General features: G+C 68.5%; 45 protein-coding genes (2 of these 45 cut by a window edge). 15 read left to right on the forward strand and 30 right to left on the reverse strand.

Annotation, left to right across the window (positions count from 1 at the left end):
- The 3 genes from AC2IR1_RS16220 to AC2IR1_RS16230 all read right to left on the reverse strand — a co-directional run.
- Positions 1-1,449 carry the 5' portion of an NADH-ubiquinone oxidoreductase-F iron-sulfur binding region domain-containing protein gene (locus AC2IR1_RS16220; protein WP_486473009.1) on the reverse strand. 51 nt of this gene lie to the left of the window's left edge, so 1,449 of the gene's 1,500 nt are visible here — the first part of the coding sequence; it begins with the start codon at positions 1,447-1,449; its stop codon lies off the left edge, out of view.
- Complete coding sequence (locus tag AC2IR1_RS16225; RefSeq protein ID WP_486473010.1) at positions 1,446-1,937, reverse strand: formate dehydrogenase subunit gamma; 492 nt, start codon at positions 1,935-1,937, stop codon at positions 1,446-1,448. Before AC2IR1_RS16225 ends, AC2IR1_RS16220 begins: the two co-directional genes overlap by 4 nt.
- A gap of 88 nt (positions 1,938-2,025) precedes the next feature.
- A complete protein-coding gene (locus AC2IR1_RS16230; protein WP_486473011.1) occupies positions 2,026-2,919 on the reverse strand; it encodes a LysR family transcriptional regulator in 894 nt (297 codons plus the stop codon).
- A gap of 259 nt (positions 2,920-3,178) precedes the next feature.
- Here AC2IR1_RS16230 and AC2IR1_RS16235 point away from each other — a divergent pair, with 259 nt between their 5' ends.
- Positions 3,179-4,582 carry a bifunctional enoyl-CoA hydratase/phosphate acetyltransferase gene (locus tag AC2IR1_RS16235; protein ID WP_486473012.1) on the forward strand — a complete coding sequence of 468 codons (1,404 nt, stop codon included), beginning with the start codon at positions 3,179-3,181 and terminating at the stop codon, positions 4,580-4,582.
- The gene (locus tag AC2IR1_RS16240) at positions 4,579-5,757 is read left to right on the forward strand and encodes an acetate/propionate family kinase (protein WP_486473013.1); all 1,179 of its coding nucleotides are present in this window, start codon (positions 4,579-4,581) and stop codon (positions 5,755-5,757) included. Before AC2IR1_RS16235 ends, AC2IR1_RS16240 begins: the two co-directional genes overlap by 4 nt.
- A 284-nt stretch (positions 5,758-6,041) precedes the next feature.
- Here the strand turns inward: AC2IR1_RS16240 and AC2IR1_RS16245 are convergent, their stop codons facing one another.
- The 3 genes from AC2IR1_RS16245 to AC2IR1_RS16255 all read right to left on the reverse strand — a co-directional run bounded on the left by AC2IR1_RS16245 (position 6,042) and on the right by AC2IR1_RS16255 (position 7,188).
- Positions 6,042-6,698, reverse strand: a complete 657-nt coding sequence (locus tag AC2IR1_RS16245; RefSeq protein WP_486473014.1) for an SDR family oxidoreductase — start codon at positions 6,696-6,698, stop codon at positions 6,042-6,044.
- A 161-nt stretch (positions 6,699-6,859) separates the two neighbouring features.
- Complete coding sequence (hemP, locus tag AC2IR1_RS16250) at positions 6,860-7,021, reverse strand: hemin uptake protein HemP (protein ID WP_486473015.1); 162 nt, start codon at positions 7,019-7,021, stop codon at positions 6,860-6,862.
- Entirely contained in the window at positions 7,018-7,188 is a 171-nt protein-coding gene (locus AC2IR1_RS16255; protein WP_486473016.1) for a hypothetical protein, read from the reverse strand. The genes hemP and AC2IR1_RS16255 overlap by 4 nt, the downstream gene beginning before the upstream one ends.
- A gap of 592 nt (positions 7,189-7,780) precedes the next feature.
- Here AC2IR1_RS16255 and AC2IR1_RS16260 point away from each other — a divergent pair.
- From AC2IR1_RS16260 to AC2IR1_RS16285, 6 genes are all read left to right on the forward strand, one after another.
- The gene (locus AC2IR1_RS16260; RefSeq protein WP_486473017.1) at positions 7,781-8,905 is read left to right on the forward strand and encodes an extracellular solute-binding protein; all 1,125 of its coding nucleotides are present in this window, start codon (positions 7,781-7,783) and stop codon (positions 8,903-8,905) included.
- A 206-nt stretch (positions 8,906-9,111) separates the two neighbouring features.
- Positions 9,112-10,185, forward strand: a complete 1,074-nt coding sequence (locus tag AC2IR1_RS16265) for an ABC transporter ATP-binding protein (RefSeq protein ID WP_486476429.1) — start codon at positions 9,112-9,114, stop codon at positions 10,183-10,185.
- A complete protein-coding gene (locus AC2IR1_RS16270) occupies positions 10,182-11,687 on the forward strand; it encodes an ABC transporter permease (protein WP_486473018.1) in 1,506 nt (501 codons plus the stop codon). Before AC2IR1_RS16265 ends, AC2IR1_RS16270 begins: the two co-directional genes overlap by 4 nt.
- A gap of 274 nt (positions 11,688-11,961) precedes the next feature.
- Complete coding sequence (locus tag AC2IR1_RS16275) at positions 11,962-12,795, forward strand: ABC transporter permease (protein WP_486473019.1); 834 nt, start codon at positions 11,962-11,964, stop codon at positions 12,793-12,795.
- Positions 12,796-12,804: 9 nt separating this feature from the next.
- A complete protein-coding gene (locus AC2IR1_RS16280) occupies positions 12,805-13,518 on the forward strand; it encodes a hypothetical protein (RefSeq protein WP_486473020.1) in 714 nt (237 codons plus the stop codon).
- 342 nt (positions 13,519-13,860) lie between these two features.
- The gene (locus AC2IR1_RS16285) at positions 13,861-14,871 is read left to right on the forward strand and encodes an acyltransferase family protein (RefSeq protein WP_486473021.1); all 1,011 of its coding nucleotides are present in this window, start codon (positions 13,861-13,863) and stop codon (positions 14,869-14,871) included.
- Positions 14,872-14,977: 106 nt separating this feature from the next.
- Here the strand turns inward: AC2IR1_RS16285 and AC2IR1_RS16290 are convergent, their stop codons facing one another.
- Positions 14,978-15,526: a tetratricopeptide repeat protein gene (locus AC2IR1_RS16290; protein WP_486473022.1), complete on the reverse strand. Its 549-nt coding sequence runs from the start codon at positions 15,524-15,526 to the stop codon at positions 14,978-14,980.
- A gap of 97 nt (positions 15,527-15,623) precedes the next feature.
- Here AC2IR1_RS16290 and AC2IR1_RS16295 point away from each other — a divergent pair, with 97 nt between their 5' ends.
- Both AC2IR1_RS16295 and AC2IR1_RS16300 read left to right on the forward strand, forming a co-directional pair.
- Entirely contained in the window at positions 15,624-16,547 is a 924-nt protein-coding gene (locus AC2IR1_RS16295; RefSeq protein WP_486473023.1) for a CehA/McbA family metallohydrolase, read from the forward strand.
- Positions 16,548-16,689: 142 nt separating this feature from the next.
- Positions 16,690-18,315, forward strand: coding sequence for an acyl-CoA dehydrogenase family protein (locus AC2IR1_RS16300; protein ID WP_486473024.1), 1,626 nt, complete (start codon positions 16,690-16,692; stop codon positions 18,313-18,315).
- 449 nt (positions 18,316-18,764) lie between these two features.
- Here the strand turns inward: AC2IR1_RS16300 and AC2IR1_RS16305 are convergent, their stop codons facing one another.
- The 5 genes from AC2IR1_RS16305 to AC2IR1_RS16325 all read right to left on the reverse strand — a co-directional run bounded on the left by AC2IR1_RS16305 (position 18,765) and on the right by AC2IR1_RS16325 (position 24,881).
- Positions 18,765-20,918: an esterase-like activity of phytase family protein gene (locus AC2IR1_RS16305; RefSeq protein ID WP_486473025.1), complete on the reverse strand. Its 2,154-nt coding sequence runs from the start codon at positions 20,916-20,918 to the stop codon at positions 18,765-18,767.
- A 166-nt stretch (positions 20,919-21,084) separates the two neighbouring features.
- Positions 21,085-21,636 carry a MarR family winged helix-turn-helix transcriptional regulator gene (locus AC2IR1_RS16310; RefSeq protein ID WP_486473026.1) on the reverse strand — a complete coding sequence of 184 codons (552 nt, stop codon included), beginning with the start codon at positions 21,634-21,636 and terminating at the stop codon, positions 21,085-21,087.
- A 125-nt stretch (positions 21,637-21,761) separates the two neighbouring features.
- Positions 21,762-22,712 (reverse strand): hypothetical protein, encoded by a 951-nt coding sequence (locus AC2IR1_RS16315; protein ID WP_486473027.1) that lies wholly within the window; start codon positions 22,710-22,712, stop codon positions 21,762-21,764.
- Positions 22,700-23,554, reverse strand: coding sequence for an SDR family NAD(P)-dependent oxidoreductase (locus AC2IR1_RS16320; protein ID WP_486473028.1), 855 nt, complete (start codon positions 23,552-23,554; stop codon positions 22,700-22,702). The genes AC2IR1_RS16315 and AC2IR1_RS16320 overlap by 13 nt, the downstream gene beginning before the upstream one ends.
- Before the next feature lie 4 nt (positions 23,555-23,558).
- A complete protein-coding gene (locus AC2IR1_RS16325; protein WP_486473029.1) occupies positions 23,559-24,881 on the reverse strand; it encodes a capsule biosynthesis protein in 1,323 nt (440 codons plus the stop codon).
- 50 nt (positions 24,882-24,931) lie between these two features.
- Between AC2IR1_RS16325 and AC2IR1_RS16330 the strand changes: the two genes are divergently transcribed.
- The gene (locus AC2IR1_RS16330) at positions 24,932-25,783 is read left to right on the forward strand and encodes a class I SAM-dependent methyltransferase (RefSeq protein ID WP_486473030.1); all 852 of its coding nucleotides are present in this window, start codon (positions 24,932-24,934) and stop codon (positions 25,781-25,783) included.
- Here the strand turns inward: AC2IR1_RS16330 and AC2IR1_RS16335 are convergent.
- From AC2IR1_RS16335 to AC2IR1_RS16350, 4 genes are read right to left on the reverse strand one after another with little or no spacing between them, the layout of a single operon-like run.
- Positions 25,774-27,573 (reverse strand): glycosyltransferase, encoded by a 1,800-nt coding sequence (locus AC2IR1_RS16335; protein ID WP_486473031.1) that lies wholly within the window; start codon positions 27,571-27,573, stop codon positions 25,774-25,776. The genes AC2IR1_RS16330 and AC2IR1_RS16335 overlap by 10 nt on opposite strands.
- On the reverse strand, positions 27,570-28,760 hold the full coding sequence (locus AC2IR1_RS16340; protein WP_486473032.1) for a UDP-galactopyranose/dTDP-fucopyranose mutase family protein: 1,191 nt from the start codon (positions 28,758-28,760) through the stop codon (positions 27,570-27,572). Before AC2IR1_RS16340 ends, AC2IR1_RS16335 begins: the two co-directional genes overlap by 4 nt.
- Positions 28,761-28,763: 3 nt before the next feature.
- Positions 28,764-30,170, reverse strand: a complete 1,407-nt coding sequence (locus AC2IR1_RS16345; RefSeq protein WP_486473033.1) for an aminotransferase class I/II-fold pyridoxal phosphate-dependent enzyme — start codon at positions 30,168-30,170, stop codon at positions 28,764-28,766.
- Positions 30,167-37,654, reverse strand: a complete 7,488-nt coding sequence (locus tag AC2IR1_RS16350) for an SDR family NAD(P)-dependent oxidoreductase (RefSeq protein ID WP_486473034.1) — start codon at positions 37,652-37,654, stop codon at positions 30,167-30,169. The genes AC2IR1_RS16345 and AC2IR1_RS16350 overlap by 4 nt, the downstream gene beginning before the upstream one ends.
- 343 nt (positions 37,655-37,997) lie before the next feature.
- On the opposite strand from AC2IR1_RS16350, the gene AC2IR1_RS16355 reads away from it, so the two are divergent.
- Positions 37,998-39,086: a glycosyltransferase family 2 protein gene (locus AC2IR1_RS16355; RefSeq protein WP_486473035.1), complete on the forward strand. Its 1,089-nt coding sequence runs from the start codon at positions 37,998-38,000 to the stop codon at positions 39,084-39,086.
- Complete coding sequence (locus tag AC2IR1_RS16360; RefSeq protein ID WP_486473036.1) at positions 39,034-40,848, forward strand: FkbM family methyltransferase; 1,815 nt, start codon at positions 39,034-39,036, stop codon at positions 40,846-40,848. The genes AC2IR1_RS16355 and AC2IR1_RS16360 overlap by 53 nt, the downstream gene beginning before the upstream one ends.
- On the opposite strand, the gene AC2IR1_RS16365 is transcribed toward AC2IR1_RS16360, so the two are convergent.
- Entirely contained in the window at positions 40,845-41,690 is an 846-nt protein-coding gene (locus AC2IR1_RS16365; protein WP_486473037.1) for a hypothetical protein, read from the reverse strand. The genes AC2IR1_RS16360 and AC2IR1_RS16365 overlap by 4 nt on opposite strands.
- A gap of 263 nt (positions 41,691-41,953) precedes the next feature.
- Here AC2IR1_RS16365 and AC2IR1_RS16370 point away from each other — a divergent pair, with 263 nt between their 5' ends.
- Both AC2IR1_RS16370 and AC2IR1_RS16375 read left to right on the forward strand, forming a co-directional pair.
- On the forward strand, positions 41,954-43,045 hold the full coding sequence (locus tag AC2IR1_RS16370; protein WP_486476430.1) for a carboxynorspermidine decarboxylase: 1,092 nt from the start codon (positions 41,954-41,956) through the stop codon (positions 43,043-43,045).
- 50 nt (positions 43,046-43,095) lie between these two features.
- Complete coding sequence (locus tag AC2IR1_RS16375; RefSeq protein ID WP_486473038.1) at positions 43,096-44,334, forward strand: saccharopine dehydrogenase family protein; 1,239 nt, start codon at positions 43,096-43,098, stop codon at positions 44,332-44,334.
- A 99-nt stretch (positions 44,335-44,433) separates the two neighbouring features.
- On the opposite strand, the gene modC is transcribed toward AC2IR1_RS16375, so the two are convergent.
- The 13 genes from modC to AC2IR1_RS16440 all read right to left on the reverse strand — a co-directional run.
- Positions 44,434-45,531, reverse strand: coding sequence for a molybdenum ABC transporter ATP-binding protein (modC, locus tag AC2IR1_RS16380; protein ID WP_486473039.1), 1,098 nt, complete (start codon positions 45,529-45,531; stop codon positions 44,434-44,436).
- Positions 45,528-46,223, reverse strand: a complete 696-nt coding sequence (gene modB, locus AC2IR1_RS16385; protein ID WP_486473040.1) for a molybdate ABC transporter permease subunit — start codon at positions 46,221-46,223, stop codon at positions 45,528-45,530. Before modB ends, modC begins: the two co-directional genes overlap by 4 nt.
- A 9-nt stretch (positions 46,224-46,232) precedes the next feature.
- Positions 46,233-47,012, reverse strand: coding sequence for a molybdate ABC transporter substrate-binding protein (gene modA, locus AC2IR1_RS16390; protein ID WP_486473041.1), 780 nt, complete (start codon positions 47,010-47,012; stop codon positions 46,233-46,235).
- A 63-nt stretch (positions 47,013-47,075) separates the two neighbouring features.
- A complete protein-coding gene (locus AC2IR1_RS16395) occupies positions 47,076-47,447 on the reverse strand; it encodes a winged helix-turn-helix domain-containing protein (protein WP_486473042.1) in 372 nt (123 codons plus the stop codon).
- Between the two features lie 218 nt (positions 47,448-47,665).
- Positions 47,666-48,598: an agmatinase gene (gene speB, locus AC2IR1_RS16400; protein WP_486473043.1), complete on the reverse strand. Its 933-nt coding sequence runs from the start codon at positions 48,596-48,598 to the stop codon at positions 47,666-47,668.
- A gap of 74 nt (positions 48,599-48,672) precedes the next feature.
- The gene (locus tag AC2IR1_RS16405) at positions 48,673-49,974 is read right to left on the reverse strand and encodes an NAD(P)/FAD-dependent oxidoreductase (RefSeq protein WP_486473044.1); all 1,302 of its coding nucleotides are present in this window, start codon (positions 49,972-49,974) and stop codon (positions 48,673-48,675) included.
- Between the two features lie 301 nt (positions 49,975-50,275).
- Entirely contained in the window at positions 50,276-51,034 is a 759-nt protein-coding gene (locus AC2IR1_RS16410) for a glucosamine-6-phosphate deaminase (protein WP_486473045.1), read from the reverse strand.
- The gene (locus AC2IR1_RS16415) at positions 51,031-52,131 is read right to left on the reverse strand and encodes an ROK family protein (RefSeq protein WP_486473046.1); all 1,101 of its coding nucleotides are present in this window, start codon (positions 52,129-52,131) and stop codon (positions 51,031-51,033) included. The genes AC2IR1_RS16410 and AC2IR1_RS16415 overlap by 4 nt, the downstream gene beginning before the upstream one ends.
- Complete coding sequence (locus tag AC2IR1_RS16420) at positions 52,128-53,168, reverse strand: ABC transporter ATP-binding protein (RefSeq protein ID WP_486473047.1); 1,041 nt, start codon at positions 53,166-53,168, stop codon at positions 52,128-52,130. The genes AC2IR1_RS16415 and AC2IR1_RS16420 overlap by 4 nt, the downstream gene beginning before the upstream one ends.
- Positions 53,169-53,193: 25 nt before the next feature.
- The gene (gene argH / locus AC2IR1_RS16425) at positions 53,194-54,687 is read right to left on the reverse strand and encodes an argininosuccinate lyase (RefSeq protein ID WP_486473048.1); all 1,494 of its coding nucleotides are present in this window, start codon (positions 54,685-54,687) and stop codon (positions 53,194-53,196) included.
- 5 nt (positions 54,688-54,692) lie between these two features.
- On the reverse strand, positions 54,693-55,544 hold the full coding sequence (locus tag AC2IR1_RS16430; protein ID WP_486473049.1) for a carbohydrate ABC transporter permease: 852 nt from the start codon (positions 55,542-55,544) through the stop codon (positions 54,693-54,695).
- On the reverse strand, positions 55,541-56,482 hold the full coding sequence (locus AC2IR1_RS16435) for a carbohydrate ABC transporter permease (RefSeq protein WP_486473050.1): 942 nt from the start codon (positions 56,480-56,482) through the stop codon (positions 55,541-55,543). Before AC2IR1_RS16435 ends, AC2IR1_RS16430 begins: the two co-directional genes overlap by 4 nt.
- 178 nt (positions 56,483-56,660) lie before the next feature.
- Positions 56,661-57,003: the 3' portion of a sugar ABC transporter substrate-binding protein gene (locus AC2IR1_RS16440; RefSeq protein ID WP_486473051.1), read on the reverse strand. 902 nt of this gene lie beyond the right edge of the window; only the last 343 of its 1,245 coding nucleotides appear in the window; its start codon lies off the right edge, out of view; the stop codon is at positions 56,661-56,663.

The raw sequence follows: 57,003 nt of genomic DNA on the forward strand, positions 1-57,003 counted from the left end.
CGCCGACATCACCGGATAGGGCGTGAACCCGCCAAGCGCACACAGCGACCCGTCCTTCATCGTCTCACAAAGGTCGGTCAACAGCTCCACCGCGCCCGCGTCGCCCGCCGCGATCCGGTCGATGGTCTCGACGCCCCGCACCGCGCCGATGCGGCAGGGGGTGCACTTGCCGCAGCTCTCCACGGCGCAGAACTCCATGGCGAAACGCGCCATGCGCGCCATGTCGGCGGTCTCGTCAAAGACCACCACGCCCGCATGGCCGATCAGCCCACCCTGCCCGTCGAACTCTTCATACCCGAAAGGCGTGTCGAACTTCCCGCGCCCGAAATAGGCCCCCAGCGGGCCGCCGATCTGCACCGCCTTCACCGGACGGCCCGAGGCCGTGCCGCCGCCGATCCCCTCGACCAGATCGCCCAGCGTCATGCCGAAGGCGGTCTCGAACAGCCCGCCGTGCTTCACGTTGCCCGCGATCTGCACCGGGATCGTGCCCCGCGACCGGCCCAGCCCGAAGTCCGCATAGAACTGCGCGCCGCGCTCGAAGATCACCGGCACCGTGGCCAGCGAGATGACGTTGTTCACCACCGTCGGCCGGCCGAGGAACCCTTCCAGCGCCGGCAGCGGCGGCTTGGCCCGCACCACGCCCCGCTTGCCTTCCAGCGAGTTCAGCAGGCTGGTCTCCTCGCCACAGACATAGGCCCCCGCGCCCACGCGCACCTCCATGTCGAAGGTCCGCCCCGAGCCCAGCACATCCGCGCCCAGCACGCCCGCCGCCCGGGCCACATCAATGGCGGCCTCCATGGCGGCCACGGCGTCCGGATACTCGGACCGGGTATAGACGTAGCCCTGCACCGCGCCGGTGCAGAGCCCGGCAATCGCCATGCCCTCGATCAGGCTGAAGGGGTCGCCCTCCATGATCATCCGGTCGGCGAAGGTGCCGCTGTCGCCCTCGTCGGCGTTGCAGACGATGTATTTCTTTTCGGCATGGGCCATCCGCACGGTGTCCCACTTGATGCCGGTCGGGAACCCGGCGCCGCCACGACCGCGCAGGCCCGATGCCTTCACCTCGTCGACGATCTGCTCACCGCTCATGCCCAGCGCCCGGCGCAGGCCGCGCAGCCCGCCATGGGCCTCGTAATCTTCCAGGCTCAGCGGGTCGATCACCCCGCAGCGGGCAAAGGTCAGCCGCGTCTGCTGCGCAAGGAAGGGGATCTCCTCGGTCAGGCCAAGGCTCTCGACCTCCCCCGCCAGAATGCCCGGCACATCCGCCGCAGCAACCGCGCCCCAGGCCTCGCGCCCCGCGCCCCGGTCGATCTCCAGCAGCGGTTCCAGCCAGACCATGCCGCGCGATCCCACGCGCACCACCTCGACACCGGCCGCCGCCAGCGCCGCCGCAACGTCTTCGGCACCCAAAGCCTTCGCCACGGCATCCTTCGACAGATAGACCTTCATTCCGCTGCCTCCGCCAGGGCCACCAGCGCGCCCGCATCGGCCCGCGCCACCAGCCTGTCATCCAGCATCGCCGCCGGCCCGCAGGCACACAGGCCCAGACAGTAGACCGGCTCCACCGTCAGCCGCCCGTCGGCGCTCGTCCCGTGCCAATCCAGCCCCAGCGCCGCCAGCACATCCGCCGCCATCGCCGCGCCGCCCATCGCCTGACAGGCCTCGGCCCGGCAAATCTTCAGCACGTGACGCCCGGCAGGCGCCTTGCGGAAATCATGGTAGAAGGAAATCACCCCATGCACCTCGGCCCGGCCAAGGTTCAGCGCATCGGCCAGCAGCGGCACGGCGCTTTCGGGCACATGACCAAAGGCGGCCTGTATGTCGTGCAACATGGGCAGCAGCGGCCCCTCGCGCCCGATGTGACGGGCAATCAGGGGCTGGATGTCCTGAGCCGCGACGGGCGGGGTGCCCTCCGGCTGAACTGGCTGCGGGTGCATGATCGTCTCCCTGCGCTGGCTTTCGCCCTCTCTTCGGCAAGACTTCATGCGAAATCAATATCGAAATTCCGTCATTCGATAGGCGATATCAATCAAACTCCTCTGCCGCCAGCCGCGCCGCCTGCTCCAGCAGGGCCTGCAGAACCGGCGTCTGCGGCTCCTGGAACGGCGCGACAATGCCCACCTCCGGCCCGCTCTCCTCCGGCGCCACCGGCACGCAGACCAGCGCCCGGCCAGAGGCCAGGAAGGTCGCCAGTTCTACCGGCAGCACCGTCGCCAGGCCCGCGCTTTCCACGTGGCTTACCAGCACGACGGTGGAATTGCTCTCCAGCCGCGCCGCGGGCGCCACCCCCGCCCCCGCCAGCGCGCGCCCGATGATGCGGCGGTTCTGCATGTCCTGGGTCAGAAGGCACAACTCGTGCCCCGCGAAATCCCCCCATTCCAGCACCTCCCGCCCCGCCAGCGGATGTTCCGGCGGGCAGACAGCGGCATAGCGCTCCCGGTACAGCGGTGCGGTGGCGACGTGGCCCAAAGGCTCCCCGTCGAGGTAGGACAGCCCCGCGTCGATCTCGAAATCCTCCAGCAGGGTCAGGATCTCCGCGCTGTTGCGGCTCAGGATGGTGAACTCCACGCCCGGATGGCCGTCGCGAAACGCAGTGGCCAGCCGAGAGGCCCAGGTCAGCGCCGTCGGGATCACGGCCAGTCGCAGGTGGCCCGCCAGCCCCTCGCGCGCAAAGCGCATCTCCTCCTTCAGGCGCCGGGTATCGCCCACGATCTGCCTGGCCCAGGCCAGCGCCCGCTGCCCCTCGGGCGTCAGCCCGCCAAAGCGCGATCCGCGCAGCACCAGCTTCACCCCCAGCTGATCCTCCAGCTGGCGGATCCCCGTCGACAGGCTCGGCTGGGTGATGCCCAGCGCCTCGGCCGCCCGGCCGAAATGCTGTTCCTTGGCCAGCGCGATGAGCATTTCCAGTTTCGCGATCATCCCGGCACTCTGCCCCCAAACGCATGCCTTGCCCAGCCCGTACCACGCCCCTCCCATTTTCAGGCTTCAAATATCCCGGGGGGGCCGGCGCAGCCGGCGGGGGCAGCGCCCCCAGCGCCGCCAAACACACCATACCCGGCAGAATGCTGCGACCGGACGCACCGCCACGGCCCCCGGCACTTTTCGGCGCGACCTGATCCATGTCACGGTCAGGCCACGAAATTCTGCAACTGTGCCGGCAGCGGCAACAGGAGGCCCCATGCGGATAGAGAACAAGACCTTCGACGAGCTTGCCATCGGCGACACGGCGGAGCTCAAGCGCCTTTGCACCCAGGATGACCTGCTGGCCTTCGCCAATGTCTCCGGCAACCACAACCCGATGCACCTCTATGACCGCGACGGCGATGGCGACGGCGAACATGAGGCCGTGGCCCCGGGCATGTTCGTGGGCTCCATGGTCTCCGCCGTGCTGGGCAACATCCTCCCCGGGGCGGGCACGCTCTACCGCTCCCAGACGTTCGAGTTCCACGCCCGCGCCCACGCGGGGGAGGAGCTCACCTCCCGCGTGACCGTCACCGCCAAGCACCCCGAAACCCGCTGCGTGACCCTTGCGACCGAAATCCGCCGCCCCTCCGATGACACGCTGATCCTCTCGGGGGAGGCCTGCGTCTATGCCCCCCGGGTGAAGATCCACCGCAATGCGCAGGACATCCCCGGGCTGATCGTCCAGCGCCACCGCCATTTCGAACGGTTGCTGGAACTGGCCGAACCCCTGCCGGCTCTCAGCACCGCCGTGGTCTGCCCCGAGGAACCCCGTTCCCTCGGCGGCGCCCTGCTGGCGCGACAGCACACGCTGATCGAACCGATCCTGGTGGGCAATGCCGCGAAGATCGCCGCCACCGCCGCAGAGCTGGAGCAGTCGCTGGACGGGATAGAGGTCATCGACATCCCCGATCACCGCGCCGCCGCCCTGCGCTCCGTCGCGCTGGTCAACGAAGGCCGGGCACAGGCGCTGATGAAGGGCCACCTGCACACCGACGACCTGCTGCGACCCGCCCTGGACAAGGCCACGGGCCTGCGCGCCGGGCGCCGCTTCACCCATATCTTCGTCATGGACGTGCCCGGGCTGGCACATCCCCTGCTCGTGACCGATGCCGCGATCAACATTGCGCCGGATCTGAAGACCAAGATGGACATCTGCCAGAACGCCATCGACCTGGCGCTGTCGCTGGGGATCGAACAGCCGAAGGTCGGCGTCCTCTCCGCCGTGGAAACGGTGAACCCCGACATCCCCTCCTCTCTCGACGCCGCACTCCTGTCGAAGATGGCCGACCGGGGCCAGATCACCGGCGGGCTGGTCGACGGGCCGCTGGCCATGGACAATGCCGTCGACATCGGTGCCGCGCGGACCAAGGGCATCAATTCCCCCGTCGCCGGCCGGGCCGAGATCCTGGTGGTGCCGAACCTCGACGCGGGCAACATGGTGGCGAAGCAGCTGACCTATATCTCCCACGCCGAAGGCGCGGGGCTGGTGCTGGGCGCGCGGGTGCCGATCATCCTCAACTCCCGCGCCGATGACGACATGTCGCGCCTGGCCTCCTGCGCCGTGGCCGCCCTCCACGACGCCCGCATCACCGGAAAGAGCACGGGAAAAACGGCATGACCGACCGCCACCTCCTCGTCCTCAACGCGGGCTCCTCCTCGCTGAAATTCGGCCTCTTCACCGCCGAGCCGGAACCCATGGCCCTGGCCACCGGCCTCATCGAACGCATCGGCGGCGCGGCGGAGCTGCACCTGAAGAAGGCCGGCGGCGCCGTCATCGCGGATGAGGTCCTGCCCCAGGCCCAGGGCGCCACCCACAAGGGCGCGCTGCATGCCGCACTCACCCCGCTGCACGACGCCTTCCCCAACGCCGACATCATCGGCTGCGGCCACCGCATCGTCCACGGCGGGCGCAACTATGCCGAACCCGTGGTGCTGAACGACCACGCGCTCTCCTACCTCGAAACGCTGATCCCCTTCGCGCCGCTGCACCAGCCGCACAACCTCGCGGGTATCGACGCCGCGAAGGAAGCCTTCCCGCAGGCGCATCAGGTGGCCTGCTTCGACACGGCCTTCCACCGCCACCACCCCTTCGTGAACGACACCTTCGCCCTGCCGCGGAAATATTACGAGAAGGGCGTGCGCCGCTACGGCTTCCACGGGCTGAGCTACGACTACATCTCGGGCCAGCTGAAACAGATGGCGCCCTCGCTCCACGCCGGCCGCGTGGTCGTGGCCCACCTGGGCAACGGCGCCTCGATGTGCGGCATGGTCGCGGGACGCTCGGTCGCCTCCTCCATGGGGTTCTCGGCGCTGGACGGGCTGCCCATGGGCACCCGCTCCGGCCAGCTCGACCCGGGCGTGCTTTTGTACCTCATGGATCAGGAAGCCATGACGCCGCAGCAGATCTCGGACCTGCTCTATACCGAAAGCGGGCTGAAGGGGATGTCGGGCATCGGATCGGACATGCGCACCCTGCTGGCCTCGAACAATCCGCACGCACGCGAAGCGATCGACTACTTCTGCTTCCGCATCCGCCGCGAGTTGGGCGGGCTGGCCGCCGCGCTCGAAGGGCTGGACGCGCTGATCTTCACCGGCGGCATCGGCGAACACGCCGCCGAAATCCGCGCCCGGGTCTGCCGCGGCATGCACTGGCTGGGGGTGGAGGTCGACGAGCGCCGCAACGACACCGGCGAAACCCTGATCTCGACCGAATTGTCCCGGGTGCGGGTGCTGGTCATCCCCACCAACGAGGAACTGGTCATCGCCCGCGCCACGGCCCGGCTGTCGCATTGATCGGGGGGGCATTGATCCGGGGGGCCTGCTGATCCGACGGATCCACTGATCCGAAGGGCAGAGGGGGGCCTTGCCCCCCGTCTCCGTTCCGGAGACTCCCCCCAGGATATTTTTGGCCAAAAAATGGGAGGGGCGGGACGCGCTGGTGGCAGCCGCAGCTTGCATGACAGAGCCTGCACGCTCTCATCCCGAACGTCCGCCAAGCTGCAGGGCCGCGTTCCGCATTCCCATCGGGCCGGGAATGCCCCCCGCACCGGCTTGGCGGGTAACAGGGGGCGGCTTGCCTAGGCCCTGCGGCAGGCGGCGACCGCCTCGGCAACCGGCGTTTCGCCATCGGTCAGCTCCAGGATCTCCTGCCGGATCTCCGGCGTGTCGATCAGCCGGGCCAGGACCGCCGCCACGTTGCCGCGCCGGACCGCGCCGTAGACCAGCGCCCGCGACAGGGACACCGCATCATCGCCCTCCTCGTGCAGCAGGGTGCCGGGGCGCAGGATCACCCAGTCGAGGCCGGAGGCCGCCAGCGCCGCATCCGCCTCCTTCTTCACCCGCATGTAATGCTCGAACCGCGGGTTCGGCTCCCGCTCGCGGCCGGCTTCCGGCATGGCGGAGACGAGGTAGACCCGGGAAATCCCGTTGGCCCGCGCCGCCGCGATCATCTTCTCCGGGCCGCGCCCGTCGATTTCAGTGGTGCGGTCCAGCCCGCTGCCCGCAGCCCCTGCGGAAAAGACGATGACATCGTGGCCCGCCGCCGCATCCGTCATCTCCGCCGCGCCCATCTCCATCAGGTCGCCGGCGACCGGGGTCACCCCCTGCGCCTGCAGGGCTGCAGCCTGTTCGGGGGCGCGATGCAGCCCGGTCACCTGATGGCCGGCGGCAACCAGCAGGGGGGCAAGACGGTGACCGACGCCGCCGGTGGCGCCGATGAGCAGGATACGGGACATGGGAGAGGCCTTTCTTCTTTGCACCCTCCACATAGGACAAACGCCCGGCCCGTCACACCCCGAAGGGACATGACGGAACCGGGCGTCTGGCGCAGCGTGGCGCAGGCACGCGCCCCGAAGGCCGGTCGCAGGCAGCCCTGCCGCCCCGGCTCTTCAGGGTCTCACTTCGTCAGGATCAGCTTGCCCGCGCGGGTGATCCGCAGGGTGTAGACCTGGTCATTCAGCACGATATGTGCCGTGGCCCCACCCTGGGTCAGTTCCTGGGCGGAGTGCTGGGGGATGGCGGGCAGCGCCGTTTCCCGGTCAATTTTCTCGGACATCATCGCGTCGTTTCCTTCCATTCCATCCGCTCCATCACATGTTCCAGCCCGAAGCCCCCGCCCTCCGGCCCCTCGAAGAGCTTCGCGAGAAGCTCGACCGGCCGGTAAAGGTCACTCTCTTCGGAGCGTCTCTTCCTGGGCATTTCGGTGCTGGTCCAGTCGCGCGGCATCTGGGGTCCTCGTTCGATCAGATTCGGCTTTGCCGCAGGGCGGCATGGCTGGACGGGTAAAAGTTGACTGATCTGATCAGGATTGTCAATCCGACGAGTTCACTCAGGCAAGAGATCCGCAGCCGTCAGCGGACCCGCCCCGCCCTGTCCACGGAACTGCACGGATTTCAGGCATCGCCCCCCGCGGCGCCCCCAGGTGCGCCCCTCGGAGCCCCCCATATGTCCTCATGCGGGCCTGGTACACCCCAGGTCCGGGCCCGCGGGCGCCCAAGGGAAAAAGCTTCGGCACCACCTGAACGGACACCGGCAACCATCACCGGCATCAGCCACCGGCACAAGTCACCACGCGGCGCGCCGGGCGCGCATCCTTCGGGCCGTGCGGCACGGCCCGCCGCAGGTGACCCAGCGGAACTTCCCCACTCTGCGACCCTCGGGAAATTCTTTATTGACCGGTCGATCAAGTAACGGCTTTCATGAGCGCGTTACATTTCCGTCATCAGGCGGTGTCACTGCGGGACTACTGCGGCGACATCGTCCACACGGGCCGCCAAGCGCCCGGATCGTGGAATTCAGATCACAACAGGGGATTTACATGACCATCACCCGCCGTACCGCGCTGCAGCTGACCGCTGGCGCCGTTGCCGCTCCCGCCGTCCTGCGTGCCTCCGACGCGCTGGCCTCCTCCGGCTCCGTCAAGGTCTTCGCCTGGCAGGACTACATCCAGCCCAATATCGCCGAGAAGTTCGAGGCCGAGACCGGCATCACGCTCGACCTGACCACCTTCGGGTCCAACGACGAGGCCGAAAGCACCGTGCGCGCCAATGGCGGCAAGGGCTTCGACGTGGTCTTCCCCTCCATCACCAACGTCTCCAACTACTACGACGACGATGGCGAGCATTACTTCCAGCCGATCCCCGATGCGGTGAACGCCGGCGCCATCATCCCGGCCTTCCTGCGGGACAGCGGTGCGCTCGGCGGCGTGCAGAACGGCGCCCAAGTCGTCCTGCCCTTCGACTGGGGCACCGAGGGCATCACCCTGAACCGCGGCGCCCTGCCGATCGCCGATGCCGACCTGTCCTACGGTGATCTCTTCGGCGAAGGCACCATGGGCGGCAAGGCCGCCTTCCGCCAGAAATCCGCCCTGATCGGCGTCGGCCTCTACCTGACGGCCGCCGGCGAGATCGAGAGCAACCGCATGCTCGACGTCTACAAGTCCGAAGAGGACGCGCGCCGCATCTTCGGCTCCATCGTCGAATTCATGGTCGCCAACAAGGACCACTTCGGCGCCTTCTGGAACAACGGGACCGAGGCAACCGCCGCCTTCAAGGATGCCGGCTGCGTCATCGGCCAGACCTGGGACACCACCGGCCTGCTGCTGAACCGCGAAGACAGCAACTACGTCTACCGCGCGCCCAAGGAAGGCATCATCACCTGGCTCGACAGCTTCGGCATGCTGCGCGGCGCAGAGAACCAGGAACAGGCGATCGAGTTCATCAACTTCATGCTGAAGCCCGAAGTCGGCGGCATGTTCGCCAACAACACCGGCTACAACTCCGCCGTCACCGGCGCGGCCGACTACGCCTCGGAGGAATTCAAGGCGCAGTTCAACGAAGTCTACACGCCGGAAGTGCTGGGCAACATGTGGTGGTGGCAGTCCGACACCCCGTTCTACGCCCCCGTCGTGAACGAGATGGTGGAAATCATCACCAACGCCTGATCAGGCGCAGGGGGCGTGCCGTCAGCGGTGCGCCCCTTTTCCGTTCGCGGCCCGGACGGATCCGTCGGACGCCTCCGGCGGGAGTATTTGAGGCCGTCGAATGAAAGCAGGGCCGGTCAACAGGCCCGAAACGCAAGACCAGGCGACTACGGGGACCAGAGATGACCGACAGCACCATGCGCGGACAGGACGTGCACCTCGACGCGATGCAGGTGACCTACCCCAACGGGTTCACCGCCGTGCAACCGACCGACCTGCACATCCGTGCGGGCGAGTTCTTTTCCATTCTCGGCCCCTCCGGCTGCGGCAAGACCACGATCCTGCGCGCCGTCTCGGGCTTCGTCGATCCCTCGCATGGCAAGGTGCTGATCGGCGGCCGGGACATGAAGGGCATCGGCCCCAATGCCCGCCCCACCGCGCTGATCTTCCAGAACCTCGCGCTCTTCCCGCTGATGCCTGTCTGGGAAAACGTGGCCTTCGGGCTGGAGGCGCGGGGCGTTTCCAAACGCGCGCGGCGCCAGCGCGCGCAAGAGCTGCTGGAGCTGGTCGCGCTTGGCGACCAGGGGGAGAAGCTGCCCTCCGAACTCTCCGGCGGGCAGCGCCAGCGGGTCGCCATCGCCCGGGCGCTGGCGGTGGAACCGGCCGTGCTGCTGCTGGATGAACCCCTCTCGGCGCTGGACCTGAAGCTGCGCCAGCACATGCGCGCCGAACTGCGCGAGATCCAGCAGAAGACCGGCGTCACCTTCATCTACATCACCCACGACCAGGGCGAGGCGCTGACCATGTCCGACCGCATCGCGGTGATGAACGCGGGCGTCATCGAACAGGTCGGCACCGGGGACGAGATCTATTCCGAACCCGCCTCCGCCTTCGCCGCCTCCTTCGTGGGCGAGGTCAACACCCTGCCCGGCCGCATCGCCTCCACCGATGGCAGCATGGCCCGGATCGACACGGCGGCGGGGCAGATGATCGCGCGCAACCCGCGCGGGCTGGCGCCCGGGGATGCCGCCTATCTCTTCGTGCGGCCCGAACAGGTGGACTTCGGCACGCAGGACAACATGGTCGAAGCGACCCTGCGCCGGCGCGACCTCGAAGGGGCGTTCATCAGCTACGAATTCACCACCGACGCCGGGCTGCATCTGGCCGTGCATCAGACCAACATGGGCACCGGGTCCGGCGCCGTGCCGGATCGCTGCACCCTGGGCTTCTCCGCCAGCTCCGCCCTCGTGCTGCCCGAAGGCCCCCTGGCCCGCACCGGGCAGGAGCTCGCGGCACAATGAGAAGCCTCATTCGCGGATACGGGGTCTGGCTGACGGCGCTCTTCTTCGGGGCGGCGGCGGTCTGGGGCCTCCTGCTGATCATCCTGCCACAGCTCACCATGCTGGAACGCGCGGTAACGCCCCCCGCGCGCCAGCTCGACAGTTCCATCGCGCGCCAGGTGGCCCGCGATGCGGGCACCTGCGTGTCCCTGCTGGAAAACCACCTGGCCGCCGCAGCAGCCCCCGCATCCGGCGCCTCGGGCGGCGCAAACGGCGGCATGGCCATCCCTTCGATCTCCACCCCTTCGGCGGGGGCCTCCTCCAACGGTGGCATGGCCATCCCCTCGATCTCCGCGCCCTCGGCAGGGACCTCTGCGGGGGCCTCGAACGGCGGCATGGCGATCCCCTCCATCGGCGGCACGGCGCCGGCAGCCACCGGGACGGCAGGCGCGGAAACCGCGCGTCCCTACATCCTGCAATGCGACCGCGCCAACACCCATGCCCGGCTGGTCCGCGATGCGGGCGCCCAGGCGGAATACCTCGATACGCTCTACGGGCTGCCCGCCCTCTCCGTCGATGACAGCCTGCCGGTGAAGGACCAGATCACCGCCGCGCAGGAGATCCGCGAAAAGGCCGCCGCCCTGCAGGCCAGCCTGCTGCAGCAAGAGGCCCAGGCCTTCCCCTACTCGCTGTCGAACTTCGAAACCCTCGCCGCGCCCCGCCTGATCCCCATGTCGGCCGAGGCAAAGGCCGAAGACGACCGCCTGCTCTCCAACCGGCTGCTGAACCTGGTGCACCTGCGCTTCGAAATCGACGGCCAGGTCTATGAACGGATCGGCCTCGTCACCCTGACGCGTACCATCGCCTTCGCCGTCATGGCCACCGCCCTGGCGCTGGTGCTGTGCTATCCCATCGCCTACAAGGTCGCGCTGGCCTCTCCGCCGCGCCAGGCGATGTGGCTCTTCCTGGGGCTGATCATCCCCTACACCATCGTCGAACTGATGCGGGTCTATGCCTGGACCACGATCATCGACAACCAGGGGCTCATCAACTCGCTGCTCGGCTGGGCGGGGCTGATCTCCGACCCGATCCCGTTCAAGCGCTTCCCGGGCACCATCTTCCTGGTGATCGTCTACACCTACGTGCTCTTCATGGTCTTTCCGATGTTCAACGTCATGTCGACGCTGGACCGCAACCAGATCGAGGCGGCAAAGGACCTGGGCGCCTCCGCCATCCGCGTGCACCGCAGGGTGATCATCCCGCATTCCAAGCCCGGCATCGCCGTGGGCTGCATCGCCACCTTCATGCTCTCCGCCGGGGCGTTTTCAGTGCCGCGCATCATCTCGCGCGGGCTGCAGGCGGAATGGTTCTCCCAGACGATCTACAACAAGTTCTTCGAGAGCGAGAATTCCAACGTCGGCGCCGCCTACAGCTTTGGCTACACGATCATCTGCTTCCTGCTTGTGGCGCTCTTCATGTGGGCCATGCGGACGCGGCTGAAAGACTTCGCGAGGGTGCAGTGATGGGCCGTCAGCACGTACTACCCCGCTCTCGCTTCAGAACAGAGGGCAGCCCCCGACCTGGGGTGGGGGCGGTAGCCCCCTCCCTGGGGGGAGGTCGGGGGCTGCCCGGCGGTTCCCGCCGGGCACGACGCTTCCGCGGCAGCACTCAATTTCCCTGCGCTCCCGCCTCCAACACGCTGAACGCGGGCCCAGTCCACAGCCACGCCCTCCACCGCCGCGCCCTCCCCCAGACGACCATCCCGGCCCCCGCCGGACCCGAGACCGGAGCCCGGACATGACCTCCAACCGCCTCCTGACCCTCTACACCTGGGCCTTCCTGGTCTTCATGTTCGGCCCGCTGCTGCTGATGGTGCTGTCGTCCTTCAACAACACCTCGCCGCCTTCGGTCACCGAATGGCACGGGCTGACGGGCAAGTGGTACGCCTTCTTCTGGATGCCGGATGAAGCGCTGCGCGCCGACCCGGTACTGCGCGCGCTGGACCGTGACCGCTTCGTCGGCTGCCTGGGCAATTCGCTCAAGGTCGCGACCATCGTCGTGCCGCTCTCGCTCGTCCTGGGCCTTGCCGGCGCGGTGCTGCTGACCCGCTGGCGGTCGAAGGCAAACGGCGTGCTCTGGTGGGTGCTGCTCTCGCCCATGCTGGCGCCCGGCGTGGTGCTGGGCCTCTCGGCACTGGTCTTCTGGGGCCGCCTCGGCGTCAACGCGGGCCTCTTCACCATCATCATGGCCCAGACGACGTTCATTGCCGGCTACCCGATGCTGATCCTCATGGCCCGCCTGCAACGCCAGCCGGTGGAACTGGAAGAGGCCGCCCTCGACCTCGGCGCGACGCCCTGGCGCGTCTTCCGCCGCCTCACCCTGCCCTACCTGGCACCGGCCCTCATCTCCGCCGCCGTCATCGCGCTCATGGCCTCGATGGAAAACTACAACACCACGATGTTCGCCAAGGGCGGCTCCTGCACCCTGGCGACCGAAATCGGCGCCATGGGCCGCAACCCCAACGGCCACCCGCCGGTGATCAACGCCGTGGGCACGATCATCATCGCCATCACCGTACTGGGCACGCTGGCCCATACCTTCCTGTTGCGGCGCGAGGGCAAGGGGGAGTAACCCTTGCCCATGCCCTTGCCCCTGGCCCCACAGATCACCGCCCGCTGCCACCCGGCCCTGGAACCGCTGCTGCCGAAACCGCAGGCGGCACGCCGCGCCCTGCCCGACTGGCTGCGCGACATGCCGTCAGAGGCCCCGTCGGAGGTCCTCGAAGGCGCCACGGTCCGCACCATCAAGCACTGCCCGCCCTTCCTCGACGCGCTATCCCTCGGCGTGATGATCCCGCTGGCCTGCGACCTGCATTTCGACCGGGGCAGCGTCAGCTGGGACTGGGATCCGCCCGCCCTGCCCGACACCCTGATCTCCCGCGCGCCCATCGGCGTGCATGTCCCCGAACAGGCCACCGGCGCACCGTGGAAACTTGCGGTGAACTCGGTGCTGAAGTTCATGAACTTCTGGACGCTGGAAGCGCCGCCGGGCTGGTCCCTCCTCTTCACCCACCCGATGAACCGCGAAGAGCTGCCCTTCCGCACCCTTTCCGGCGTGGTGGATTGCGACCTCTTCCGCGACGGCTACGTGCATTTCCCCGCGCTCTGGCGTGACGCGGATTTCACCGGCACCCTGCCCGCCGGCACCCCCGTGGCCCAGGTCATCCCCCTCCCCCGCGCCGCGACGGAGCTGGAGGTGACCACGATGACCGACGCCCAGGTGGCTGCCAACCGCGAGATGCAGGAAGCGCTCGGCGCGCAGACGGGGGTCTATCGGAAGCGGTTCAGGGGCTAGCGGGGCGGCTGGCTGACGGGAAGAACCGCTGCCGCGGCCAGTGTCCAGAAGCAGCCGTCGGCGCAGTTGCGCGACATCCTCCGCACCGTCGAGGGCAGCCATGCAGAGGTTTGCGAAATTGTGCGGCATATCCCTTTGCCAAAGCTCTGTTGAACGGAACCTTAGGGCACAAAAGCGTTGCCCGTACGCAAGCAGACAGCTATCGCAGCAGTATGGCTGCCTTTTAGACTGATCTTGCTGCAACCAACGGCAATCCGTCGACAGGCGGCTCGGGGCAAGGGCGCATCAGCCTGAAAATGCATTTTACAACATATACTTCCAAGAAATTACATGGGTAGGCATATGAGTACACAACCGCAGATGCCAGAGGCCCGGGAAAGAACCGCAGGCGCCGTGAAAGGCGGTCGTATCGTCTGGCTCGACATTGCCAAGGCGATCGGCATCACCCTGGTGGTCTACGGGCATGTCGTACGGGGGCTGCTCACCGCTCATATCCTGGAGGATCCGATCTGGCGCCAGATCGACTTCGCGATCTACACGTTCCACATGCCCCTGTTCTTCTTCCTGAGCGGGATGAACGTGCGCAGCTCGCGCGAGAAGCCGGGGTTCTTTGCCCGCCGTGCCCGCTCCATCGTGCTGCCCTACCTGGTGTTTTCCGTGCTGCAGGGGGTTGTACAGGTGGTGCTGGCGGGCAGCACCAATGGCAACAAGGGATGGGCAGACGTGCTGCTGATCCCGATCTTCCCGATCTCGCCCTTCTGGTTCTTCTATGTGCTGATGATCTATGTCGCCATCGTTTCGGTCTGGCGTCCGGGCTGGCCGATGCTCGCGGTTTCGGCGGTGATGCTGCTGCTGTCTCCGCTGGCGCAGGACATGGACGGATGGATCCTGTTTCAGATCCTCTATTTCTTTGTCTTCTATGTGGCTGGCGTCCTCTGGCAGCCGCCTCGGTTTGCGGCGGGGCCGCGCGCGCTGATTGGCCTGGGCTGCCTGGCCATCTGGGCCGGAGGTGTCCTTCTCGCCTTGTCCATGGGAATGCCGGTCGGTCGCTATTATTCCCTGCTCATGCTGCCGGTGACGATCGCGGGGATCGGCATGATCCTCGTTCTGTCTCAGGTTCTAGAAGGGGCAGCGGACTGGCTGTCCTATGTCGGGCAGAACGTAATCGCGATCTACGTGATGCATATCCTGGCCGCGGCGGGCACCCGCATCATCATGTCGGGCCTTGGCATTTCGTCGCCTGCGGTCTTTGTCATCCTGGGAACACTCGCCGGGGTCGTGCTGCCCCTGGTTGCGCTCGTGATCATGCAACGTCTGAAAATCGCGGGCTTTGTTGGCCTGCCACGGAAATAGAACGGCCACTGTCGTGAACAGGCCATGACTTTGCGAAGTCCGCCTCATGCGCATTTCTGCCGCTGATGCAGCGCGCGGCGAAGGCCTGCTCTACGCCCCGGCGCCCTCACAAATCCAGCCGCAACTGCCCCTTCGACACCCGCGTCAGCGCCTTCAGCGCCTCTGCGCGGCCCCCCTTGCGCGACCAGAGCGCCTCGCGCTCCGCCCCGGCCTCGGGCAGGCCCAGTTCCGCCGCCGCGCGGTAGCGCATCGCGTCCACCTCCGCCGATTGCCCGGCCAGGGGCGCCAGCGCCTCGCGCACCGGGGCGTAATGCCCCTGGGCCAGGCAGATCCGCGCCAGGTTGACCCGCGCATCCGCATCCGAAGGATCCAGCGCCACCGCCCGCAGGAAAGCCTCCCGCGCGCGGTCCAGCTCCGACAGCTCCAGCGCCGTCCGGCCCAGCTCGAACCAGCCGTGGGCATGGCCCGGCGCGGCCGCCACGCAGCGCATCAGCCAGTCGCGGGCCTCGGCCCATTTGCCCAGCTCCATCTTCACCCGGCCAAGATTGTAGAAGACCGACGGATGCCCCCCCGCAGCCAGCCGGCCCAGGATCTCCTCCGCCTCCGGCCAGCGCCCGGCCGCCAGGGCGTGCGACAGTCGTTGCGCCACGTCCATGCCCCCGTTCTGCGCGCGCCCCTTGCCGAAATCAACCCTGTCATGAAAGCATCACCTCCGCGCCCTAGGACGGGCGGCACCTTACCGGAGCCTCGCGATGACCCTTCCCGCCTTCACCCGCCCCGGCCGTTTCTGGCGCGGCAACCTGCACACCCATTCGACCCTCTCCGACGGCGCGCTCGCCCCCGCAGAGGTCTGCCGCCGCTACCAGGCCGAAGGCTATGACTTCATCGCCCTCACGGATCACTTCATCGGCCTCTTCGGCTACCCGATCGCCGATACGAAACCCTTCCGCTCCAACAGCTTCACCACCATCCTGGGCGCCGAGCTGCATTCCGGCGCCATGGCCAACGGAGAGCTGTGGCACATCCTCGCCGTCGGCCTGCCGGAGGATTTCACCCCCTCCCACACGCCGCATTTCTCCCCCGTCGAGGGCCAGGAAAGCGGGGCGGAGATCGCCGCCCGCGCCCTGGCCGCAGGGGCCTTCGTCGCCATCGCCCATCCGCAGTGGTCCGCCCTGACGCTTGACGACGCCCGTTCCATCACCGCCGCCCATGCGGTGGAGATCTACAACCACGGCTGCGCCATGGGCTGCGACCGCCCCGACGGTGCGGCCATCGCCGACCTGCTGCTGGCCGAGGGGTGCGACCTGACCCTCATCGCCACCGATGACGCCCATTTCACCGAACCCGACCATTTCGGCGGCTGGGTCATGGTCCGGGCGGAAGAGAACACGCCCGAAGCCCTGCTCGCCGCACTGAAGGACGGCGCCTTCTACGCCACCCAGGGGCCGGAACTGCGCGACATCCGCCTCGAAGGGGGCCGGGTGGTGGTCGAAAGTACCGCCGTGGCCTCCGTCATCCTGCAGGGCAAGGGATCGGCCACCACCGCGGTGCACGGCCACTCCCTCTCCCGCGCCGAACTGCCCCTGTCCCGCTTCAAGGGCCACGACTGGGTCCGCGTCACGGTGATCGACGCCGCCGGCAAGCGCGCCTGGTCGAACCCGATCCGCCTGGGCTGAGCCGGCCATCACCACGCGCCTCCCGCGCGCTTCCTTCGCGGAAGCCGCCGGGCCTCTGACGGGCCTCTGACGGGGCGCGTCGCAACGGCACGCTTTGCCCCACCCCGCCCCGGGTCTAGGCTCCCCGCAGGAGGAGACCACAATGACAGACCTGCCCGCCCGCGATCACCTCGCCACGCATGAGGTCACCAACCAGCCGCCCGCGCAGGGCGACCGGGATCTCTGGACCAGCGACCCCGCCCTGCAACAGGCCATCTCCCGCGAAGGCGGCCAGCCCGCGACACTCGCCCCCTACGGCGCCGCCCTGGGCACCACGGAGATGAGAGAGACCGCCCGCGACGCCAATGAACAGAGCCCGCAGCTGCACCTCTTCGACCGCGCCGGGCGGCGGCTGGACGAGGTGCGCTTCCACCCGGCCTATCACCGCTTCTTGGAAACCAGCGTGGCCGCTGGCTATTCCGCCGTCGCCTGGGAAGGCGCGCCCGGCGGGCACGTCACCCATGCCGCCATGGTCTACCTCGCCTCCCAGGTGGAACCCGGGCATTGCTGCCCGCTGACGATGACCTATGCCGCCACCCCCGCCCTGGCCGCAGCCCCCGATCTGGCGGCGGTCTGGCAGCCGAAACTGACCTCCCGCGCCTACGACCCCGCCATCGCCCCCGTCACGGCCAAACGCGGCGCCACCCTCGGCATGGCCATGACCGAGAAACAGGGCGGATCGGACGTGCGCGCCAATGCCACCACCGCCACCCGCGACGGCGCCCACTACCGGCTGACCGGGCACAAGTGGTTCTGCTCCGCGCCGATGTCCGACGGCTTCCTGACCCTGGCCCAGGCCCCCGACGGGCTCACCTGCTTCCTCGTGCCCCGCTGGCTCGACGGCGCGCGCAACCCGCTGCTGATCCAGCGGCTGAAGGACAAGCTCGGCAACCGCTCCAACGCCTCCTCGGAAATCGAGTACCAGGGCACCCTCGCCCACCGCATCGGCGACGAGGGGCGCGGCGTGCGCACGATCATCGAGATGGTGCACCACACCCGGCTCGACACCGCCATGGCACCCGCAGGCCTGATGCGCGCGGCCCTGGTCGAAGCCCATCACTGGGCCGCCCACCGCGCCGCCTTCCAACGCCGCCTGATCGACCAGCCGCTGATGCGCGCCGTGCTGGCCGACCTCGCCCTCGATGTCGAAGCGGCCCTTGCCCTGGGCCTGCGCACCGCCCGCGCCTTTGACGGCACCACGCCCGAAGACCGCGCCTTCGCCCGCATCGCCGTGGCGCTGGCCAAGTTCCACAACAACAAGCGCGCCCCCCTTGTCACCTACGAGGCGATGGAGGCCCTGGGCGGCATGGGCTATGTCGAGGACACCCCCCTGCCCCTGCTCTACCGCGAGGCGCCGCTGAACGGCATCTGGGAAGGCTCGGGCAACGTGATCTGCCTCGACATCCTGCGCACCCTCGCGAAGGAGCCGCTGGCCGCCGACACCCTGCGCGCCGAACTGACGGCGGCGACGGGCAGCGACCCGCGCTATGACGCGGCGCTGGCCGCCCATCTCGCCCGCTGGCCCGCCCTGCCGCCAGAGGCAGAGGCCCGCTGGTTCGCCGAACGCCTGGCACTGCTCCTGCAGGCCTCCCTGCTGATCCGCCACGCCCCCGCCGTGGTTTCCGATGCCTTCACCGCCACCCGCCTGGCCGGAGAGGCCGGCCGCATCACCGGTGCCATGGCGGGCTGCGACGTGACCGGCATCCTCTCCCGCATCACCCCCGGCTGACGCCCCGCGCCCCCCCATAGGTGGCGCCCCGTCCCAACAGGCGCCCGACCCACGCGGCGGCTCAGCCCCCATGGCGGCCCCGCCCCAAAAGGCGCCCCAGCCTCACAACGCGCCCCGCCTCAAGAAGCGCCCCGCCCCACCCATTTTCTGGCCTCCAAATATCCTGGGGGGAGGCGCGCGGCACGCGCGCCGGGGGGCAAAGCCCCCTCTCCCCTTCCTCCCCACACCCCACCGTCCCAAACCCCCACCTCCCCCAAACCCCTTCCTTCTCAACTCCCTACCCCACCGCGCGCGCCGCCCTTCGGCGCCCGGGCCCGCGCATTTTCCACCGTCGCGATACCGACAGGATACCGACGTAATACCGACGTTTTTTCCCGGCCTTTTCAACGGCATGAAAAAACGCGCCCGGCGGACCGGGCGCGTTCTTCAGGTCTCGTTAACTGCGGCGGTCAGAGCTTGCCGATGGTCCAGAACAGCGTCTCGCCAGAGCTGTCGTCGACGCCGTCGTTGTCGGTGGACACCCAGGCCGTGCCGTCTTCGGCAATGGCCAGGCCTTCCACCTTATCAACGACATAGCCGCCGGTGGACAGCAGGTCGGGGATCAGGTCGCGGACCTCTTCCTTGCTCACCACCGGCAGTTCCTCACCCAGGGGCACAGGGGTCATTTCCGCGGCAGGGATGCGGTAGATCTTCTTGGTCACGGCCGCTTCACCGATCTGGTTGTCACGTTCCACGACGTAGAAGTAGTCCCCATGGGCCACGATCTCCGACAGCCCGACCCAACCGGTATCGGGCGCGGCCTTGGGGTAGGACACGGCGCCCCATTCTTCGGTGTCGAGGTTGTAAGCCACCAGTTTCACGGTGTTTTTCTCGTCATCGCCCCATTCGCGCTGCACCGCCATCCACAGGGTGTCGCCGACCTTGGTGATGCCTTCGAAGCCAAAGCGCTTCTCCACCGCCATCAGTTCCGCGGGCAGGCCGATCTCCTCGTCGATGTTGCCATCGGCCTCGACGTGGTAGATCGCATGGGGGATCACACGGTCGGTGCGCCCTTCGGAGGCGACCCAGAAACCGCCCTCGCCATCGGTGGTGATGCCTTCCATGTCCAGCTTCTGCGCCGGCTGGCCCGCGCGGGTCACGCGGATCGCCTCCACGATCTTCGCCGGGGTGGCAGAGGTGTCGATCCTGAAGATCGTCGGCTGCATGGCGTAGAAGCTGTCGTTCACCGCGTAGACGAAGCCGTCCTCGCCCGCGACCATGCCCGAAATCGCACCCCAACCCACTGGTTTTCCATCTTCTTCCAGACCGGCAGAGGTCAGCATCGGATAGCTCGCCGGGGCCTCCTGATACTCGAAGATCATCACGTGCGACCGCACGCCACCATCCTCGATCAGGTCCTCTTCATTGGCCGAAATCAGCAGGTTGCGGCTCGGAATGGCCACGTAGCCTTCCGGCCCGATGCCCGAGGGCAGCAGCTGTTTCAGCACCGGCGCGGCGGGATCGGTCACGTCGTAGACCCCCACGATGGAGGCACGCTCGGCGCCCACGAAGACCATGGGCGTGCCGCCGAAGGTGCCCACTTCGATGGACTCGGGCTCGACCCCCTTGTTGCCGGAGCGCTTCTCCGGGTAGTGCCCGGTCTCGATCACGGCATATTCGAAGGAGGTGCCGCTCTCGTAGGTGACGGAACCATCCTTGTTGAAGATGGTCCACCCGCGCGAGCCGCCATCCATGTCACCTTCGTTGGCGATGGCGAAGTGATCATCGTCGATCCAGCCCACGGCGTCGGGTTCGCGCACCCGGCCCGGCTGGCTGTCGGTGAAGTGCAGCGCACCTTCTTCTTCGGTATCAATGCCTTCCAGGTCGACGGCCCCGGCGGAGAAGCTGTTCACGATCTCGCCGTTGCGGTCGACGATGACCAGCCAGTTGTTCTCCTGCATGGTCATCACGACCTCGCCCAGGCCGTTGATGTCCACGAATTCGGGTTCGGGATCTTCGGGGGCAATGTCGGACAGGCCGGTGACATCCACATGCTTCAGCGACGCGCAGTCGCCCGCATCGACCAGTACCAGGTCACCGGCAGGCATCTGGCCCACGCGGCCATCGCCCAGGTCCTCGTCCCGCTCGTTCTCGATCGCCACGGCGACGAAGCTGCCGTCCCTGGCCACCGCAACGCTGTCGGGCTGGCCGCCCAGGTCGCATTCCCCGGTGATTTCCTTGCTCGGAATGTCGATCACCACCAGCTTGCCCGACGGCGCGGTGTAGCTTTCAGAGGTGTTCACGCCCACGTAGGCCGTCTTGCCGATGATCCCGACAGAGGTCGGCTCGCCACCCAGTTCGATGTTGCCCAGGGGCTGCGGATTGGCCGGATCGGTGATGTCGATCAGGCCCAGGACACCCAGCGGACTGTCGGTATACGCAAGCGTCATGCCATCGTCGGTAGCATAGATGATCTCGGACGAGGTCGTCCGCGACGTATCCTCGCCCTCGGCCATGTTCAGCACCGTCGGGAAGCTGGCGATCCGGTTGAAGTTCATTTCCGCGCTCGCCATGCCGGCGGAAAGCGCCAGCAGGGAGGTCAGAGTGGTCACACGAAAGAGCATGTCGTCCCCCTTTGATTGGATGGGAGACAAGTGACCTCAGGCTGTAACAGCCGTGTGAAGCTCCGGAAACGAGGGGGAATTTCCTCACCCGCCGGTCCGGCACCGCAAAGGCGCCTGCGGGCGGGCGATCAGCGGGGGCGGCAGCGCGCGGGCGCGACGGGGGCGATCAGTGATCGCGATCCGCCGTCGCTGCCTCACCCAGAAGCTGGCCGGAGGCATTCAGATCCGCCATCACGCCCATCAGCTTGGACAGGGACCGGTAAAGGGAGCGCCGTTCCGCGGCGGTCAGTTTCTCCAGCAGGTATTGCTGGCGCGCGCGACCCACGAACAGGACCCGGCGGCCGACGGTTTCGCCCTCCTCGGTCAGTTCAAAGATCGCACGGCGGGCGTCCTTCGGGTCGGTCGCCTTGCGCATGTAGCCGCGTTCGACAAGCGAGGCGGCGGCGCGACTGATCTGGGCACCGTCCAGCAGAAGTTTTTCGCAGATCTCGCCGTAGGACAGCGGCTCGCTGTCGACCAGCCGGGTCAGAACCCGACCCTCGGCCAGCGTCAGATCGAAATGACGGGCGTTGTACTTGGAGATGTTGCGATTGAACTCGCCGGACAGCATGCCGATCCGGTAGGTGAGGTATTCCTCGTGGTCCATCGCCGTGTAGTCGGGGTGACCGGCATCTTCCAGAAAGGTTGGCATCTGCCAATAGGGTTGGCTCTTGGGCATGTCCGTGCTCTATTAAGAAGGTCAGGCGGACGGTAGGTCAAATTCCTTGACGCGTCAAACAATCTTCCGTCACTGATCAACCTCTTAGACCAGATTGCACGGGAATTGACCAGAGCCCGGCATCATCAAGGCTCACGTTTGCGTGTGAGCAGCCGGGACTCGCTCAAAAGGGCTGCCGCCACGTCACGCTGCAGCGGCAGACGCAGCAATGCGCGTGCCAGTGCGGCGCGGTCCGGCGCCAGGATCGGGGCGGCTTCTTCCGCCGGCAGATCGGTCGGAAATTCCACACCATAGCGGGCTGCCAACCGCCGGTTGCCGTCTTCCGAACGTTGCAGGATCTCCTGTCGCAGGACCCGGCCCAGCCCGTGGCGCCGCCGGTCGGCAGAGAAGAGCACGCAAGCGGCGGGTGACAGCCAGGGCAGGCGGTGGCCGTTGAGCCAGCTCATCAGGGCCGCGACATTCATCGACGGAGAGGGGTTGGAGGTCTGGCGCGCCCCGGGATCAAGCGACAGCTCTGCCGCCTCCAGGAATTGCGCCACCGCGCCGCCCGGCAGGTCGGGGCGATAGGCGGCGGCCCGGATGCGGGCAAAACCGGACCAGAAATCCAGGATGCGCGCATAGTCCATCCGCCTGCGATTCCAGTCGGTTGCGACGAATTCCGGCAGGCTGACGCCGCAGATGCCCTGCTTGCACAGCTGGTTCCAGTGGGATTCGATGAACAGGTCCTGACGCCGGAACAGGGCGACGACCGTGATATCGTAATGGGCCGCAAGGGCCCGCGCTGCCGCGAATTTCGGGAAGCAGGGCTGCGACAGCCCCTCCTCGCTCAGCACCAGGTTCGGCAGGCCGGAGGCCGCGTGATCGGCCAGGATCGCCTGCAATTCCGGCTCGAAGGTGCCATCCATCAGCGCCCGGTATAGGCTGCTGTGCTTGTGGATCCAGCGGTAGGGCGGGCGGTCCGTGGCGCCGTAGTGCACCCCCGCCGCCGCCAGCAGCCGGGGCTGCGTGGCCAGCCATCGCTGGATCGCCGTCGTGCCGGTCTTGTGCGTTCCGATATGAAGGATCAGCCGGGCCATCGCGCACCTTCCTTCCCCAGGGCTTCTCCCGATACCTCTCCCGGAGACAGAACGGGGCCGTTGTCCACGCAGAACCGCTGCCCCCGCATCAGCCGTCGCCGCATCCCGGGCGGCAAACGGTTGAGCAGGGACAGCGCCAGGACGGCCCGCCGGGGAAAGGCCAGCGACCTTCTGTCGCGGGCCAGGGCGCGCAGGATGCGGCGGGCGGCGGCTTCCGGCGTCAGCAGAAACGGCAGGGCGCCACGATGCTGCCGGGTCTGTGCCGTTTCGACATGCCCCGGCTCCACCAGCAGCAAACGCAGCGGCCCCTCCGCAAGCTCGGCCTGCAGAGCGCGGACATAGCAGGCCAGCCCCGCTTTCGCCGCGCTGTAGCCCGGGGCGTCCGGCAGAGGGTCGCGCGCCGCCAGCGATCCCAGCACCACGATCCGGCCGCCGCTGGCCCTCATGGCCGCAACTGATGCATCCAGCATCAGGATCGTGCCGGTCAGGTTCACCTCCACCAGTTGCCGGGTTACCGCCGCCGGCACCGGCTGCCCCCTGGCAGGCCGCCCGCCGAAAACCCCGGCGGCGATGATGAGGAGATCCAGCGGCCCCGACCGCGCCGTCACCTCTTCGACCCAGGCCTCCGCCTGGCCCGGCAGCGCAAGGTCCACCTGCGCACAGCTGACGGATGCGCCCCCCGCCCGGCAGTCACGGGCCAGCGCCTCCAGCGGGGCAGACCGGCGGGCGGCAAGGCAGAGCTCCCGTCCCGGGGCGCAAAGCGCGCGCGCCAGCGCCGCGCCGATCCCGCCGCTTGCCCCCAGGATCGCGATGCGGCGGACTGACGGGGCCGCCTTGCCCATCCACCTATCCATCCACCGGCACCCCCATGTGACGGGCCCGCGCCAGCCGGGGCGGCACCGGATCAAAGAGATCCGCCGCAGGTCCCGATGCTGGCCCCGACGCTAGGATCCTGTCCGCCAGCGCCTGCACCCCATTTTCGACGCCCTCGCGCCCGTAGAAGTCGCCCCGCACATGCAGATGCGCGGCCAGCACGCGCAGCAGGTCCGACAGGGCCCCGGGGCGGGGCGGCTCGGGCCGGGTCCAGAAGGTATCCAGCCCGCCCTGGTGCGTGACCCCCGGCAGATCGTAGATGGCAATCCCCCGGGTCAGCACGGGACAGGACCGCGTCAGCGCCATCAGCCCCGAGGTGCTGTTGACCGTGACCAGGCCCGCCGCCCCCTGCGCCCAGTCTTCCAGCCGCCCGCCATCCAGCAGATGCACCCGGCCGGTCAGCCCCAAGCGCCGCGACAGGCGGCTAATCGACCGACGCCAGGGGGTCAACCCGTTGTCATGGGGATGCAATTTCACCACCAGGCGATCCGCCGCCGGGGCCCGGGCGGCGAAGGATTTCAGCACCTCCTCCAGGAATTGCCGCTGGTCGCGAAAGGGCGAATTCGCGCGGATCTGGTAATCCCCCTGCATCTGCAAGGCCACCAGGAAGTAGCGCCCGCCCCCCGTCGCCAGCTGCTGTTGCAGCGCCCCTGCCCGCCCTGCACCGCGATGCGCGCGCCAGAAACGCGGCAGGTAGGACAGGTATTCCAGCACGGGATTGTGCAGCCTGTCGCTGCGGTAGCGGGGAAACAGGGGACGGGCCAGGAAGTTGCCCAGGTGGTAGATGACATCCCCCGCCGATTCCGCCCGCCCCGGGAAGCGGAAGCGCGGCTCCAGGTCCGGATCCGGCAGATGTTGCGCCGCGGCCTGCAGCCTTCCGGGATCGGTGGTGAGACGTGAAAAGGCGCTCTGCCCGCCGGGTTCGGCCACGATCCAGTCCGGCCGCAGGTAGCCGTATTCATAGGCGATCACCTGCACCCCCCGCCGCTCCGCCACGGAACGGGCGGCGGCGTGATAGGGCAAACGATCCCCGAAGTAGAGCAGATGGGTAATCCCCTCCTGCCGCAGCAGCCGGTCGAGGGCAGCGGGCCAGTCCCGCAGTACCCCCCGGAAGCACCGCGTGCCCGGACCGTGCCAGTAAAGCCAGTCCCCCGCGCAGAAGTTGATCCGCAAAACCCCGGCGCCCCGCGCCCGCAGCACCTGCCCCAGCCTGCGGGCAAAGCCGGAGGGCGGCCCCTGCAGGAAAAGCACCTTGGTGGCATTGGCGGGCTGCGTCGTGGGATGCGATGCTGTCACGACTGCCCCCCGCCGCAGTAAGGGGCCGCCCAGCCGGAGGAGCCCCGACCATGCCCGATTTCCTGCGGATCCGTCGCGAAGGCGCCACAGCCCCCGGCACGCTGGCCTTTCACCTGCTGGATCTGCTGTCCTACGAATACGCCTACCTTCTGGGACCCTCCCGCGACGACCACTTCTTCAACAGTGGCTACCTGCCGCTGAGCGCGGGCTTCCGGCGCCTGCCCGAGCTGGAGGGGGAACACCACGCCGCGATGATGTACCACTTCGTCGGCAGCAGCTTTCCGGCCGAGCTGGGGCTGACCCCGGCGCCGCGCCGGATCCTCGACCTGGGCTGCGGCCCCGGGGGCGGGTTGCGCTATCTCTCGGCGCTCCATCCCCGCGCGGCGCTTTGTGGGACGGAACGCGCCATCGCCGGGCGCCGCCTGGCCCGTCGCAATCTGCCCGGGGCCCGCATCATCCCGCCCAGGGCGCGGATCGACGGGCTCTTCGATCTCGTGACGGGGGTGGGCACGCCCACCTACATGGGGTTCGATCGCTTCGCCGACCGGGTTGCCCCCCTGCTCGCCCCCGGGGGGATCGCCGCGATCAGCGGTGGCTACCGGCAGGGCGACCACGCCGCGATCCGGGGCGCGCTGGAAAAGGCCGCAGTCGGCCAGGGCCTGACGCTGGTCGGCTATCGCGACATCGCGCAACAGACCTTCGCCGCCCTGCAGGCCGATATCCCCCGGCGCGAAGCCGCCCTGCGCCGCCTGCCCCGGCCCCTGCGCCGCTTTGCGCGTCGCTGGGCCGACCTGCCCGGCTCCCCCGAATACGAGGAATACCTTCAGGGCCGGCGCGCGGACTTTGCCGCCGTTCTGCAAAAGCCCCCCTTGCAACAGTCTGGCACACCGCCTCATCCCTGAAACCTCTCCTCCCAGGCCGCGTCGGATGTCAGCGCCGCGCGTTCGTTCCGCCAGGTGCGGGCCACCGCACGATGGCGCAGGAGGTATCGCCCCCAGGTCCAGAGCGCGCGCGCGCTGCCCAGCCAAAGCGCACTGCGCGACGGCGCAAGCCACCAGCAGTCCTGCCCCGCCGGGTCCGCACGCCGCAGGTAGGCCCCAGCCCCGACCGACGCAGGCTGTACCTCCTGCAGGGACAGGCTGTGGTCTGGCGGCGCCCCCTTTCTGAAACTCCTGCGCCTGAAACCCAGAGAGATCGCCATGAACCGCAGCACGAAGAGCGAGACCGCCTTCGGCAGAGCCTCCGGCAGCAGCGGCACCGGCCCGGAGAGCGGCGGGCGCGAAAGCGGGCTTCGCACCCCGTCCTCCTGGCCAAAGCGCGCACGCAGAGCCGCATGGCGCCTGTCCGCCGGCTGCGCCACCAACGCCGGGGGCCCGTCTAGGTAATCCGAGATGGACAGGCGCACCGCCTCTGCGGTGCGGTACTGGTGGCACAGAAGGCGGGCGAAGATCGCGCCCAGCACCTCGACCGGGCGAGGTGCTGGCGCCACGTCCGGCGCCAGCGAGGCGTTGATCAGAAGGTTGCGGTAATCGTAGTAGGTCAGCCAGGGCTGCGCCTTTGCCCCGAAGGCATCGTGCCAGACGGAACAGCCGGGCAAGGAGACACTTTCCACCCCGGCCTCGCGCGCGCGGCAGCCATATTCGATGTCGTCGCCCCGGATGAAGACCGGAATCGGCAGGCCCTGGCGGCGCACAAGCCCCGCCGGGAAGGCGCAGAACCACCAGCCGTTGTAGCTGACCGGTGGCACCTCGTCGAAGAGCGCCAGGTTGGCCGGCCTCGACAGCGATCGCCCCATGCCCCGCGACCGGACCAGCCAGCCCGGCTGCAGCTCCGCCCCGGCCTCATGCAGGACCCGGGGCCGCTCCGCTTCCAGCATGGCGCCGCCCAGGGCGCGATCCGGCCCGCAATAGGACAGGGCATCGACAAGCCGGCGCAGCATCCTGGGGTCGAGGGTGATGTCGTCATCCATCAGCAGGTGATGGGTCGGTCTGTCGGGGCCGCGCCGCATCTCCGCCATGGTCCGGGCAAAGCCGCCCGCGCCGCCCAGGTTGCCCTGCGAAATCACCCGCGCGCGCGCCTTGCGGGCCCGGGCAAGGGTGGCGGGGGCGAAGGCCGCGCCCTGGTTGACGACCAGCACCTCCCCCAGTTCCGGCAGGGCATGCCGGATCTCGGCCAGCCGGGCAAGGGTCCGGCACAGCTGCTCTTCCCGGTTGAAGCTGCAGATGCCCACCGAAAGGCGCACCCTCCCGGGCTCCCCGCCGGTGACGAACTGCGCGTCCCGCAACAGGCAGGGGCCCAGGCAGTCAAGGACAAGCGCCAGCCGCCCGGCCCGGCCCTGTGGCCGCAGCGGCAGCACGTAGGTTTCCCCGTCGCCCTCCAGCCTGCGGTCCTCCAGGCAGGTGACCTCTGCCCCCTCCTGCCATTCGACCCGCACCCGTGCCGCCCCCTGCAGTGACAGGCGCAGGGCCAGGTCTGGCAAGGGCGCATGTTCCGCCCAGAACCCCAGGTAGAAGCTGTTGAACCACGTCCCGAAATCCAGACGCGCCCCCGCCGGGGCCCGGATCCCCTCGGCCACCCTCCTGACAGAAGGGTCCGCCCGCAGGTAGAGGTCGGCCGGATGCCCCTCTGCCGGGAAGAGCAGTTCCTGCACCCGGTAGGTCGGTTCATTGGGAAAGTAGCCGGGGGCATTCATGGCGCATGCACGAAGGAAGGTGCCTCCGCCCCGCGTTGCCAGGCCGTGGTCAGCGCACGGGAGGTTTCAAGCGCCCGGGCAATCGCCTTGTCCATGTCCAGGTAGGCATAGGTCCCCAGCCGCCCGACGAATGTCACGCCCTGCTCGGCCTCGGCCCGGGCGACGTAGCGCGACAGCAGCTGCTTGTCGTGCAGAAGGCGCAGGGGGTAGTAGGGGATATCCCCCGGCCCCGCATCCTTGCTGTACTCCCGGAAACAGACGGAGCGATCGGCATCCGCCTCTGCCCAGGGGGCGAAGTGGCGGTGTTCGGTGATGCGGGTGAAGGGCGTCTCCTCGTCGCAGTAGTTCACCACCGCAGTGCCCTGGGCATCCCCCTCTGCCTCGAACCGCTCGAACTGAAGCGTCCGGTAACGCAGCGCCCCCATGTCGCGATCGAAGTAGCGATCAAGAGGGCCGGTGTAGATCACGTGATCGACCTCCTCCCCCGCGCGTCCATCGAAGGCGGTGCCAAGGCGCAGCTCGATCCTTGGCGCCTCCAGGATGGCGGAGATCATCTCGGTATAGCCGCGCCGGGGAATGGCCTGATGCAAGTGATCGAAATAGCCGTCGTCGTAGTCGAACCGCAGCGGCAGGCGCTTCAGGATGGAGGCGGGCAGTTCGGAGGGTTCGACCCCCCATTGCTTGCGGGTGTAGCCGCGAAAGAAGGTCCTGTAGATCTTCTCCCCGACAAGGGCGAGCGCCTGATCCTCGAAGCTCTGCGGGGGATCCCCCTGCGCGCCTACCCCCTGCGCACAAAGGCCCCGGACGAAACGCCGGGCCTCCTGCGGGGACATGCTGCGCCCGAACAGCTGGTTGATCGTGTGCAGGTTGATCGGCAGGGAATAGACCTGCCCCCCGGCAACGGCCTTCACCCGGTGGCGAAAGGGCATCATTTCGGCAAAGCGCGTGACATAGGCCCAGACCGCCTCGTCGCTGGTATGGAAGATATGCGGGCCGTAGGAATGCACCATGATGCCGGTGCCGGGGTCTTCCTCCGTGTGGCAATTGCCGCCGACGTGGCGGCGTTCGTCCTGCACGATGACGTGGTGCCCCGCCTCCGCCAGTTCCCGCGCGACCACGGCACCGGACAGGCCCGCCCCCACGACCAGGACGCGCTTGAACGCCGCGCCGGTGTTCCTTGCGTCCATCGCTCAGCCCCCCCTTGCCGCCGCACCGGCCACCAGGCGCGACACCGGATCGTCACGCAGGCGCGCCAGTTCCTCCGCCACCAGCGCAAGCGCCTGGTCGATCTGCGCCGGCTGGTGCCCGGCGGACAGGAAGAACCGCAGCCGGGCCGCCCCCATGGGCACGCCTGGGAAGGTCACCGGCGCGACATTGACCCCACGCTGCAACAGTGCACCCGACAGACGGGCGGCCAGCACGCTGTCGCCCAGCATGACGGGCAGCACGCCGAAACCCGACGCCTCCCCGGTCTCCAGCCCCAGCTCTGCCGCGCGGCTCAGGAAGGCCCGCCCGTTGGCCCGCAACTGCGCGGCCCGCCAGGGCTCCGCCTGCATGATCTGCAGCGCCTCCAGCGCGGCGGCCGCAAGGGCGGGCGGCAGGGCCACCGAATAGACATGCCCCGGCGCCTTCATCGACAGCAGCCGGATCAGGTCACCCGATCCCGCGACATAGCCCCCGGTGGAGGCCAGCGTCTTGCTCAGCGTGCCCATCCAGATGTCCACCCGCGCCGGATCCAGGCCGAAATGTTCGAAGATCCCGGCGCCGGTCGCCCCGACCGGGCCCAGGGCGTGGGCCTCGTCCACCATGAGCCAGGCATCGAAACGATCCCGCAGTTCCAGAAGGCGCGGCAGGTCCGGCATGTCCCCGTCCATGGAATAAAGCCCCTCCACCGCAATCAGCACGTTGCGATGCAGGGGGCGCGCATTGACAAGGATACGTTCCAGCGCCGCCATGTCGTTATGCGCAAAGCTGCGCCGGGCGGCTCCGGACAGGGCGATGCCCGTGGTGACGGAGTTGTGCACATAGGCATCGGACAGCACCAGGTCCTCCTCCCCCATCAGCGTGGCGATCAGGCTGACGTTGGTGGCATGACCGCTGACAAAGGTCAGCGCGGCCTCGGCCCCGTAGTGCGTGGCAAGCGCGCTTTCCAGCGCCCGGTGCACCGGGCGGCTGCCGGACACCAGCCTGCTGCCACCGGCAGAGACACCATAGCGCGCCAGCGCCTCCTGCGCGGCGCGGATCGGGCGGGGATCGGCGTTGATCGACAGGTAATCGTAGGTGGCGAAATTCAGCACCTCCTGCCCGTCGATGCGCGTCACCTCCCTCGCATGGCCCTCGTGCTCACGGAAATAGGGAGAGGTGATGCCAAGCGCGTCAACCGCCTGGTCCAGCTGCTGCAGCTGTTGCCAGCTTTCGAGGCTACGAACGTCCCGCCGCTGCGGAGCAGGCAGCTCGCCCGTCTCCCCCTTCGGCGCCCGGGCCTCTGCCCTGCTTCCGGTTCCGCTCCCGGGGCCCTGGGCCGCCCGCCGTGCGGTGTCCAGCACGGCGGCGCGGACTTCAGCGGACAGGCCGCGCTTTCTGGCCAGGCCCGTCATTCCGCCGCCTCCATGGTTCCGTCACGCCCGTCCTTGGGCGCGCGCCTGCCCGTATCCTTGCCTCGTTCCTCTTCCCCGCTTACTGGCGCGGCAGGGCGGCCTGGACTGCCAAGATGCTGCGCGGCCAGGTCCGCCAGGCCCGGCGATGGCGCCCGGGCCTGGCCCGCGGGCGGCCCCGCGCCCTCCTCCGGCCCGTTGCGGATATGCGCCACGATCCGCACCGCGATCTCCTGCACGCTCAGCGCATCCGAAATCGCCATCAACGGAATGTCGTCGCCTAGCGCCTGCTGCGCCGCCAGTCCCAGTTCCACGCCCATCAGGGAATCGACGCCGAATTCCGACACCGCGCGCGTCTCCGGCAGGGAGCTTTCCGGCACCCTCAGGATTCGGGCGATCTCGCGGGTCAGGAACGCCGAAAGGCGCTTCTGCGCGACCTCGGCACTCAGCATCATCAGCTGCTCCCGCAGGTCGTCGCTCTCCCGTCCTTCGCCCGCTTGCCGGCCCAGCTGCTGCAGCACCCGGTGCGTGGGTCCCCGCAACAGGGCCAGGCTCGCCGCGGGTCCGGCCCAGGACATGGGGGAAACCCAGAAGACCGGATCGCCGATCACCCGCTGCCCCGGCGCCATGAGCTGATCCAGCGCCCGCAGCGCCGTCCGCACGCCGAAATCGACGCCGCCGGAGAAACGCTTCAGGAACTGCGCCGTCTCCGCCTCCCGGGTCAGGTAGCCGCAGTCGGAGATCGCCCCCCATCCCACGGCCAACGCAGGCAGCCCCTCGGCCCGCCGCCGGCGCATCAGCGCTTCAGCCCAGGCGTTGGCGGCCACGTAGGCGGCCTGCCCGTGGTTGCCGATCAGCGTCGCCATGGAGGTGAAGATGACGAACTGCCGTACCGGATCGCGGCGCGTGGCGCGATCCAGGTTCGCGGTCCCCGCGACCTTCGCCGCCATCACCTGATCCAGCGCGTCCCGGGTCAGATCGCGCAGGCGCATGTCGCGCAGCACCATCGCGCTGTTGATCACCACTTCGATCGGCCCCCAGTCGCGCAGGGAGGCGAGCGCCTCTTCCAGCGCGGCCGAATTGGCGATGTCGCAGGACAGGTAGCGGATCTCCGCCCCGTCGCTCGATGCCGCCTCCGCGACCTGCCCAAACGCCGCGCCTGGCGCGGGGGCCCGCCCCAGCACGGCCACCTTGCGGGCCCCGTTGCGCACCAGCCGGTCGGCATATTCCAGCCCGAGGCCACTGCCCCCACCGGCGATCAGATGCACGGCTTCGGCCTCGCAACGAAACAGCGCCGGCACCTGCGGTGGCGCCGGGCGGGGTGTCGCGGGCGGCGTCAGCACCACCTTGCCGATATGGCCGGAGCGCTGCATCAGGCGAAACGCCTCCTCCGCCGCCTCCCCGGGGAAGGCGCGGTAGGGCAGCGGGCCCAGGCTGCCATCCTCCAGCAGCGCCATCACCTCTGCGAAAAGCTCCTGCGCGAGGGCGGGATCCCGGGCGAGCAACCGGTCGACGTCGATCCCGTGGTAGGCGATGTTCTCCCGCAGGGGGCGCAGGCCGACCGCCGTGTTGGCGTAGAAGTCGACCTTGCCCAGTTCAAGGAAGCGCCCGAAGGGATGCAGCAGGCCCAGGCTTCGCTCCATCGCCTCCCCGGCGAGACTGTTGAGAACGACATCCACGCCCCCCGTGGCACGGCGCACCTCTTCCTCGAACTGCAGGGCGCGCGAGGACAGCACATGCTCAACGCCGAGCGCGCGCAGGTAGGCGCGTTTCGCCGGCGTGCCGGCGGTCGCCACGATCCGCGCGCCCCGCCACTGGGCGATCTGGATCGCGGCCAGCCCCACGCCTCCGGCGCCCCCATGGATCAGCACGGTTTCTCCGGCGCGCAGGCGCCCCAGGTGGATCAGCGCGTAATAGGCGGTAAAGAAGGCCGTCGGCAGGGTCGCTGCCTCCGGCGCGGACAGGCCGTTGGGCAGCGGTACCGCCTGCGACGCCCCCACGTCGACATGGCTGGACAGGCACTGCGCCCCGAAGGATACCACCCGATCACCGGGAACGAAGGTGGTCACCCCCTCTCCGACGGCCACGACCCGGCCCGCGCATTCAAGGCCCAGCCCCGGCCCGGCAAAGCCCCCCTCCAACGCCTCTTCCGGCAGCAGCCCCATGGACCACAGCACGTCGCGATAGTTCAGACCTGCCGCCTCGACCTCCAGTCGCAGCTGCCCCGGGCCCGGCACACAGGTCCCGTCACAGGTCGCATCACGGGCCCAGCCCAGGCGATCCAGCCCGCCTGCGGGGTCCGCCTGCAGGGTCACGGCGGAGGCAGGTTCCGGGAGGAGGTCCCCGCCACGACAGACACGCAGTGCCAGCAGCCGCTCGCCCTCCAGAAGAAGCTCCGTTTCCTCCGTGCCCGAGAGGATGACCGCAGCAATCCGGTCGGCCAAGAGACCGGCCCCGATGCCTTCCGCCCCGCCCGGGTCGATCGCATGGATCCGCAGGGCGGGATGCTCGTTCTTGATCGTCCGCAGCATCGCCCAAAGCGCCGCCTGCCCCGGCTCCGGGAGGTCCGTGACAGCGTCCGGCAGCACGACCCAGATCTCCTGCCCGTCGCCCGCGTCCAGCATCGGAAGCCGCTCCGACAGGGCAAGTATGCGGTCCTGAAGGCAACACTCGGCCCTTTCCCGCGTCACGCCGGCGACAAGCACCAGGGGGGCACCCTCCCCTGCGGGGACCGCAACCTCGACAAAGGGCTGATCGGCCTCCGCCCGGAGCGCCGCGTCGAGCGACTGGGAAAGCGACTGGGCAAGCGCCGCGCGATCCGGCAGTTCCGCCACGCTGGCGTCCGCAGCCCGCGCCGCCTCCCGCCGCCCGCAGAGCAGCAGCAGGGACCCCTCGCCGCCTGGCGCATCGGTGATCCCCCGCGGCTCTTCGGCGCCGGCCGCCAGGGCTGCCTCCGCCAGGCCCTCCGCATCCTGCAGCACCGGCCCCTGCCCCGCCGCATCGCCCAGCCGACCGAAAAGGGTCAGCATGGCCGCATGGGCACGCGGCGGCTGTTCCGACAGGAGCAGCGCCCCCCCCGGCGCAAGGTTTCCAAGGACAGCCACGAGGCGCATCGAACTGGTCACCGGATGACGCGCGGAACCGCAGCCGACGATCACGTCGACTTCTCCCAACTCCCCCAAGTGCGATGGCGCAAGCCGCCCCTCGGGCCCGGCAAGACCGGGGGGCACCAGTTGTGTTGCCGCCTCGTCCAGGCGCCATCCCTCCACCGGAAGATCCGGGAAAAGCCGCGTCAGCCCCGGCAGGACCCGCGCCGGGCCCGTGGCGATTTCCAGCACGCGGACCGGCCTGCCCTGCGCCCGCGCGACCGCCTCGATCAGGGGGGCTGCACGGCGGGCCAGCCCCTCGGCCCGGGTCAGCACCATCGGGCTGCCCTCCAGCGCCTCAAGCGCGGCGCGGCCCAGCACGGCCTCCTCCGTCGGCAGATCGGGCTGCAGCAACAGCTGCGGCAGGGCCTCCGCCAGGCAGGCAAAGGCGGCACATTCCGCGATAAGCTCTGGCTGTTCCGCCGAAAGTCCCGTCACCAACTCCGCCACGGTGGGCAGGCCCGGGTGCTCCGCGATCGACCATCCCTCCGGGCCATGCTCAGCCAGGCCCGCGGCTTCCAGCACCGAGCCCAGCTCCGACAGCAGGACCCGGTTGGCCCCCTCGCCCCCCTCCGGCAGAGCCGAAAGGGCATCATGGGCGACACGCTGCGCCATGGCATCCAGGATGAGATCCGCTTCCTCCGCGCTGCGGATGCTCTCCGAAGGTGCAATCAACTGCGCCGTCAGTTCCTCGACCAGCCCCTCCTCCCCGGGCATGAGAGCTTCCTCGGGCATGGGGGCGGCACCCCAGGGGGTCGGCACAGGCTGCCGATCCAGACGGAACCCATGCTGCGCGAAGTCGATCGACGGCAGCAGGCGTACCGCGCGAAGATCCAGCGCCCGCATCCGCGCCACCAGGCGCCCCCCTGCATCGTGGAAGGTCAGCTCCGCCCTCAGGCTCCGCTCTCCCCTGCGAATCACGCGGATGCGCCCCGCGCACAGAAGGGCCCCCGGCACGAACAGGTCCAGCTGGCCGATCCGCGCAGGCAGGAACGCCAGGCCGAGATCGGCGAAGCGCCCCTTTTCCACGGCGGCAACCAACCCGTGCAGAACCGCATCGGCGCCAACGGGATCAAGCGCGAAATCGGCGGGGTCGTAGGCCGGCGGACGCGAGGCATGCAGCACGACCTCGATCTCGTCCTGCGAAATACGCCTGTAATGGGAAAGGTTCCGGAAGCCCGCTCCGTAGTCCAGCCCCACTTCCCGCGCCTGGGCGTAGAGCCGCGCGCCGGGCAGGTCTCCCGCCAGTTGCGCCTGCTCCGGGGCAGGCTCCGCCATCTCCTCCGGCTCGGCCAGCACTGCGATCCGCCCCGCGCAATGGGGGCGCCAGGCCTCCTGCGACCAGCGTGGCCGGGCCGAGATGCGCACCCGCCGATCGGTCGGGCTGACCTCCGTGCGGATCTCGCTGATGTTGCGGGGCAGCAGCGCCAGGGCCGACAGCATGTCGAAATCCCGCAGGCAGACCTGGCTGCTGCCCAGCCCCCGCTGCGCGGCCGAAAGAGCCATCTCCGCAAAGGCGGTCCCGGGCAGCAGGCAGCGCCCGCCGACCAGGTGGTCCGCGAAGGCGGGCATCAGATGCAGGTCCATCTCGTTACGCCAGTCCAGCGCCTCTGCCTCGCTCTCGATCCCCAGCAGCGGGTGATGGCCCTCCAGCGCGGTCTCGCGGCGCAGCCGGCGGGTGCCGGTGGCGCTGAAATGCCTGTTCTGCCAGAGATAATGCCCCAGCTCCCGCGCAGGGCCCTCGGGGCGGGGGGCCAGTTTCGTGCGATCGACCCGTGCCCCGTTCACCAGCAGCCGCGCCAGGGTGCGCGTCACCGGGTCGGGGGCGGCCCCGTCCTTGCGGGACTGGGCATATGTCACCACCGCCTCCGCGCCCTGGTCCCGGGCGCCCTGGTCCCGGATGATATCCCTGACGTAACCCGACAGGACGGGGTCGGGGCCGATTTCCAGGAAGACCCGATGCCCGTCCCGCAGCAGGCCGCGCAGCGCCGGGTCGAAGCGTACCGGGTCACGCATGTTGTGCCACCAGTAGACGCTGTCCAGATCGCCCCCCGCCATCCGGCGGCCGGTCACGCTCGACATGAAACGCAGGGTTTCGGGCCCTGGATCCAGCACGCCCAGCTGGTCCAGCAGCGGATCGCGCAGCGCGTCCTGGGCCGAGGAATGGAAGGGATAGTTCACCCGGATCGGCACGCAGGCCAGCCGCAGCACCTTGCGCGCGTGCCGGGTGAAGGCCTCCAGCGCGGGCCGTGGGCCCACGATCGACACGGACCGGGGGCTGTTGACCGCCGCGATCTCGATCTGCGGATCGCCATGGTCGGCCAGCACCTGCTCCGCCTCCGCCTGGCTGGCCTGCAGGGCCGCCATCGTGCCCTGCCCCGCCAGCGCTTCCTGCACCAGGGAGCGTGCCCGGATCAGGCGCACCGCCTGGTCCAACGTCAGCGCCCCGCAGGTCAGCGCGGCCGCGACCTCCCCCGCGCTGTGGCCCAGCACGGCAACCGGCGTCACCCCGGAGGCAACAAGCGCCTCCGCCATGGCCGCCTGATCGGCAAACAGCAGCGGCTGGGACACCGGCGCGCGGGAGATCTCCTCCGACAGCGCCTCCGACCGCAGCATCTCCCGCAGGGACCAGCCCGCCTGTGCCTGCCACGCCGCATCGATCCTGTCGTAGGCGGTCCGGTAGGCGGCGCTGCCCTCATAGGCGGCCAGGCTCATCCCCGGGTACTGCCCACCGTTGCCGGAAAAGAGGAACACCGGCGGCTCCTCCCGCAGGCGGCCGGTTGCCGTTTCCAGGGCCGGGTGGGGGCGCCCATCGGCCAGGGCCTTCAGCGCGGCCTCCGTCTCTGCCGGGGTCGCGGCACAGATCGCCGCCCGCTCCGGCTGAAGGTCGCGGTAGTGCATCGCCTCGTCCACGAGGCGGCAGTTCTGCTGCCCCCCGGGGCCATGCAGACGCGCGCCCTGCTCTTCCAGCAGCTGCCGCAAGGCATCGCGGCAGAAGGCAGAGACCAGGTGCAATGGGCGTACCGCCTCCGCCCCGCCGGATCCCTCGGCCCCCGCAGCCTCACCGGCCGGCGCCGGTTCCGCCCGGGCGATGATCGCATGGGCATTCGCCCCGCCGAACCCGAAGGAGCTGACCCCGGCAAGGCGCCCCTCGATCACCCGTGGCGTGGGGCGCGCCGCGACCTCCAGGTTGAGGTCCGAAAACGGGATGTCCGGATTGGCGGTCTCGGCATGCAGGCTGGGTGGCAGGCGGCCTTCCTCGAGCGCGATCAGCGCCTTGAGCAGGCCCGCGCTGCCGGCGGCGGGCTCCAGATGGCCGATGTTGCTCTTGACCGATCCGATCGGCAGGGGGCTCTGCCGCCGGCGACCAAGCGCCCGGCCCAGGGCCTGCGCCTCCACCGGGTCGCCCGCCGCCGTGCCGGTGCCATGCGCCTCGACGAAAGCCAGGTCGCTGGGATCGACCCCGGCGACGTCATAGGCGCCCTGAAGCAAGGCCTCCTGCGCTGCGGCAGAGGGCAGCGCGATGTTCACCGTGCGGCCGCTGGTGTTGGTCTCCACATGCAGCAGGCGCCCGTGATCGCGCGGCGAAATCAGCTGCCCCGGCTCGTCCCGGACCAGCACGAAGGCCACCGCCCCCTCCCCCCGGACATAGCCGTCCGCGCCCGCCCCGAAGGCCTGGCACAACCCCGTGGGTGACAGCATCCGCGCCGCCGCGAAGCCCACGAACTGTGCCGGCAGAAGCAAGGCGTTGGTCGCACCGACCACCGCGATATCCACCTCTCCGCTGCGCAGCGCCTTCAGCGCCGCCTTCAGCGCGAACAGGGAAGAGGAACAGGCCGTGTCGATGGTCATCGAGGGGCCGTGCCAGTCAAAGACATGGCTGACCCGGTTCGCGATCACGGCAAGGGAACTGCCGCTCATCACGTAGCCGTCCGCGGCCTGCGGATCGTGCCCAAGGCCGGAACCGTAGTCCATCAGCGATGCCCCGGCAAAGACGCCGACGTCCTTCCCCGCCAGCTCGGACGGACGCAGGCAGGCGTCCTCCAGCGCCTCCCAGACGACCTGCAGGAACATCCGCTGCTGCGGATCCATGTACTGCGCCTCTCGCGGGGAAATGCCGAAGACGGCGGGATCGAACATCTCGATCTCCTCGACCACGCCGGCGGCGAAGCTGTAGCAGCGACCCGGCGTGCCGGGCACGGGGTGATAGTAGGGCGCATGCCGCCAGCGGGTCTGCGGGATCTCGGTCACCGCGCAGCGACCTGCGTAAAGCAGATCGCGGAAAGCCCGGACATCGGGCGCCATCGGAAGGCGGCAGGCTCGGCCGGCGAATCTGATCATCAGTCCCCCTGTCCGCCCGGCCGCCGGCCCCGCCCACCGGGACCTGGCACCACCGGGCCAGATTTCGAAGACGAGGCGCCGGCCCGACACTGCGGTCGGCCCCTCGATGCAATTTTGAGAAAATCGTCGAGCACTTAAGAATCGGTTTACGCCGGCAGGGGTGGTCGCTTCGTCGCACCCGCGACGGCAAAAAGACCCGATGCCAGGTCAGCAACCCGGCGCTCGAAACGGAAAATTAACTCTCCCGCCCGGATGATCCCGACCAGGGCGCACCCCGGTTCCCCGGCCGGTCGCAGCTGTCGCCCAGCCGCCGGTGCGACCGGCCAGGATAGAGGAGCCGGACGTGGTCGAATTTTCATGCATCACTCCCTTCTACCGGGAAGGGTCGCTGCTGCGTCAGAGCATCGGTTCGCTGCTGCGGCAGTGGCATGATGACTTCGAACTGATCCTGGTCGATGACGGCGCCGATGCGCAAACACGTGCCGTCGCGGCCGGTTTCGACGATCCGCGCATCCGCATCATCCGGCAGGCCAACGACGGGCTCTCGGCTGCGCGCAACAGGGGCATCGCCGCCGCCCGGGGCAGGTACATCTGTTTCCTGGATGCCGACGATACCCGCCCCCCATGGGCGCTTTCCTCGCTGGCAGAGGTCATCGAACGGGACGATCCGGATCTCGTGCTGTCCCAGGGCTGCCTGCGGGAAGAGGACGGACGGAACCTCCCCTTCTACGACCGGGAGGCGCTCGCCCTGCTGGAAGATCACCTTGCCCGGGGCGGGCCTGCCGATGCGGGCCCGCCCGGCGACCTGGCGGCCAAGGCGCTCGCCCTTCTGGCAGAGCCTCAATCGGCAAACAAATGTATCCGGGCGGCCCTGCTGAAACGCACGGGGCTGGGCTTTCCCAACGGCCACTACTTCGAAGATCTCTACTTCCACAGCCTGGCGATTTCGGAGGCCGGGCGGATCTCTCTCTGCCCGCATCCGACGTTTTCCTACTACCGGCGCATCTCCGGGACGCAGCTGACCTCCTCGCGGGAGATGATCCGGTTCGACATCCTTCCCGTGGTCCGGCTGACCCTGGAACGCCTGGCGCCCAGTGCCCTGGCGGGCGATCCCGCCTGCCGTGCGGCACTGATGCTCTCCGCCGCCAAGCTGGCCCGATGGTGCGAAGACATGCTGCCCCATCCCCATCGCGCCCAGTTCCGAACGGGCCTGCTCGCCATGCTGACACTCGCCGATCCGCGCTTTCTGGACACCACGCCGGCGCTTCCGCCCCTGCCCTGGATCGCCCCGACCCGCGCCTGGCTGGACGAAGTGTTGCGCGATCCGCGTCTCGGCACCCGGTTCCCCGCGCCCCCGCACCTGATGGAGGAGATCCCCCATGCCCCGCAACCTGTCGGACTTCCGCGCTTTTGGCAAAAGCGTCGCGCTTGAGACAACCGGTGACCGCTTCCTCGAACAGGACAGCCGCTGGCGCCTGACGGAGGTGTATGAGCCCACCATCGCCGGCTGGTCCCTGCCGCAGCAGGGGCACGCGCTGGACGTGGGCGCGGGCTTTGGCGCCTTTGCCCTGCTCTTTGCGCTGGCCTGGCCAGGCTGGCGCGTGACCTGTTTCGAACCCGACCCCACCGCGCACCAGGCCCTGTGCGCCAATATCGCCCGGCTGGGTCTGCAGACCCGGGTCGCGGCCTGCAACGTGGCCATCGCCCCCACACAGGGGACCAGCGTGCCCCTGATCCGCAGCCGGAAACGACCCGCCTTCCTCAGTGCCGATATCGTGCATTGGCGCGGTGGCGGCCGGAGGGAACATATTCCCGCCCTCAAGCCGTCCCACCTCCCGGCCCTTGCGCCCGACCTTCTGAAGTTGACCGCGCCCGGTCACGAAACCGCGCTCCTCCAAGCGTTCGGCGGCACTCTGCCCGCCCATGTCCTGGGCGAATGCTGGACCAATCCGCCGCCCACCTCCGTCCTGGGGCCCGGCGCCCGCCCCAAGCCCCCCCGGGAAGGGATAACAGCCCCGTCGGAGGCGCCTTCGCGGACAGGCCCGCAAGACCCGTCGCAGGTCTACCTGCCCTTCGCCGGCACCCCCTGGCGGCTCCAGCAGGAGGGGGAGAGCCGTCATCCCCCCGGCCTGGATATTGTCGTGGCGATGTACAATTCCGCCGAGACCATCGTCGAATGCGTCGAGAGCCTGCTGCAGGACGCCCCGCCGGATCAGACCGTGATCGTGGTGGACGACGGCTCCACCGATGCCGGTGCCGCGCAGGTCACCCGGCACTTCGGCGATCATCCCGGGGTGCGCCTGCTGTCGAAACCCAACGGCGGCTGCGCCTCTGCCCGCAACAGTGGGCGCATGGCCTCCGACGCGCGCCATCTCGCCTTCATCGACGCCGACGACCTGACCGACCCGGGCTTCTACGGCGCCCTCCTGGAACTGGCGCGCTACTCGGGCGCGCCCATGGTGCAGGGCGCGTTCCAGCCCTTCGAGGAGACACCAACCGGGCGCAGCTTCGCCCCCATGCCGGAGGCAGAGGCCCAGGCCCACCTGCCCAGGCAGCGCTTCGGCCCCGTCCGTACCTTCGACATCCCCTGGCAAGAGGTCCTGACCGGGCAGCCGACGATCTGGCGGCGCGTCTATCGGCGCGATTTCCTGGATGCCCGGGCGATCTGGTTCCCCGAACATATCCGCGCCTTCGACGACCAGGTGTTCCAGATGCTGACCGCCTGGCACGCCGGCCACGTGCCTGCCCGCGACGACCTCCGCTACCTCTACCGGCAGCACCCCGGCCAGGACACCCGCCAGGGGGACGAACGCGCCTTCTATTCGCTCGAAATGTACCGCCTCGTCCTGCGTCGCGCCCTGGCCGAGGGCTGGAGCGATTTCACCCCCGTCGCCACCTCCTTCTTCAACACCGTCAGCTGGAGCCATGGCGGCCTGCGCCCCGACCTGCGCCCCGCGTTCCTCTCCGGCGCGGCAGAGCTCTGGGTCTACATGACCAGGACCTTCGGCCGCGCGCTTTCCGATCTCCTGCCCGCAGCGGATCTGCCCGAGGATTTCACCGACGAGGTGCTGGAGCTTTCGGGGAAACTGCGCCACCTGGGCGATGGCTATGGCTTCGCCTTCCTGGACTCCCCCCGGATGCATGTGGACATGGTCCGGGCAGACCGCGCCACCCCCTCCCGCCTGGGCGCCTAGGCCTTGCGCGCCCCGACATAGGCCTCGTGCAGCGCCCGCGCATAGACGTGACGCCGGTAAAGGCGCGCCTGCATTGCGTCGCCATCCGCCACCTCGACCCGCATTTCGCGCGCCAGCTTGGCCGCCAGATACTCCGCCAGGACCTCGGGCCGGTGGGGCTGCCGGCGCAACTGCGCCAGGCGCTGCCGGGCCGCCGGATCGAACACCGGGTTGCCCAACGGGCCGGGATCGCCCCCGCGCGCCCGGGCTTCGCGGAACCAGTCGTAAAGCGCCACGTCATCGCCCGCGGCCTCCAGCAGGGGCGCCTCCTCTCCGGGCCAGTCCACGCCCTTCCCGGTCGAGCTGTTCTCACGCCTCAGGTCCGGCGCGGTCAGCCCGACCGCCTCCAGCAGGGCGCGCTGCGCCTGGTCGGCCTGCGCAATGTCAAAGACGGTATCCATGCCAGACAGTACCGCCTTCGCCCCTTCCAGCACCGTGGGAAAAGCCCGCCGGACCGACGGGAAGGGCGCCAGCAGGAAGGAGCAGAGCACGTTGCGGTTCCGCGCCAGGAAGGCCGCGTCACTTTCCGGCTTCCAGCCGCCCGCGCGCAGCGTCATGTCAAAGCGGTACTGGCTGCGGATCCGCGCCGCGGGTTCGCGCAGCGAGGTGGCAAACAAAAGCTCCCCCCGCAGGTAGGGCAGCATCGCCTCATGCAGCCAGTGACCGGACAATGCGCGCAACTGCCCCGGCATGAGCAGCTCCAGGAAATCCGGCTCCCCCTTGCGCAGATTGGCGATGAGGGAGGTGCTCTGATACACTTCGCCACGCGGCAGATGCCGCACCAGCGCGTTTGTCAGCGACATCCCCGCACATTTCGGCAGGTGCACGAAAAAGAGAACACGGCCCATCCTGCCCCCGGGGTTGCCATTCCTGAAGCAGAGCTAACTGCAAAAGCGTTACCCGGTCGTTAACCCTTCTGCCCCGCTGCGGATCGACCCGGTTTTTCCTTGCGCGACAGCGCCAAAGCGGCGAAACGGCGCTCTCATCCACGGTCTGGCGGCTTGTCCCGACTCGCCCGTGGCCCTAAAACGCCAGTTCCCCCGCGTCAGCCCGGAGAGACGCCATGCTGCAGACCCCCTACTACCTGATCGACAAGTCGCGCCTGCTCCCCAACATGGAAAAGATCGCGCTCCTGCGCGAAACCTCCGGCGCCAAGGCGCTGCTGGCGCTGAAATGCTTCGCGACCTGGGGCGTCTTCGATTTCATGTCCGACTACATGGACGGCACCACCTCCTCCTCGCTCTACGAGGTGAAGCTGGGGCGGGAAAAGTTCCCGGGCGAAACCCATGCCTATTCCGTCGCCTGGGCCGATCATGAGATCGACGAGGTGCTGGCTAATTCCGACAAGGTGATCTTCAACACCGCGCAGCAGCTGCAGCGGTTCGAAAGCCAGTCGGCGGGCCATGTGCGCGGCCTGCGGGTCAACCCCGGCGTCTCGACCTCCGGCTTCGATCTGGCCGACCCTGCGCGCCCCTTCTCGCGGCTGGGGGAACATGCCCCCGAGGATATCGAGCCGGTGCTCGACCTCGTGTCGGGCTTCATGTTTCACAACAACTGCGAAAACGCCGATTTCGACCGTTTCGACAACATGCTGGGCGTGATCCAGCAGCGGTTCGGCCACCTGATCCGGCAGATGGACTGGATCTCCCTCGGGGGCGGCATCCACTTCACCGGCGAAGGCTACCCGCTGGAAAAGCTGGCCGAACGGCTGAAACGTTTTGCGGGTGAGAACGAGGTGCAGGTCTACCTCGAACCCGGCGAGGCGGCGATCACCAGGTCGACCACGCTGGAAGTCACCGTTCTGGATACGCTCTACAACGGCAAGAACCTGGCCATCGTCGACAGCTCGATCGAGGCGCATATGCTTGATTTGCTCATCTACCGCGAAAGCGCGAAGATGAACGAGGAAGGCGACCAGGAATGGATGGTCTGCGGCAAGTCCTGCCTGGCGGGCGACATCTTCGGCGAATTCCGCTTCGCCCAGCCCGTGAAGCCCGGCGACCGCCTGTCGATGCAGGACGCGGCCGGTTACACGATGGTCAAGAAAAACTGGTTCAACGGCGTGAAGATGCCCGCGATCGCCATCCGCGAACTGGACGGGACAGAGCGTCTGGTCCGTGACTTCGACTACGATGATTTCGTCTCCGCCCTGGGCTGATCCGGGACGGGACAACTGACACACTGCAACCAAGGGGGTCTCCCGAACTGATGAAACGCAATGTCCTCATCATCGGCGCCGGCGGCGTCGCCCAGGTCGTGGCGCACAAGTGCGCCCAGAACAACGATGTTCTTGGTGATCTTCACATCGCCAGCCGGACGAAATCGAAATGCGATGCCATTCTGGATTCCGTGAAGGAAAAGAATGCGATGAAGGTGGACGGCGTCTTCGGGACCCATGCGGTCGACGCCATGGACAGCGCCGCCGTGGCCGCCCTGATCCGCGAGACGGGCGCCCAGATCGTGATCAACGTCGGCTCCGCCTTCGTGAACATGACCGTGCTGGATGCCTGCATCGAAACGGGTGCTGCCTATATCGACACCGCGATCCACGAAGATCCCACCAAGATCTGCGAGACCCCGCCGTGGTATGCCAACTACGAGTGGAAGAAGCGCGACCTCTGCGCCGAAAAGGGCGTGACCGCGATCCTGGGCGCCGGTTTCGACCCGGGCGTCGTCAACGCCTTCGCCCGCTTCGCCATCGACGAATACATGGATGAGGTCAAATCCATCGACATCGTCGACATCAACGCGGGCAGCCACGGCAAGTATTTCGCCACGAACTTCGATCCGGAGATCAACTTCCGCGAATTCACCGGCGTCGTCTACTACTGGGAAGACCAGCAGTGGAAAGAGAAGAAGATGTTCGAAACGGGCCGCGACTGGGACCTGCCCGTCGTGGGCACCCAGCGTGCCTACCAGTCGGGCCATGACGAGGTGCACAGCCTCGCCACCAACTACCCCCACGCCGATGTCCGCTTCTGGATGGGCTTCGGGGAGCATTACATCAACGTCTTCACCGTCCTGCAGTCCCTCGGCCTGCTGTCCGAACAGCCGGTGAAAACCGCCGAGGGCCAGGAAGTCGTGCCGCTGAAGGTGGTGAAGGCCGTCCTGCCCGACCCCTCCTCCCTGGCGCCCGACTACACCGGCAAGACCTGCATCGGTGACTACGTGAAGGGCGTGAAGGACGGCGAGGAGGTCGAGGTCTTCGTCTACAACGTCGCCGACCACAAGGAAGCCTACGAGGAAGTGGGCAGCCAGGGCATCTCCTACACCGCCGGCGTGCCGCCCGTTGCCGCCGCCATGCTGGTGGCCTCCGGCGAATGGGACGCGGGGACGATGAAGAACGTCGAAGAGCTGGATCCCAAGCCCTTCTTCACCATCCTGGACGAGATCGGCCTGCCGACCCGGGTGGAATTCAAGGGCGAAGACAAACCCTGGAACGCCTGATCCCGGAACGCCCGACAGCCCTGGCTGATCCGGCATCCTGACCATGACGGCCCGTGGGACATCCCGCGGGCCGTCTTCGTTTCCGGAGCGGCCTTGGCCTCAGCCGCTCTGCTGCAGCCCGCTGACGTCGCGTGGCGCGATGGCGACGGACTTGATGATGGCGTGGCAGGCGCGGCCCTCCGACAGCGCCATGGCATCGAGGGAACGTCGGGTGATCCGGGCCAGCATGGGCCCCGCCGGCGTCTCCAGAGAGATCAGCGCCCCGGGGCCGGAGCCGCGGTGCACGCCCACCACGACAGCCGGAAGAATGTTGAGCGCGGACAGTCCCTTCGGCGCCTCCTGCGCCAGGATGACGTCCTGCGCCGCGATCCGCAGGCGCAGCGGCGCGCCGACCTCCCCCGGGGTCCGCGGCAGGTGCAGCCGGGCGGCGCCTGCGGAAACCTCGGTCAGCCCGTCCTCGTGATGAGCCAGGATCCGCGCCTCGAACAGCGCGCCCGCGTCGCGCACCCCGGTGGGGGAGAACTCGGGATCGGCGAAGACCTCCATCGCGGGCCCCGCGCGGGTCACCTGCCCGTCCTGCAACGCAATCACCGTGGTGGCCAGCCGCGCGACCTCCTGGACGGAGTGGCTGACGTAGAGGATCGGAACCTCCGCCTCGTCCCGCAGCCGCTCGAAATAGGGCAGGATCTCCTCCTTCCGGGCATCGTCCAGCGCCGCCAGCGGCTCATCCGCCAGCAGGATTTCCGGCCCCGACAGCAGGGCACGCCCGATCGAGACGCGGGATTGCTCCCCCCCCGACAGGGCGCCCGGACGCCGTGCCAGCAGCGGGCCGAGGCCCAGCATCTCCACCACGCGGTCGATCTCTGCCTGCGGCGCCTTGCGGCTGGCGAAGGCCCGGCCATAGGTCAGGTTCCGACGGACCGACAGATGCGGAAACAGGCGCGGTTCCTGGAAGATGTAGCCGATGCGCCGGCGGTGCACCGGCAGGTCGACGCGCTGCGCATGATCGAAAAGCACCCGGTCGGCGACGGTGATACGCCCCTCGTCGGGCGACAGAAGACCCGCCACCGCCTTGATCACGCTGGACTTTCCCGACCCGCTGCGCCCGAAGAGCACGGTCAGCCCCGCAGGCGCGGCAAAGGCGACGTCCAGCTGGAAACTGCCGAAATCGTGGCGGAGGGAAACATCGAGGCTCATGCGCCGGACACCCGTTTCGCGGCCCGCTGCGCCAGCGTTTCCGATACCAGCAGCGCCGCCATGGCGATGACGACCGACAGGATGACCAGCCGCAGCGCCGCCCCCTCCCCGCCCGGCACCTGCAGGAAGGCATAGATCGCCGATGGCAGCGTGCGGGTCTGCCCGGGGATGTTCGACACGAAGGTGATCGTCGCGCCGAACTCGCCCATGGCCTTGGCGAAGGAAAGCACCGCCCCCGCCAGGATCCCGGGCAGGACCAACGGAATGGTCACCGTGACGAAGCGCAGCAAGGGCCGCGCGCCCAGGGTGGCGGCGGCCTCTTCCAGTTTGGGATCAATGGCTTCCAGCGACAGCCGGATCGCCCGCACCATCAGCGGAAAGCCCATGATCCCCGCCGCCAGCGCAGCGCCGGTCCATCGGAAGGCGAAGGTCAGGCCGAACTTGCCCAGGAAGATGCCAAGCGGCGCCTGCGGTCCGAGCAGCAGCAGCAGAAGGTAGCCCGTGACCACCGGCGGCAGGACCAGCGGCAGGTGGATCACCCCGTTCAGCAACCGCCAGCCCGGGAAGCGCCAGCGGGCAAGGGCATAGGCGGCCAGGATCGCGGGCGGCAGGCTCGCCACCATGGCCCAGAAGGCCACCTTGAGCGAAAGCCGGACGGCCTCCCATTCCTGCGGTCCCAGCCAGCTGTCCATCCGTGCCCCTTAGTTGCCGAGCCAGGTGAAACCCTGCTCTTCGAAAATCGCCCGCGCGGCATCCCCTTCCAGGAAGGAGATCAGCTCCGGCGTCAGCGGGTTGTCACTTTTCGCAAGTGCCGCAATAGGATAGCGGATCGGATCGTGGCTGTCTTCGGGGAAGGTGCCCAGGACCTTCACCCGGGGTTCGGCGGCGGCGTCGGTGGCATAGACCACCCCCATCGGCGCCGCGCCAAGTGCCACCAGCGCCAGGGCTGCACGCACGTTGTCGGACTGCGCGACAGAAGGTTCGACCCCCTCCCAAAGCCCGAGATTGGTCAGCGCGGTCCGGCCGTAGATCCCGGCGGGCACCGCATCGACCAGCGCCATGGCAAGGGGCTTGCCATCCAGCAGCGCGGGCAGGTCCAGAGCCGGAGTGATCTCCACCCGGGCGGCCTCAAGATCATGGGCGACAAGGACAATCTGATTTCCGAGAAGGTCGGTGCGGGTGGCCGGGTCGATCTCTCCGCCACTTTGCAATTCGTCCATCCAGCCCGGGTTGGCGGAGATGAAGACATCCGCAGGCGCCCCCTGCTGGATCTGGCGCGCCAGGGCGGAGGACCCGGCAAGCGAGACCTTCAGATCGGCGCCGGTTTCGGCTTCGAACAGCGGTTCGATCTGGTCCATCGCCGTCTTCAGCGAGGCGGCGGCAAACAGCGTCACCTCCTGGGCGGAGACGGGAGCGGCCAGGGTGACAATAGGCAAGACACTGAAAATAAGGCAGGAAACCCTGCGACGAGAGAGGAGCATGGGAGAAAGACCTTCGATATGTTCGTTGGGGAATATCGAAGAAACCCCCGGATTCGCCAAGCGTTATTTTCGTTCGGGAATAACGCGCTTGGCACGCAATCGCTCCAGCCCCGGTTCGGCGGCGGCGCGTGCGGCGGCTTCCAGATCCCTGTAGGCCGCCAGCACCTCTTCCCCGGTTTCAGTCAGGGTGGCGCCACCGCCCTTGGCCCCGCCCCGAGAGGACTGGACAACCCCCTGATCAAACATGGAATTCATCACTTCGACCAGCTGCCAGGCCCGCTTGTAGCTCATCCCCATCTCACGCCCCGCGGCAGAGATGGAGCCGGTCCGGCGGATGCGTTCCAGAAGCTCGGCCTTGCCGGGCCCCATGACCTCCCCACCGCCGAAATCGAGGCGCAGGCGGAAACGGGGGGCGGTGGCGGCCCCGGATTCCATGCCAGTGTCTGCGCCAGCTTCGGGGCCAGTTTCTGCGCCAGCTTCGGGGCCAGTTTCCGTCTCTGTATCCATGTCGGTGTGCTCTGTCATTGCGGCAGCATGCCCCCGCCGCCAAACCGCGGCAAGGGCGGTGAAAATCGCGGGCTGCGCCGCGTCGGTGTCACGTCGGTATCACGTCGGTACTGCACCGCAGCATCGCCCCCCCCGGCCCCGCATTCTCACGGCAGCACGCAAAGCATCTCGTAGAGCAGGTTCGCCCCGATCAGGGCGGTATTGCCCGAGGGATCATAGGGCGGGGAAACCTCCACCAGGTCGCCGCCCACCAGGTTCAGCCCGGCGCAGCCACGCACGATCTCCAGCGCCTGCCAGGTGGTCAGCCCGCCCGGCTCCACCGTGCCCGTGCCCGGCGCGAAGGCCGGGTCGAGGCTGTCGATATCGTAGGAAAGGTAGACCGGCGCATCGCCGATGGTGGCGCGGATCTCCTCCATCAGGGGGGTCAACGACTTCCACCAGCAGTCCTCGGCCTGGATCACCCGCCAGCCCCTTTCGCGCCCCCAGTCGAAATCGGCAGGCTCGTAGCCGGTGCCGCGCAGCCCGATCTGGAAGACCTTGTCGTTCTGCAGGCAGCCTTCTTCCCAGGCCCGGCGGAAGGGGCAGCCATGGGCGACCTTCTCTCCGAACATCTCGTCGTTGATGTCGGCATGGGCATCGACGTGGATCAGGGCGACGGGGCCGTGGCGTTCCTTCATCGCGCGCAGGATCGGCCAGGTCAGGGTGTGATCGCCGCCCAGCGTCAGCGGGATGCAGCCCTGCGCCAGGACCCCACGGTAATGCGCTGCGATGATCTCCACCGATTTCTTCAGGTCGAAGGTGTTGATCGGCACATCGCCCAGGTCCGCCACCTGCATGCGGTCGAAGGGGGCGGCGCCGGTGGCCATGTTGTAGGGGCGCAGCATGCGGCTTTCGTCGCGGATCTGGCGCGGGCCAAGCCGGGTGCCCGGCCGGTTGGAGGTGCCGATGTCCATCGGGATGCCGATGAAGGCGGCATCCAGGCCTTCGGCACTCTCGGCCGCGGGCAGGCGCATCATCGTGGCGGGGCCGCCGAACCGGGGCATGCTGTTGCCGCCGAGCGGCTGGTTGAAATCGGTCATCGGTCCCTCCTGCTGATCCGCGCCAGAGTTCCCCGCGACGCGCCGGGGCGCAAGTCCCCTCGGACCCGGCCCCCTCAGAGCCTGTCGCGCAGCGAGAACCAGATCATCGCGGCCGCCAGCAGCGGGCTGCGCAGGGCCTTGCCGCCCGGGAAGGGGGCCGTGGGCAGCTGCGCCATCAGGTCGAACTGCCCCGCCTGCCCCGCCAGCGCCTCTGCCGCCATGCGTCCCGCCAGCGTCGCCATGGCCACCCCGTGCCCCGAGAAGCCAGAGACCGACAGGACATTGCCCGCGATCCGGTCGAAATGCGGCAGCCGCGACATGGTGATGCCCAACGTGCCGCCCCAGGCGTAATCGATCCGGGCATCGGCCAGTTGCGGATAGACTTCCAGCATGGGCTTGCGGACCTTGGCCGCGATGTCGGTGGGGAAGCGGTAGCCGTAGCTTTCGCCGCCGCCGAAGACCATGCGGTGATCGGGCGACAGGCGGAAGTAGTTGATCACGAAGCGGCTGTCGGCCACGGCGTGGTTATGGGCGATCAGCTCCTTCGCGCGGGCCTCGCCCAGGGGTTCGGTGACGGCGATGAAGTTGTTGATCGGCATGACCCGCTGCGCCAGCGGGCGGGCAAAGTTGTTGTGGTAGCCGTTCAGCCCCAGCACCACGTGATCGGCGGTGATCACCGCGCGATCGGTATGGACGCGGGCGGGCGTGCCATGTTCCAGCCGGGTCATCCGCGACATCTCGTGCAGGCGCACGCCCGCAGCCCGGGCCAGCCGCGACAGGGCGAAGGCATAGCGCAGCGGATGGATGTGGAAACTGCCCATGTCCAGCACACCGGAATGATAGCCCGGCGATCCGACCTCGGCATGGATCGCCTCCCGGTCGAGGAAGCGGATCCGGTCGTAATCGTAGGCCCCCTGCAGGTGTTCGGCAAAGGCGCGGCTGTGGGCGGTGAAGCGGCTGCGGTGATCGGCGTGGATGACACCCGGCGCGGCGTGACAGTCCTCGCCGCTCTCCGCGATCAGGTCCCGCACCAGATCGACGCTGTCCAGCCCCACCTGCCAGAGCTGCCGGGCCAGGTCGAGGCCCACCATCTCCTCCAGCTCCAGCTGTTCGACCCTCTGGCCCGTGCCCACCTGCCCGCCGTTGCGCCCCGAGGCGCCAAAGCCCAGCCGGCTTGCCTCGATCAGCACCACATCGAAGCCCTGCCGGCGCAGGTGCAGCGCGGTCGAGAGGCCCGAGAACCCGCCCCCCACGACGCAGACATCGGCGCGGATCTCTCCCTCCGCCGCCGGGAAGGGCCCCGGGGCCTCGGCGGTGGCCGCGTACCAGCTGTCCGGATAGGCACCGGGGCGGTCGTTGATCGTCAGGATGTCCATGGGGCGCTCCGCTTGGGGCAGTCTGGGGGATTGCCCGGACCTTGGGCGAACCCGGCAGAAGGGTCAAATGCTTTTGATCAAATTACCCCGCCCCCAGGGCCCACAAACCAGCGCGCCCAGCTTCCGACAGCCATTCCGGGCGGGTGCCGGGGCGCCAGGGGAAAGCTTAAATACTTTCCTCTGCAGCGATGAAAAGATGCGCTTTGCGCAAATCTCCGGGGCAAAAGCTGCCCAAAACGAACCGAACCATTGAGGGAGTCCAAACCCTGTCAGCCCCTGTCAGCATCCGGATAGGGGCCCGTCAGACGCCAAGCACCGCGCCGGCCTCCCGGTCGCACAGGATCAGCACATCGTCATGCAGCTGCAGCGCAGAGGCGGGACAGGCGGGATCGGGCGGGCCAAGCACGGCGCGGGTCAGGGCCTCCCGCTTTGCGGGTCCGGTGGCAACCAGCAGGATGCGCCCCGCGTCCAGGATGGTGCCGATGCCCATGGTCATCGCCTCCTCCGGCACCGGGGTGCCTTCGGGAAAATCGGGGGCATTCGCCTCTCTCGTGGCGGGGTCCAGCCGGACCAGCCGGGTGCGGCTGTCGAAGGCGGCGCCGGGCTCGTTGAAGGCGATATGCCCATTGCGCCCGATGCCCAGCAATTGCAGGCCGATCCCGCCCGCGGCGGCGATCTGCGCCTCGTAGGCGGGGCCTGCGGCCTGCGGATCCCCAAGGCCGGGGGGCATGTGGGTGGCGGCGAAGGGCACATGGTCGAACAGGTTGCACCGCATGTAGGCGGCAAAGCTGGCGGGATGATCGGGGCCAAGGCCACGGTATTCATCAAGGTTGAAGGCGGTCGCGCGGCTGAAATCGGCCTCGCCCCGGGCAGCGGCGGCGACCAGCCGGGCGTAGATCGCCAGCGGCGTGCGCCCGGTGGCCAGGCCCAGCACGGGCCGTGGGACCTGTCGCAGGGCACCGCAGATCAGCGCCGCCGCTTCGGCGGCCACCTCCTCTGCACTGTCCAGCACCTCGACCACCGGGGGCGACAGGTGCAGCTTTTCACCGGTCCAGTTCATCGCGCCTGTTCCTCCAGCCGGGCGGAAAGGGTCAGCGCGGCCGCCCGCACGGCGCCCAGGGCCCCGGCCCGGTTGCCCAGGCGGCTGATGCGGCAGCGGGCCGGCGCGGGGGAAATCCGCGCAAGCTCCGCCTCGATCCGGGGCAGAAGGCCGGTGTTCGATCCGATGCCACCGCCGAAGACCACAAGCGCCGGATCCAGCAGCGCTTCGACCGACAGCACCGCGCGGGCGGTGCGTTCGGCCAGGTCCTGCAACACCTCTTCCAGCAGCGGGTCCCCTGCCCCGTCGCGGGTCAGGTCGCGCAGGCTTCCGGGGCGGGTGCCGCCCCGGGCGCGGTAGCTTTCGGCCAGGACCTGCCCCGACACCACGCTTTCCAGCGCGCCCGTGGCCCGGATCGCGGGATCGGCGGGATCGCCGCCGATGGGAAGCCAGGCGATTTCGCCCGCCGCGCCATGGGCGCCGCGCAGGATCCGGTCGCCCCAGGCCAGCCCCATACCGATCCCGGTGCCCAGCGCGATGAAGGCCAGACCGCCGCTCTGCACCCCCGGATCGGAGGCCCCGTGCCCGCGCCAGCATTCGCCCAGCGCCGCCAGGGTCACGTCGTTCTCCACCGCCACGGGCAGGCCCAGCCGCTCCGACAGCGCCGCGCGGATGTCCCCGCCCGGCAGCTGCGGCAGGTTGGGCGCCCGCGACAGCGCCCCCGTGACCGGATCAATGGTCCCCGGCAGGCCGATCCCCGCCGCCAGCACCGGGCCGGGCCGGTCCTTCGAAAGCTCGGACATGTGGCGCGCGATCAGGTCCGGCACCGCCTCCCCCGCCGTGCGGGGCGTGGCATCGCGCGCCTCCGCCAGGACCTCGCCCGACAGATCGCAGAGCACCGACTGCACCTTGGTCCCGCCGACATCGCAGCCAAAGAGCAGCCCCGCCCCGGGCCGCAGCCCGCCCGCCTCATCCGTCCAGCCCGCACCGGAGAGCTCCGGATCCGGGCGGCCCGCCTCGTCCAGCAAGGCCCCCAGCCGGAGCGCCCGGGCAAGGCGCCCCCTGGCGCGCGGGGAAAGACCCGCCACGCCGCCGCTATCGGGAAGCTGAACCATCATGCACGGCCCGTCGCTTTCTCCGTTACCGGATCGAAGAGATGCACCTGCCCCGGCGCCGCCCCGGCGGACACCATGCTGCCGATCCCGGGGATCATGTGCCCGGGGGCGGAGGCAATGACCGCGTGGCCCTCCGCCTCGAAGTGCACGAGGGTTTCGGGCCCCAGCGGCTCCACCGCCGTCACCGTCCCGGCCAGGACCATGCCGCCCGCCTCGGGCGTGACACCGACCCGCAGGTCCTGCGGGCGCAGCCCGGCCAGGACCTCGGGCGTGCCGGTGGTCAGGGCAACCCCCGCCCCCTCGCGCCGGGCCGGCAGAACGTTCATCGACGGCGTGCCGATGAAGCGCGCGGTGAAGACATCGACGGGGTTGTCGTAGATCTCCATCGGCGGGGCCGCCTGCAGGATATGCCCGTCCTTCATCACCACGATGCGGTCGGCCATGGTCATCGCCTCCACCTGGTCATGGGTGACATAGGCGATGGTGGTGCCCAGCCGCTGGTGCAGCGCCTTGATCTCGATCCGCATCTGCGCGCGCAGCTGGGCGTCCAGGTTCGACAGCGGCTCGTCGAAGAGGAAGGCCGCCGGATCGCGCACCATGGCCCGCCCGATGGCCACCCGCTGCCGCTGCCCGCCCGACAGGGCCGAGGGCCGCCGGTCCAGCAGCGCGCCAAGGTCCAGAATCCGCCCCGCCTCCTCCACCCGCGCGTTCTTCTCCTCCTTCGACAGTTTCGAGGTGTAAAGGCCGAAGGCGATGTTCTGGCGCACGGTCATATGCGGGTAGATGGCGTAGTTCTGGAACACCATGGCGATGTTGCGCGCCTTGGGGTCGACCTCGTTCACCAGCCGCCCGCCGATACGTACCTCCCCGCCGGAGACTTCTTCCAGCCCCGCGATCATCCGCAGGGTGGTGGATTTGCCGCAGCCAGAGGGCCCGACGAAGACCACGAATTCCCCATCGGGAATTTCCAGGTCGATGGCGTGGATCACCTCGGCCTTGCCGTAGGATTTCACGAGGGATTTCAGCTGGATGTTTGCCATTCGCTCGGTCTCCGTCAGGCTTGGGTCAGGCTTGGATAAGGGCGTTGAAAGCGGTGTCGAGCGCGTCTGCCGCAGCCTCCGCGCGCGCCGCGCGGCTGCGGGCACCGGCCTCGAACGCAGAGAGGGTCGCGCGGTAGGCCGCGATGGCCTCCGCCATGGCGGCGGGGGCCGGACCGCCGAAACGGTCGCGCACGGCCACGAAGTAATCCGGGCTGACGGCTTCGGCGAAGCGCGCCCCGCTCATGGTCGTCTCCCGCCCCGTCTGGGCCGCGAAAGCCTCGGCAAAGGGGGCGAACCCCTCCGACAGGCTGGTGCCCGCCGCAACGACGGCCTTCGCCGTCCGGGCCGCGACCTCATGCGCCTGGCGGAAGGACAGCCCCTCGTCCCGGACCAGCGTATCGGCCAGTTCGGTGATGGTGATGCAGGCGCGGTCGATATTGGCCGCGACCCGGTCGGGATTGATCCTCAGCGCCGGGATGAAGGCCGCCAGCAGCCGCAGCACGCGGCTCCCGGCCTCGAAGGCGCCATATCCCGCCTGCTGGCTTTCGCCCTCGCTGTCGTTCATGTCGGTGAAGGGCGTGTTGTGCATGATGTCCTTCATCATGCGCGCCTTGCCCAGCGCCTGGGACGACAGGTGCCGCATATGCTCGATCGGCACCGGGTTGCGCTTCTGCGGCATGATCGAGGAGATCTGCACGAAGGCATTGGGCACGTGGATCTGCGCCACCTCGAAGCTCGACCAGACCTGGAAATCCTGGATCAGCCGGCCAAGATGCAGGAACAGCAGCTCCACCGCCGCATAGGCGCCGGTGGTGTAATCCACCGCCGCGATGCAGGAATAGCTGTTGCGCTGGGGCGCGCGGAAACCCAGCAGATCCGCCACCATGGCGCGGTCGATGGGGAAGCCGCTGGTGGTGATCGCCGCAGCCCCCATGGAACTCAGATCCGCCACTTCCAGCGCCGCTTCCAGCCGCTCGATATCGCGGATCAGCACCTCGATCGCCGCCGCAAGGTAATGGCCAAAGGTCGTGGGCTGCGCCGGCTGGCCATGGGTATAGGCCACGATCAGCGTCGCCTGCTCCCGGTCGGCCGTGTCGACCATGGCGGCCAGCAGCGCGCGCGCTTCGCCGATCATCGCCTCCAGCCGGGCCTTCAGCGCCATCTTGAAGAGCGTATGGTCGATGTCGTTGCGCGACCGCGCGGTGTGCAGCCGCCCGCCGGTATCGGCTCCCACCCGCGCCTTCAGCTCCGCCTCGCGCAGGAAGAAGTAATCCTCCACCTCGCCGGTATAGGTCTGCTCCGCCGGGTCGATCCCCTCGTCGATCTCCACCAGCGCGCGGGCGATCTGGCCCGCGACCTCGCGCGGCAGGATGCCCGTGGCCTCCAGCATCACCAGATGCGCCCGGTCGATGCGCCGGAAGCCTTCGGCGTGATCGTCCTTGGCATGGTCGAAGAGCGGCGCCAGCACCGTCTCCTTGTAGGTCGGATCGGGGAATTTCGACGTGTCGTTCATGGTCATTCTCGTTACCCCTTGAGGCCTGCCAGCATGACACCGCGCACGATGAACCGTTGCAGCGCCAGGAAGACCAGCAGCGTGGGGATTGTCGCCAGCGCCGCGCCGGTCATGATCTTTTCCCACTGCACCTGCTGTTCGACCGCAAAGGAGGTCAGGCCTATGGGCAGGGTGTAAAGCTCCTTCGAGGTGGTCACGATCAGCGGCCAGAAGAAGGCGGTCCAGTTGCCCAGGAAGGTGAAGATGGCCAGCGCCGACAGCGCGGGCGTCACCAGCGGCATGGCGATCTTCCACCAGATGGTGAATTCGTTCAGCCCGTCGATGCGCGCGGCTTCAAGGAAGTCGTCGGGCACGGTCTCGAAGAACTGCTTCATCAGGAAGGTGCCGAAGCCGGTCATCATGCCGGGGAACATGATGCCCCAGTAGCTGTCGAGCCAGCCGAAGTTGGCGGACATCAGGTACCACGGGATCACCAGCATCTCGGTCGGGATCATCAGCGTCGACAGGATCGCGATGAAGACGACCTGCCGACCCCGGAAGCGGAACTTGGCCAGGGTATAGCCGACCAGGCTGTCGAAGAAGCAGTTCGACAGGGTGACGCAAAGCGCCACGATGGTCGAGTTCACGAACCAGCGCAGGAAGCCCTCCTCGGTCAACAGCTGGATGTAGTTGGCCAGCGTCGGATGGGCCGGGATCAGCCGCAGGTCATAGACCTGCCCCGCCGTCTTGAGGGAGGTGGAGAACATGAACAGCAGCGGCGTGATCATCAGCAGCCCGCCGATGAAAAGCACGGTCCACAGCAGGATGCGGCCCGGGCGGATCTTGCCCTTGGGCAGCGGCATATCGGTGGCGGTGACGGTCATCGGCGTTCCCTCATGACCCAGAGTTGCAGAAGGGAGACGATCAGCAGGATGGTGAACAGCACCACGGTCTGCGCTGCGGCGGCGCCCATCTTGAAGGATGAAAACGCGGTCTGGTAGATCATCAGCACCAGCGGCTTGGTGCTGTTCAGCGGCCCGCCGGGATCGTTGTTGGTCATGTTGTAGACCTGGTCGAAGATCCGCAGGAACCCGATGGAACTGAAGACGACGAGGAAGACCGTGGTGGGTTTCAGCAGCGGCAGGGTGATCTTGCGCAGGATCGCCCATTCCCCCACCCCGTCGATCCGCGCGGCTTCGTAGTAGGTCGTAGGGATGGCGCGCAGCCCGGCCATGAAGATGATGATCTGGAAGCCCAGCCCCGCCCAGATCGCCGTGACCATGATCGAGGGCAGCGCCCAGGTGGTCGAACGCAGGAAGTCGAGCTGCCCCATGCCCGCCGCACTCAGCAGCGAGTTGATGATGCCCGTGGGCGCCGGCTGGTAGAACCAGCGCCAGACCCAGGCCATGGCGGAGGCGGTCGTCAGGAAGGGCAGGAAGTAGAGCGCCCGCAGGAAGTTGTGCGCAAAGCGCACCCGGTCGAGGAAATAGGCGATGGTGAAGGACACCAGCAGGCTGATCGGCGTGCCCATGATCAGGTAGGCGAAGGTATTGCGGAAGACCTGCCAGAAGTCCTCGTCCCCGAACATGTCGCGGTAGTTTTCCAGCCCCACGAATTTCGGCGGCCGCATCAGGTTCCATTCCGTGAAGGACAGCCGGAAGGCGTCAAGCGTCGGGTAGAAGCGGATGACGCTGTAGAAGAGCACCGGCAGGGCCAGGAACCCCCAGACCCAAAGCCCGCGACGCACCCGCATCGACAGGCGTGGCGCGCGAACCTCGGGCGCGGCGGGGGCCGGATTTGATGGCCCGGAAGTCAAAGACATGGATCCGCTCCTTTCGGTCTTGAACGGCGGTCTTGGAAGGCGCGGGCAGCGCCGCCCCCGGGCGAAGGTCTTCCGGGGCCGGGCCGAACGGCATTGCCCCCGATCCTGCGCCCGGGGGGCCGAGCCTGGCAACAGCACCGCGCCGGGCGATCACCACCCGGCGCAGGCAGCAGGACGATTACTGGTAATCGTCGATGATCTCCTGCTCTTCCTCGGCGGCCTCGGCCACGCTTTCGGCGACCGGCTGGTCCTCCAGGAAGATGCGGTTGGCCATGTCCATCACCACCTGCCGCTGCGCGGCCTCGTCATAGAAGGTGGTGGTATGGGCGTATTCCAGCCCCTTCAGGAAGGGCGCATAGATCGGATCCGCCAGGTTCTCCTCGGTCAGGGCGGCGGCCGGGCTTGCCGGCAGTTCGCCCACGACCTTCAGCCAGACCTGCATCGCCTCGGGCGAAGTGATGAAGGTCAGGAACTTCTCTGCCGCTTCCAGCTCCTCGCCCTTGGCGCCGGCACCGATGCCG

This window comes from Pseudooceanicola sp. NS-SX8 (assembly GCF_057380755.1).

What these genes read in the sequence shown, in the direction of transcription:
- AC2IR1_RS16225 (WP_486473010.1), bottom strand. Translation starts at nt 1,937, where the DNA reads ATGCACCCGCAGCCAGTTCAGCCGGAGGGCACCCCGCCCGTCGCGGCT.
- AC2IR1_RS16230 (WP_486473011.1), bottom strand. Translation starts at nt 2,919, where the DNA reads ATGATCGCGAAACTGGAAATGCTCATCGCGCTGGCCAAGGAACAGCAT.
- AC2IR1_RS16235 (WP_486473012.1), top strand. Translation starts at nt 3,179, where the DNA reads ATGCGGATAGAGAACAAGACCTTCGACGAGCTTGCCATCGGCGACACG.
- AC2IR1_RS16240 (WP_486473013.1), top strand. Translation starts at nt 4,579, where the DNA reads ATGACCGACCGCCACCTCCTCGTCCTCAACGCGGGCTCCTCCTCGCTG.
- AC2IR1_RS16245 (WP_486473014.1), bottom strand. Translation starts at nt 6,698, where the DNA reads ATGTCCCGTATCCTGCTCATCGGCGCCACCGGCGGCGTCGGTCACCGT.
- hemP (WP_486473015.1), bottom strand. Translation starts at nt 7,021, where the DNA reads ATGATGTCCGAGAAAATTGACCGGGAAACGGCGCTGCCCGCCATCCCC.
- AC2IR1_RS16255 (WP_486473016.1), bottom strand. Translation starts at nt 7,188, where the DNA reads ATGCCGCGCGACTGGACCAGCACCGAAATGCCCAGGAAGAGACGCTCC.
- AC2IR1_RS16260 (WP_486473017.1), top strand. Translation starts at nt 7,781, where the DNA reads ATGACCATCACCCGCCGTACCGCGCTGCAGCTGACCGCTGGCGCCGTT.
- AC2IR1_RS16265 (WP_486476429.1), top strand. Translation starts at nt 9,112, where the DNA reads ATGCAGGTGACCTACCCCAACGGGTTCACCGCCGTGCAACCGACCGAC.
- AC2IR1_RS16270 (WP_486473018.1), top strand. Translation starts at nt 10,182, where the DNA reads ATGAGAAGCCTCATTCGCGGATACGGGGTCTGGCTGACGGCGCTCTTC.
- AC2IR1_RS16275 (WP_486473019.1), top strand. Translation starts at nt 11,962, where the DNA reads ATGACCTCCAACCGCCTCCTGACCCTCTACACCTGGGCCTTCCTGGTC.
- AC2IR1_RS16280 (WP_486473020.1), top strand. Translation starts at nt 12,805, where the DNA reads ATGCCCTTGCCCCTGGCCCCACAGATCACCGCCCGCTGCCACCCGGCC.
- AC2IR1_RS16285 (WP_486473021.1), top strand. Translation starts at nt 13,861, where the DNA reads ATGAGTACACAACCGCAGATGCCAGAGGCCCGGGAAAGAACCGCAGGC.
- AC2IR1_RS16290 (WP_486473022.1), bottom strand. Translation starts at nt 15,526, where the DNA reads ATGGACGTGGCGCAACGACTGTCGCACGCCCTGGCGGCCGGGCGCTGG.
- AC2IR1_RS16295 (WP_486473023.1), top strand. Translation starts at nt 15,624, where the DNA reads ATGACCCTTCCCGCCTTCACCCGCCCCGGCCGTTTCTGGCGCGGCAAC.
- AC2IR1_RS16300 (WP_486473024.1), top strand. Translation starts at nt 16,690, where the DNA reads ATGACAGACCTGCCCGCCCGCGATCACCTCGCCACGCATGAGGTCACC.
- AC2IR1_RS16305 (WP_486473025.1), bottom strand. Translation starts at nt 20,918, where the DNA reads ATGCTCTTTCGTGTGACCACTCTGACCTCCCTGCTGGCGCTTTCCGCC.
- AC2IR1_RS16310 (WP_486473026.1), bottom strand. Translation starts at nt 21,636, where the DNA reads ATGCCCAAGAGCCAACCCTATTGGCAGATGCCAACCTTTCTGGAAGAT.
- AC2IR1_RS16315 (WP_486473027.1), bottom strand. Translation starts at nt 22,712, where the DNA reads ATGGCCCGGCTGATCCTTCATATCGGAACGCACAAGACCGGCACGACG.
- AC2IR1_RS16320 (WP_486473028.1), bottom strand. Translation starts at nt 23,554, where the DNA reads ATGGGCAAGGCGGCCCCGTCAGTCCGCCGCATCGCGATCCTGGGGGCA.
- AC2IR1_RS16330 (WP_486473030.1), top strand. Translation starts at nt 24,932, where the DNA reads ATGCCCGATTTCCTGCGGATCCGTCGCGAAGGCGCCACAGCCCCCGGC.
- AC2IR1_RS16335 (WP_486473031.1), bottom strand. Translation starts at nt 27,573, where the DNA reads ATGAATGCCCCCGGCTACTTTCCCAATGAACCGACCTACCGGGTGCAG.
- AC2IR1_RS16340 (WP_486473032.1), bottom strand. Translation starts at nt 28,760, where the DNA reads ATGGACGCAAGGAACACCGGCGCGGCGTTCAAGCGCGTCCTGGTCGTG.
- AC2IR1_RS16345 (WP_486473033.1), bottom strand. Translation starts at nt 30,170, where the DNA reads ATGACGGGCCTGGCCAGAAAGCGCGGCCTGTCCGCTGAAGTCCGCGCC.
- AC2IR1_RS16350 (WP_486473034.1), bottom strand. Translation starts at nt 37,654, where the DNA reads ATGATCAGATTCGCCGGCCGAGCCTGCCGCCTTCCGATGGCGCCCGAT.
- AC2IR1_RS16360 (WP_486473036.1), top strand. Translation starts at nt 39,034, where the DNA reads ATGCCCCGCAACCTGTCGGACTTCCGCGCTTTTGGCAAAAGCGTCGCG.
- AC2IR1_RS16365 (WP_486473037.1), bottom strand. Translation starts at nt 41,690, where the DNA reads ATGTCGCTGACAAACGCGCTGGTGCGGCATCTGCCGCGTGGCGAAGTG.
- AC2IR1_RS16375 (WP_486473038.1), top strand. Translation starts at nt 43,096, where the DNA reads ATGAAACGCAATGTCCTCATCATCGGCGCCGGCGGCGTCGCCCAGGTC.
- modC (WP_486473039.1), bottom strand. Translation starts at nt 45,531, where the DNA reads ATGAGCCTCGATGTTTCCCTCCGCCACGATTTCGGCAGTTTCCAGCTG.
- modB (WP_486473040.1), bottom strand. Translation starts at nt 46,223, where the DNA reads ATGGACAGCTGGCTGGGACCGCAGGAATGGGAGGCCGTCCGGCTTTCG.
- modA (WP_486473041.1), bottom strand. Translation starts at nt 47,012, where the DNA reads ATGCTCCTCTCTCGTCGCAGGGTTTCCTGCCTTATTTTCAGTGTCTTG.
- AC2IR1_RS16395 (WP_486473042.1), bottom strand. Translation starts at nt 47,447, where the DNA reads ATGGAATCCGGGGCCGCCACCGCCCCCCGTTTCCGCCTGCGCCTCGAT.
- speB (WP_486473043.1), bottom strand. Translation starts at nt 48,598, where the DNA reads ATGACCGATTTCAACCAGCCGCTCGGCGGCAACAGCATGCCCCGGTTC.
- AC2IR1_RS16405 (WP_486473044.1), bottom strand. Translation starts at nt 49,974, where the DNA reads ATGGACATCCTGACGATCAACGACCGCCCCGGTGCCTATCCGGACAGC.
- AC2IR1_RS16410 (WP_486473045.1), bottom strand. Translation starts at nt 51,034, where the DNA reads ATGAACTGGACCGGTGAAAAGCTGCACCTGTCGCCCCCGGTGGTCGAG.
- AC2IR1_RS16415 (WP_486473046.1), bottom strand. Translation starts at nt 52,131, where the DNA reads ATGATGGTTCAGCTTCCCGATAGCGGCGGCGTGGCGGGTCTTTCCCCG.
- AC2IR1_RS16420 (WP_486473047.1), bottom strand. Translation starts at nt 53,168, where the DNA reads ATGGCAAACATCCAGCTGAAATCCCTCGTGAAATCCTACGGCAAGGCC.
- argH (WP_486473048.1), bottom strand. Translation starts at nt 54,687, where the DNA reads ATGACCATGAACGACACGTCGAAATTCCCCGATCCGACCTACAAGGAG.
- AC2IR1_RS16430 (WP_486473049.1), bottom strand. Translation starts at nt 55,544, where the DNA reads ATGACCGTCACCGCCACCGATATGCCGCTGCCCAAGGGCAAGATCCGC.
- AC2IR1_RS16435 (WP_486473050.1), bottom strand. Translation starts at nt 56,482, where the DNA reads ATGTCTTTGACTTCCGGGCCATCAAATCCGGCCCCCGCCGCGCCCGAG.